53 protein-coding genes and 1 pseudogene (2 of these 54 only partly in view) are annotated in these 57671 nt (G+C 53.1%); 24 read left to right on the forward strand and 30 right to left on the reverse strand.

Annotated features, from left to right (window positions below; translation table 11 throughout):
• The 7 genes and pseudogenes from scpA to EUU23_RS04500 all read right to left on the reverse strand — a co-directional run.
• On the reverse strand, window positions 1–549 hold the 5' portion of the coding sequence (gene scpA, locus EUU23_RS04470) for a methylmalonyl-CoA mutase (RefSeq protein ID WP_160352887.1). Its footprint begins 1665 nt before the window's first position; 549 of the gene's 2214 nt are visible here — the first part of the coding sequence; its start codon is at window positions 547–549; the stop codon falls past the left edge of the window.
• 41 nt (window positions 550–590) lie between these two features.
• On the reverse strand, window positions 591–1373 hold the full coding sequence (locus EUU23_RS04475) for an enoyl-CoA hydratase-related protein (RefSeq protein WP_160352888.1): 783 nt from the start codon (window positions 1371–1373) through the stop codon (window positions 591–593).
• A 136-nt stretch (window positions 1374–1509) separates the two neighbouring features.
• Window positions 1510–1956, reverse strand: coding sequence for a methylmalonyl-CoA epimerase (mce, locus tag EUU23_RS04480; protein WP_160353533.1), 447 nt, complete (start codon window positions 1954–1956; stop codon window positions 1510–1512).
• A gap of 4 nt (window positions 1957–1960) precedes the next feature.
• Window positions 1961–2179, reverse strand: a complete 219-nt coding sequence (locus EUU23_RS04485; protein ID WP_160352889.1) for a hypothetical protein — start codon at window positions 2177–2179, stop codon at window positions 1961–1963.
• Window positions 2179–2469 carry a hypothetical protein gene (locus tag EUU23_RS04490; RefSeq protein ID WP_160352890.1) on the reverse strand — a complete coding sequence of 97 codons (291 nt, stop codon included), beginning with the start codon at window positions 2467–2469 and terminating at the stop codon, window positions 2179–2181. The genes EUU23_RS04485 and EUU23_RS04490 overlap by 1 nt, the downstream gene beginning before the upstream one ends.
• 42 nt (window positions 2470–2511) lie before the next feature.
• Window positions 2512–2610, reverse strand: a pseudogene (locus tag EUU23_RS04495) (methylmalonyl-CoA epimerase); the annotation flags it as partial.
• 251 nt (window positions 2611–2861) lie between these two features.
• A complete protein-coding gene (locus EUU23_RS04500; protein WP_160353534.1) occupies window positions 2862–4388 on the reverse strand; it encodes an acyl-CoA carboxylase subunit beta in 1527 nt (508 codons plus the stop codon).
• 137 nt (window positions 4389–4525) lie between these two features.
• On the opposite strand from EUU23_RS04500, the gene EUU23_RS04505 reads away from it, so the two are divergent.
• Genes EUU23_RS04505 through EUU23_RS04515 form a run of 3 tightly spaced genes read left to right on the forward strand, consistent with a single transcriptional unit; the run spans window position 4526 to window position 7530 of the window.
• Complete coding sequence (locus EUU23_RS04505; protein WP_160352891.1) at window positions 4526–5932, forward strand: helix-turn-helix domain-containing protein; 1407 nt, start codon at window positions 4526–4528, stop codon at window positions 5930–5932.
• Window positions 5933–5959: 27 nt separating this feature from the next.
• Complete coding sequence (gene trhO / locus EUU23_RS04510; protein ID WP_160352892.1) at window positions 5960–6898, forward strand: oxygen-dependent tRNA uridine(34) hydroxylase TrhO; 939 nt, start codon at window positions 5960–5962, stop codon at window positions 6896–6898.
• A gap of 11 nt (window positions 6899–6909) precedes the next feature.
• Window positions 6910–7530: a glutathione S-transferase gene (locus EUU23_RS04515; protein WP_281346870.1), complete on the forward strand. Its 621-nt coding sequence runs from the start codon at window positions 6910–6912 to the stop codon at window positions 7528–7530.
• Here the strand turns inward: EUU23_RS04515 and gorA are convergent, their stop codons facing one another.
• Both gorA and pgi read right to left on the reverse strand, forming a co-directional pair.
• On the reverse strand, window positions 7531–8877 hold the full coding sequence (gorA, locus tag EUU23_RS04520) for a glutathione-disulfide reductase (protein ID WP_160352893.1): 1347 nt from the start codon (window positions 8875–8877) through the stop codon (window positions 7531–7533). It lies immediately after the preceding gene.
• 97 nt (window positions 8878–8974) lie between these two features.
• The gene (gene pgi, locus EUU23_RS04525) at window positions 8975–10477 is read right to left on the reverse strand and encodes a glucose-6-phosphate isomerase (RefSeq protein WP_160352894.1); all 1503 of its coding nucleotides are present in this window, start codon (window positions 10475–10477) and stop codon (window positions 8975–8977) included.
• Between the two features lie 159 nt (window positions 10478–10636).
• Between pgi and lepB the strand changes: the two genes are divergently transcribed.
• The 3 genes from lepB to era are packed head-to-tail and all read left to right on the forward strand — an operon-like array spanning window position 10637 to window position 13028.
• On the forward strand, window positions 10637–11473 hold the full coding sequence (gene lepB, locus EUU23_RS04530; protein ID WP_160353536.1) for a signal peptidase I: 837 nt from the start codon (window positions 10637–10639) through the stop codon (window positions 11471–11473).
• Window positions 11470–12138: a ribonuclease III gene (rnc, locus tag EUU23_RS04535; protein ID WP_160352895.1), complete on the forward strand. Its 669-nt coding sequence runs from the start codon at window positions 11470–11472 to the stop codon at window positions 12136–12138. Before lepB ends, rnc begins: the two co-directional genes overlap by 4 nt.
• Entirely contained in the window at window positions 12135–13028 is an 894-nt protein-coding gene (gene era, locus EUU23_RS04540; RefSeq protein WP_160352896.1) for a GTPase Era, read from the forward strand. The genes rnc and era overlap by 4 nt, the downstream gene beginning before the upstream one ends.
• A 19-nt stretch (window positions 13029–13047) precedes the next feature.
• Here era and topA read toward each other — a convergent pair whose 3' ends face one another.
• The 3 genes from topA to plsY form a co-directional block, all read right to left on the reverse strand.
• Complete coding sequence (topA, locus tag EUU23_RS04545; protein ID WP_160352897.1) at window positions 13048–15591, reverse strand: type I DNA topoisomerase; 2544 nt, start codon at window positions 15589–15591, stop codon at window positions 13048–13050.
• Window positions 15592–15671: 80 nt separating this feature from the next.
• Entirely contained in the window at window positions 15672–16763 is a 1092-nt protein-coding gene (gene dprA / locus EUU23_RS04550) for a DNA-processing protein DprA (RefSeq protein WP_160352898.1), read from the reverse strand.
• A 9-nt stretch (window positions 16764–16772) separates the two neighbouring features.
• On the reverse strand, window positions 16773–17372 hold the full coding sequence (gene plsY, locus EUU23_RS04555) for a glycerol-3-phosphate 1-O-acyltransferase PlsY (protein ID WP_160352899.1): 600 nt from the start codon (window positions 17370–17372) through the stop codon (window positions 16773–16775).
• Window positions 17373–17473: 101 nt separating this feature from the next.
• On the opposite strand from plsY, the gene murI reads away from it, so the two are divergent.
• Entirely contained in the window at window positions 17474–18277 is an 804-nt protein-coding gene (gene murI / locus EUU23_RS04560) for a glutamate racemase (protein ID WP_160352900.1), read from the forward strand.
• 128 nt (window positions 18278–18405) lie between these two features.
• Complete coding sequence (gene hemA / locus EUU23_RS04565) at window positions 18406–19626, forward strand: 5-aminolevulinate synthase (protein ID WP_160352901.1); 1221 nt, start codon at window positions 18406–18408, stop codon at window positions 19624–19626.
• Here hemA and EUU23_RS04570 read toward each other — a convergent pair.
• Complete coding sequence (locus EUU23_RS04570) at window positions 19623–20600, reverse strand: threonine ammonia-lyase (RefSeq protein WP_160352902.1); 978 nt, start codon at window positions 20598–20600, stop codon at window positions 19623–19625. The genes hemA and EUU23_RS04570 overlap by 4 nt on opposite strands.
• Before the next feature lie 53 nt (window positions 20601–20653).
• Here EUU23_RS04570 and EUU23_RS04575 point away from each other — a divergent pair, with 53 nt between their 5' ends.
• From EUU23_RS04575 to EUU23_RS04600, 6 genes are all read left to right on the forward strand, one after another.
• Complete coding sequence (locus tag EUU23_RS04575; protein WP_160352903.1) at window positions 20654–21862, forward strand: saccharopine dehydrogenase family protein; 1209 nt, start codon at window positions 20654–20656, stop codon at window positions 21860–21862.
• Between the two features lie 54 nt (window positions 21863–21916).
• A complete protein-coding gene (locus EUU23_RS04580) occupies window positions 21917–22303 on the forward strand; it encodes a GxxExxY protein (RefSeq protein WP_160352904.1) in 387 nt (128 codons plus the stop codon).
• Between the two features lie 61 nt (window positions 22304–22364).
• Window positions 22365–23519 carry a carboxynorspermidine decarboxylase gene (locus EUU23_RS04585; RefSeq protein WP_160352905.1) on the forward strand — a complete coding sequence of 385 codons (1155 nt, stop codon included), beginning with the start codon at window positions 22365–22367 and terminating at the stop codon, window positions 23517–23519.
• 128 nt (window positions 23520–23647) lie between these two features.
• The gene (locus EUU23_RS04590; protein WP_160352906.1) at window positions 23648–24853 is read left to right on the forward strand and encodes a type III PLP-dependent enzyme; all 1206 of its coding nucleotides are present in this window, start codon (window positions 23648–23650) and stop codon (window positions 24851–24853) included.
• A 67-nt stretch (window positions 24854–24920) separates the two neighbouring features.
• Complete coding sequence (locus EUU23_RS04595; RefSeq protein WP_160352907.1) at window positions 24921–25349, forward strand: MAPEG family protein; 429 nt, start codon at window positions 24921–24923, stop codon at window positions 25347–25349.
• 12 nt (window positions 25350–25361) lie between these two features.
• Entirely contained in the window at window positions 25362–25799 is a 438-nt protein-coding gene (locus tag EUU23_RS04600; protein WP_160352908.1) for an MAPEG family protein, read from the forward strand.
• Here EUU23_RS04600 and EUU23_RS04605 read toward each other — a convergent pair.
• From EUU23_RS04605 to EUU23_RS04635, 7 genes are read right to left on the reverse strand one after another with little or no spacing between them, the layout of a single operon-like run.
• The gene (locus tag EUU23_RS04605; RefSeq protein WP_160352909.1) at window positions 25789–26988 is read right to left on the reverse strand and encodes a class I SAM-dependent RNA methyltransferase; all 1200 of its coding nucleotides are present in this window, start codon (window positions 26986–26988) and stop codon (window positions 25789–25791) included. The two genes, EUU23_RS04600 and EUU23_RS04605, sit on opposite strands and share 11 nt — an antisense overlap.
• Window positions 26989–27018: 30 nt before the next feature.
• On the reverse strand, window positions 27019–27396 hold the full coding sequence (locus EUU23_RS04610; protein ID WP_160352910.1) for a hypothetical protein: 378 nt from the start codon (window positions 27394–27396) through the stop codon (window positions 27019–27021).
• A 16-nt stretch (window positions 27397–27412) separates the two neighbouring features.
• The gene (ilvD, locus tag EUU23_RS04615) at window positions 27413–29134 is read right to left on the reverse strand and encodes a dihydroxy-acid dehydratase (RefSeq protein WP_160352911.1); all 1722 of its coding nucleotides are present in this window, start codon (window positions 29132–29134) and stop codon (window positions 27413–27415) included.
• Between the two features lie 26 nt (window positions 29135–29160).
• The gene (locus tag EUU23_RS04620; RefSeq protein ID WP_160352912.1) at window positions 29161–29907 is read right to left on the reverse strand and encodes an N-formylglutamate amidohydrolase; all 747 of its coding nucleotides are present in this window, start codon (window positions 29905–29907) and stop codon (window positions 29161–29163) included.
• Window positions 29904–30743 carry a 4-(cytidine 5'-diphospho)-2-C-methyl-D-erythritol kinase gene (locus tag EUU23_RS04625; RefSeq protein ID WP_246156095.1) on the reverse strand — a complete coding sequence of 280 codons (840 nt, stop codon included), beginning with the start codon at window positions 30741–30743 and terminating at the stop codon, window positions 29904–29906. Before EUU23_RS04625 ends, EUU23_RS04620 begins: the two co-directional genes overlap by 4 nt.
• Window positions 30740–32320 carry a tetratricopeptide repeat protein gene (locus tag EUU23_RS04630; RefSeq protein ID WP_160352913.1) on the reverse strand — a complete coding sequence of 527 codons (1581 nt, stop codon included), beginning with the start codon at window positions 32318–32320 and terminating at the stop codon, window positions 30740–30742. The genes EUU23_RS04625 and EUU23_RS04630 overlap by 4 nt, the downstream gene beginning before the upstream one ends.
• Window positions 32321–32351: 31 nt before the next feature.
• A complete protein-coding gene (locus tag EUU23_RS04635; RefSeq protein ID WP_160352914.1) occupies window positions 32352–33992 on the reverse strand; it encodes an electron transfer flavoprotein-ubiquinone oxidoreductase in 1641 nt (546 codons plus the stop codon).
• 115 nt (window positions 33993–34107) lie between these two features.
• Here EUU23_RS04635 and EUU23_RS04640 point away from each other — a divergent pair, with 115 nt between their 5' ends.
• From EUU23_RS04640 to EUU23_RS04655, 4 genes are read left to right on the forward strand one after another with little or no spacing between them, the layout of a single operon-like run.
• Window positions 34108–34872 (forward strand): uracil-DNA glycosylase, encoded by a 765-nt coding sequence (locus EUU23_RS04640; protein ID WP_160352915.1) that lies wholly within the window; start codon window positions 34108–34110, stop codon window positions 34870–34872.
• Window positions 34869–36611, forward strand: coding sequence for a transglycosylase SLT domain-containing protein (locus tag EUU23_RS14340; protein WP_160352916.1), 1743 nt, complete (start codon window positions 34869–34871; stop codon window positions 36609–36611). The genes EUU23_RS04640 and EUU23_RS14340 overlap by 4 nt, the downstream gene beginning before the upstream one ends.
• Complete coding sequence (gene moaB / locus EUU23_RS04650) at window positions 36598–37125, forward strand: molybdenum cofactor biosynthesis protein B (protein ID WP_160353538.1); 528 nt, start codon at window positions 36598–36600, stop codon at window positions 37123–37125. Before EUU23_RS14340 ends, moaB begins: the two co-directional genes overlap by 14 nt.
• A 42-nt stretch (window positions 37126–37167) precedes the next feature.
• Entirely contained in the window at window positions 37168–38256 is a 1089-nt protein-coding gene (locus EUU23_RS04655; protein ID WP_160352917.1) for a PA0069 family radical SAM protein, read from the forward strand.
• 2 nt (window positions 38257–38258) lie between these two features.
• Here the strand turns inward: EUU23_RS04655 and EUU23_RS04660 are convergent, their stop codons facing one another.
• The 6 genes from EUU23_RS04660 to EUU23_RS04685 all read right to left on the reverse strand — a co-directional run bounded on the left by EUU23_RS04660 (window position 38259) and on the right by EUU23_RS04685 (window position 46302).
• Window positions 38259–38696 carry a DUF1330 domain-containing protein gene (locus tag EUU23_RS04660; RefSeq protein ID WP_160352918.1) on the reverse strand — a complete coding sequence of 146 codons (438 nt, stop codon included), beginning with the start codon at window positions 38694–38696 and terminating at the stop codon, window positions 38259–38261.
• 3 nt (window positions 38697–38699) lie between these two features.
• Complete coding sequence (locus EUU23_RS04665) at window positions 38700–40298, reverse strand: long-chain fatty acid--CoA ligase (RefSeq protein WP_160352919.1); 1599 nt, start codon at window positions 40296–40298, stop codon at window positions 38700–38702.
• A 24-nt stretch (window positions 40299–40322) separates the two neighbouring features.
• The gene (gene dnaE / locus EUU23_RS04670) at window positions 40323–43799 is read right to left on the reverse strand and encodes a DNA polymerase III subunit alpha (RefSeq protein WP_160352920.1); all 3477 of its coding nucleotides are present in this window, start codon (window positions 43797–43799) and stop codon (window positions 40323–40325) included.
• A 73-nt stretch (window positions 43800–43872) separates the two neighbouring features.
• Window positions 43873–44361 carry a glutathione peroxidase gene (locus EUU23_RS04675; protein ID WP_160352921.1) on the reverse strand — a complete coding sequence of 163 codons (489 nt, stop codon included), beginning with the start codon at window positions 44359–44361 and terminating at the stop codon, window positions 43873–43875.
• A 26-nt stretch (window positions 44362–44387) separates the two neighbouring features.
• Window positions 44388–45059, reverse strand: a complete 672-nt coding sequence (locus EUU23_RS04680; protein ID WP_160352922.1) for an ABC transporter ATP-binding protein — start codon at window positions 45057–45059, stop codon at window positions 44388–44390.
• The gene (locus EUU23_RS04685) at window positions 45052–46302 is read right to left on the reverse strand and encodes a lipoprotein-releasing ABC transporter permease subunit (protein ID WP_160352923.1); all 1251 of its coding nucleotides are present in this window, start codon (window positions 46300–46302) and stop codon (window positions 45052–45054) included. The genes EUU23_RS04680 and EUU23_RS04685 overlap by 8 nt, the downstream gene beginning before the upstream one ends.
• A 419-nt stretch (window positions 46303–46721) precedes the next feature.
• On the opposite strand from EUU23_RS04685, the gene EUU23_RS04690 reads away from it, so the two are divergent.
• Window positions 46722–47204 (forward strand): Hsp20 family protein, encoded by a 483-nt coding sequence (locus EUU23_RS04690; RefSeq protein ID WP_160352924.1) that lies wholly within the window; start codon window positions 46722–46724, stop codon window positions 47202–47204.
• A 178-nt stretch (window positions 47205–47382) separates the two neighbouring features.
• Here the strand turns inward: EUU23_RS04690 and pyrG are convergent, their stop codons facing one another.
• From pyrG to tpiA, 3 genes are all read right to left on the reverse strand, one after another.
• Window positions 47383–49017: a CTP synthase gene (gene pyrG / locus EUU23_RS04695; RefSeq protein ID WP_160352925.1), complete on the reverse strand. Its 1635-nt coding sequence runs from the start codon at window positions 49015–49017 to the stop codon at window positions 47383–47385.
• Between the two features lie 202 nt (window positions 49018–49219).
• Entirely contained in the window at window positions 49220–49588 is a 369-nt protein-coding gene (gene secG / locus EUU23_RS04700; RefSeq protein WP_160352926.1) for a preprotein translocase subunit SecG, read from the reverse strand.
• Between the two features lie 77 nt (window positions 49589–49665).
• The gene (gene tpiA / locus EUU23_RS04705; protein WP_218939501.1) at window positions 49666–50412 is read right to left on the reverse strand and encodes a triose-phosphate isomerase; all 747 of its coding nucleotides are present in this window, start codon (window positions 50410–50412) and stop codon (window positions 49666–49668) included.
• A gap of 144 nt (window positions 50413–50556) precedes the next feature.
• Here tpiA and EUU23_RS04710 point away from each other — a divergent pair, with 144 nt between their 5' ends.
• The 5 genes from EUU23_RS04710 to trpC are packed head-to-tail and all read left to right on the forward strand — an operon-like array spanning window position 50557 to window position 56299.
• Entirely contained in the window at window positions 50557–52497 is a 1941-nt protein-coding gene (locus EUU23_RS04710) for a peptidylprolyl isomerase (RefSeq protein ID WP_218939502.1), read from the forward strand.
• Entirely contained in the window at window positions 52442–53959 is a 1518-nt protein-coding gene (trpE, locus tag EUU23_RS04715) for an anthranilate synthase component I (RefSeq protein WP_160352929.1), read from the forward strand. The genes EUU23_RS04710 and trpE overlap by 56 nt, the downstream gene beginning before the upstream one ends.
• The gene (locus EUU23_RS04720; RefSeq protein ID WP_160352930.1) at window positions 53956–54540 is read left to right on the forward strand and encodes an anthranilate synthase component II; all 585 of its coding nucleotides are present in this window, start codon (window positions 53956–53958) and stop codon (window positions 54538–54540) included. The genes trpE and EUU23_RS04720 overlap by 4 nt, the downstream gene beginning before the upstream one ends.
• Window positions 54537–55514, forward strand: coding sequence for an anthranilate phosphoribosyltransferase (gene trpD, locus EUU23_RS04725; protein ID WP_160352931.1), 978 nt, complete (start codon window positions 54537–54539; stop codon window positions 55512–55514). Before EUU23_RS04720 ends, trpD begins: the two co-directional genes overlap by 4 nt.
• The gene (gene trpC, locus EUU23_RS04730) at window positions 55514–56299 is read left to right on the forward strand and encodes an indole-3-glycerol phosphate synthase TrpC (protein ID WP_160352932.1); all 786 of its coding nucleotides are present in this window, start codon (window positions 55514–55516) and stop codon (window positions 56297–56299) included. Before trpD ends, trpC begins: the two co-directional genes overlap by 1 nt.
• A gap of 283 nt (window positions 56300–56582) precedes the next feature.
• Here trpC and leuA read toward each other — a convergent pair whose 3' ends face one another.
• Window positions 56583–57671, reverse strand: partial view of a 2-isopropylmalate synthase gene (gene leuA, locus EUU23_RS04735; protein ID WP_179956507.1) — the 3' portion only. 585 nt of this gene lie beyond the right edge of the window; the window shows 1089 of its 1674 coding nt (coding positions 586–1674); the start codon falls outside the window, past its right edge; the stop codon is at window positions 56583–56585.

Below are 57671 nucleotides of genomic sequence, written 5' to 3' on the forward strand. Positions count from 1 at the left end.
CTCTTTCAGAATATCATTCTGGATAGTCCCGTCCAGTTGCGCTTGTGAAACGCCCTGTTCTTCACCGGCTACGATAAAGAAGGCGAGGATGGGAATGACCGCGCCGTTCATCGTCATGCTGACCGACATCTGGTCCAACGGAATACCGTCAAACAGGATTTTCATATCCTCGACGGAGTCTATCGCGACGCCTGCCTTGCCGACATCGCCGACAACGCGGGGATGGTCGCTGTCATAACCACGGTGCGTTGCAAGATCGAAGGCTACCGAAAGACCCTTCTGCCCCGCTGCCAGATTGCGGCGATAAAAAGCGTTGGATTCTTCGGCGGTAGAAAAGCCTGCATATTGACGAATGGTCCACGGTCGACCCGCATACATTGACGCCCGCACGCCCCGCGTAAATGGGGCAAAACCGGGAAGACCCGGATCGCCTGCGTCATCGGACGTATACAGCGGCTTTACGGCTATACCCTCTGGCGTGTGCCAGGTCAGGTCCTTACCCTTGACCTCTTTATCCGCTGCCTTTTTCCAATCGTCGTAACTTGTCATTCGATCTTCCCAATGCCCTCTCTCTTTCAGGGGAGAGGGGGTTATGCCCCCTTAAACTCCGCTTTCCGCTTCTGCAAAAATGCTATTCCACCTTCGCGGGCATCTGCGCTGGAACCTGCGATACGCTGCCCCTCGGCTTCGGCCTGCAATGTGTCGGCGAGACCATGTTCGAGCGCGGTCAATATGTTCTTTCGCATTGTGGCATAGGCCAGCGTCGGCCCCGTTGCGAGCCGTGTCGCGAGCGCCTTGGTTTCTTCGGCAAGCGCTTCGTCGGCCACGCATTTATAAATGAGGCCCCAATCTTCGGCCTGTTCGCCGAAAATCTTTTCCCCCAGCATCATCATCTGCGTGGCGCGTGCCTTGCCGACGAGACGCGGCAGCATCCAGGTGGAACCGCCATCTGGCACCAGACCGATATTGACGAAAGCCTGCAGGAAATATCCGCTCTTGCCCGCCAACACGAAATCGCCAACCAGCCCGATGGAACAGCCGACGCCTGCAGCCGGTCCGTTCACCGCGGTAATCACCGGAATGTTGAGACGCAGCAACTTGACGATCATCGGATTATATTTCTCGGTCAGCGCGATATAGCTGCCCTGCCCGCCAGTGACCGGTCGGTCGCTGCGCGCGGCTAGGTCTGCGCCGGAACAAAAGGCGCGACCCGCGCCGGTGATGACCAGCACACGGGCGTCTTCCAAACGGTCCAGCGCATCCGAAATTTCATCGGCCATAGGCAGCGAACAGGCGTTCAACCGCTCCGGTCGATTCAACATGATCGTGGCGATCTGATCCGCAATGTCCAGGCGGATAGTTTCGTAGGTCATTTTGGTACTCACTCCCATATTTTTCCTTGTCACCCTGAACTTGTTTCAGGGTCCATTTCGCCTCTACCCCCTTGGGGCTCGGTTGCACGATGGACCCTGAAACAAGTTCAGGGTGACGGCGTGATGCTTTGTTGGGTTAGTGCCCTCCCGGTACAGCCGGCACCTCCATAATCTCGGTCAGCACACCGCCCATGTCCTTGGGGTGCACGAAGAAAATGAGCGTCCCGTGCGCGCCAATCCTCGGTTCGCCCAATACGCGCTTGTCTAAGCTTTCGAACTCGGCCTTGGCGACGTGGATATCGGGGACTTCGTAGCAGACATGATGCTGCCCGCCCGCCGGGTTCTTCTCAAGGAACGCCGCGATGGAGGCATTGCCCGGCAGCGGCTCGACCAGCTCGATCTGCGTGCCGTTCAATGCGCCGTCCGCGCCGGGCGTGTCGACAAAGCAGACCTTCACCCCCTGATCGGGCAGGTCGAACGGCGCATGAATTTTCGTCGCACCCATCACATCGCGGTAAAAGACGATGCTATCTGCGATAGAGGGCGTTGCGACGCCGATATGGTTGAGACGGCCTAGTTTCATCATTCTAATCCTTGGGTAAACGGGCTTGTTGGCTCGAAGCAGCTGTTGCGCCCTCGATAAAGCCCTCAAGTCTCGCTACCCGGCGATCAATGCTATCCGCATAGTCCCGCGTGCGACGGACATCCTCGCTTAGAGTTTCGAAATTTTTCTCGATTCGCCCAACCGATTCTTCCAGCAGCAGCACCTTCTTCACGCCGGACAAGATATCGCCAATGCTACTCATTACCGGATGCCCTTTTCTGCGAAAAAGGCATCCATCTCTTCATGGAGTGCGACCATTTTGGCATGGGTGCGGTCAAGCGACGCCTGTATACGCGGCGCGGCTTCATTTAATTCCTTCGCAAGAAGCTTGAGTGCTTCCTCCTCCTCATTTGGCTCCGTCGGTTGAGCCATGTAGCGCACGGTTGCTTCACGCAGAACATTGCCCACGCTTTCGCCCCGAGCCTTGGCAAAAGCCTCAAGCGCTGCTTTTTGTTCGGCGCTGGTAAGATAGGTTACACGTTCGGTTTGCATGGCTTACTCCTTAACATTATAAGCTCATTATAATGTTTTGAGATGATTGATGCAAGCGCCCATCACGTCGAGGTAAAAGACGATGCTGTCCGCGATGGAAGGTGTCGCGATGCCGATATGGTTGAGACGGCCTAGTTTCATGAGTAGAACCCTTTTGTCCTTAGCATTGAAATCTAAGATATTGAAAAAGCAATGTGCATATCACGCCAGATAAAAAGGCATAAGCTGCCAACCGAATTCTATATCTCCTTGGCTGTTTTTTTGCGTCAAGATACCACGCGTTATTGTCAGCCGAACTCCCTCCGGACATTTTTCCATTTTTTGCAATTTCAAAAACAGAATAAATAATGAGAAGAATAGGTATGGGACCAATAATGACCGCATACCAGTTATCACAGTGGAATGTTATCATGCTTCTTCCAAGGGTTTTCCAACGCCTTGTTCCGCAGCTTCCGCAACCCCAGGGCAATCCGCCGCCGCGTTGAGTGCGGGTAGATCACCTCATCAATGAACCCCTTCGAAGCCGCCACAAAGGGGTTGGCGAAGCGGTCTTCATATTCGGCAGTCTTCACGGCCTGCTCCTCCGCCGAAAGCCCGCGGAAGATGATTTCCACCGCGCCCTTCGCGCCCATCACTGCGATTTCGGCAGTGGGCCACGCGTAGTTCAAATCACCGCGCAGATGCTTGGACGCCATAACGTCGTATGCGCCGCCATAGGCCTTGCGGGTGATGACGGTGATCTTGGGCACGGTCGCCTCGGCATAGGCGAAGAGCAGTTTTGCGCCATGCTTGATGATCCCGCCATATTCCTGGGCCGTGCCGGGCAGAAAGCCTGGAACATCAACGAAGGTCACAATAGGGATTTCAAACGCATCGCAGAAACGGACGAAGCGGGCGGCCTTGCGGCTGCTGTTGATGTCGAGCACGCCCGCCAGCACCATCGGCTGATTGGCGACGATGCCGACGGTGCGGCCCTCGATACGGCCGAAACCGATGATGATGTTTGCCGCGTGGGTCGGCTGCACATCGAAGAAATCGCCTTCGTCAACCGTTTTGCGGATCAGCTCGTGCATATCATAAGGCTGGTTAGCACTCGGCGGAATCAGCGTATCGAGGCTGGGCTCCATGCGGTCCCACGGGTCATCCGTGGGCCGTTCCGGAACACCCATGCGGTTATTCTCGGGCAGATAGTCAAAGAAATCGCGGGTCGACAGCAACGCCTCGATATCATTCTCGAACGCATTGTCGGCGACGCCCGATTTGGTCGTGTGCGACACTGCGCCGCCCAATTCTTCCTGCGTCACAACCTCGTTGGTCACGGTTTTGACCACATCGGGGCCAGTGACGAACATATAGCTGCTGTCCTTCACCATGAAGATGAAGTCGGTCATGGCAGGCGAGTAAACCGCCCCGCCCGCGCATGGCCCCATGATAAGCGAAATCTGCGGGACAACGCCGCTGGCGAGCACATTGCGCTGGAACACCTCGGCATAGCCGCCAAGGCTTGCCACGCCCTCTTGAATGCGCGCCCCGCCGCTATCGTTCATGCCGATCACCGGCGCGCCGACCTTCATGGCGTTGTCCATCACCTTGCAAATTTTCATCGCATGCGCTTCGGATAGCGACCCGCCAAATACAGTAAAATCCTGACTATAGACATAGACCAAACGGCCGTTGATCGTGCCGCTGCCGGTGACCACGCCGTCGCCCGGGATCTTTTGTTCGGCCATGCCAAAGTCGGTGCAATTATGCTCGACATAAGCATCCAGTTCTTCAAACGAACCTTCGTCCAGCAGGATATCAATTCGCTCGCGCGCCGTCAGACGGCCCTTGGCGTGCTGGGCCTCAATTCGCTTTTGACCACCGCCCAATTTCGACGCAGCGCGTCTTTTTTCAAGTTCAGCAACGTTCGCCGACATGGCAACCCCCCAATCCAGTGCGCTTTCTTGCTTCAGGTAACGCACAATGTCCAATGTGAATTTGCAAAGTTGCGAAGTCAAAATTTGCAAACTAAGCTGTCCTATTAGATCAGGTTTGTTTGGAACGGCGGTTTAACTTGGCAAAGCGGCGAATTTTTGCAGGATCGCAATTGCGTAATTTACGCGATGGTCGGGGCTTGAAACAGTCCGAAATGGCGGTGCTACTCGGCATATCGGTATCATATCTATCGCAATTGGAACATGATGACCGGCCCTTAACGCCGACTCTCATCGAAATATTGTCACGTGACTTCCCGCTGGATTGGCAAGAATTTGAGGAAGATACAACTACGCGACGCTTTGCTGCGCTGCGTGAGGCAGCCAGCGATCCTTTGTTTTCGACGCCGCTGTCGGTCGATCAACTGACGCGAATTGCCGAACAGCAACCAGCCCTTGCTGACCAATTTGTTGCTCTCCACTCGGCGTATAGACGAACGGGAGAGCGGCTACAGATTGTCGATGAGGCCTTGTCGAGCGAGAATGCAGGTGGCAGCCGCCTGCCGTGGGAAGAAGTACGCGACTGGTTCCATATGGCGGGCAATTATGTCGACCAACTGGACCGCGCGGCGGAAGAATTGGCGACCCGCCTTATGGGCAAATCCATCTCCCCGTCCGCCGAGAATATCGAGAGCTATTTGCGTGAGGCATTGGCAATATCATTGATATATTCGGCCAATGCCGGCCTGCGTCAATTCGATCAGGAGGCAGGCCATCTGGTAATAGATCAGAGCCAACCCGCCGAAAGCCAGAGGTTTCAGCTTGCACATCAATTGGTCGCGCTTGCCTTGCTAGACGATATATCCGCCATAGTTGAAGCCGCCGGATTACGCAGTGCGTCCTCGCGGCAATTGTTGTTTGTCGGCCTTGCCAATTATGCGGCGGGGGCGTTGCTGATGCCTTATAACCAGTTCCGGCTCGAAGCGCGCAGCCTGCGCCATGACATTGACCGGCTGCGACAGGTATTCGGAGTCAGCTTTGAGCAAGCTTGCCATCGGCTTTCGACATTGCAACGGTCGGGTGCACGCGGCCTGCCCTTCTTTTTCTGCCGCGTGGACATGGCCGGAAACATTACCAAACGCCACAGTGCGACCCGTTTGCAATTTGCGCGTTTTGGGGGCGCTTGCCCGTTGTGGATCGTGCATGAAGCGGTGGCAATACCCGACCGCATATTGGTTCAGCTCGCCGAAACGCCCGATGGCGTGCGCTATGTTTCGATGGCCAAGGGACTGGTAAAACCATCGGGAAGCTATGCCCGCGCACCCCGCCGCTATGCCGTGGCCTTGGGTTGCGAAATCGAACATGCGCGGGATTTCATCTATGCCGACGGATTGGATCTCACTTCCCCGCACGCAGCCACCCCGATAGGCGCGTCGTGCCGTATCTGTCCGCGCGGGGATTGCGACCAACGGGCATTTCCGCCAAGCGACCGACCAATAATCGTGGATCCTGACCGCCGCGATGTCGTGCCGTACCGCATTGCCTGAAAAGCCTGCTTTGCCTATAGGCGCGACATGTCGACGCAATATCCCATTAAAGTTGCAGCGCTCTATCGCTTTGCACATTTTGAAAACCCGTCCGAGTATCAGCCGCAAATTGCGGAACGGTGCGAATTGCAGGGCATAAAGGGTACGATTTTGCTGGCGCATGAGGGGATAAATGGCACCATAGCCGGGTCCCCGGATGCCATTGATGATGTGGTCGCGTATCTGAAGTCTCTTCCCGGTTGCGGCGACCTTGACGTCAAATATTCGCACGCTTTGGCTATGCCATTTTACCGTTTGAAAGTCAGACTAAAGCGCGAAATTGTCACGATGGGCGTCGATGGTATTGATCCGAAGCGTGAAGTCGGCACCTATGTGCAACCGGAGGACTGGAATGCGCTGATTTCGGACCCTGACACCGTGCTCATCGATACACGCAATGATTATGAGGTGGCCATCGGTACTTTTGAAGGGGCGGTTGATCCTAGGACCAAGGCATTCCGCGATTTTCCCCAATGGTTCCGCGAAAATCGCCAGAATCTATCTCAGGGAAAAACCAAATTCGCGATGTTCTGCACTGGCGGCATACGCTGCGAAAAATCGACCGCTTTCCTGAAGGCGGAAGGTATTGATGATGTTTTCCACCTTGAAGGCGGCATCTTGCGCTATCTTGAAACTATATCGGAACAAGACAGCAAATGGCAGGGCGAATGCTTTGTCTTTGACGACCGGGTTTCGGTGAAACACGGTCTGGAATTGGGCAGCAAGCAATTATGCCGCGCGTGCCGCCACCCCATTTCGGATGACGACAAGCAGTCGCCATTGTTCAAAGAAGGCATATCCTGTCCGGCCTGCTATCATGAACGCAGCGAGGAAGACCGCAGTCGTTTCGCCGAGCGCCAAAAGCAAATCGCCTTGGCGCGCAAGCGCGGGCAACGGCACATTGGCGCGACACTGCACCGCGATTGACCTTGGGGACCTTGCCGATCCTGTATAGTTTTCGCAGATGCCCTTATGCCATGCGGGCGCGGATGGCCGTGGCAGTCAGCGGGATGAACGTCGAGTTGCGCGAGGTTGTCCTGCGCGACAAGCCGCCGGAATTGCTTGCGATATCTTCAAAAGCCACCGTGCCTGTACTGGTTAAAAATGATGGCGAGATTATCGATGAAAGCCTTGACATCATGCGCTGGGCATTGGCGCAAAACGACCCTGAAGGCTGGCTTTCCGTTATTGACGAAGACCTGATTTCGGCCAATGACGGCCCTTTCAAGCAAGCGTTAGACCGCTACAAATATCCGCACCGCTTTGGACTTGCCGATGGCTTGGACTCGCGTGAAGAAGCACTGGTACATGTGCAGCGGCTGAACCAGATATTATCGGAAAAGCCTTATCTGGGCGGCAGGACTGCTAGCCTTACCGACATCGCGATTTTCCCTTTTATTCGGCAATTTGCCGCAACCGACAGAATCTGGTTTGACGGCCATCCCTTGGACGGGATTAAAAAATGGCTGGGCGAGCTGGTAAACTCGACGCTTTTTGACACCATGATGCGACGTTACCCGCAGTGGAATGCGTCATCGCCTCTGACTTACTTCCCCTAGTTATTTCATCAAAACAAGCTCTTCAGACATACTGGGGTGCAGCGCGACCGTATCATCAAACGCTTGCTTAGTCAGTCCTGCCTTCACGGCGATGGCAGCCGCTTGCAGAATTTCACCGCTTTCAGGACCAATGAGATGCAAACCAACGACTTTGTCGGTGGAACCATCCACAATCATTTTATAAAGCGCCCTTTCGTTACGCCCCGCCAAAACGTTTTTCATTGCCCTGAAATCGCTGCGATATACCTTGACCTGCGACAAGGTGGCATTTGCTTGCTCCTCGGTCATGCCCACAGATGCAATTGGTGGATTGCTAAACACGGCTGTCGGAATGCAGTTATAATCAATTGTACGCGGAGCATTGCCAAAGACGCTATCGGCGAAGGCATGACCTTCCCTAATAGCAACGGGCGTCAATTGTACTCTGTTGGTGACATCGCCAACTGCATAAATGCTTGGAACGCTGGTGCGATTGTCACTCCCGACAATAACGGCCCCATTATTGTCCAGCGCCACGCCAGCCGTTTCCAGTCCAAGGTTATTGCTGTTGGGGCTGCGGCCAATGGCCCACATTAGCAGGTCAGTTTCCACCATACCTGCATCACCGCCATCAATCAATATGCTGCCATCACCCTGTTTCACCGCGCTTTTGAACGGAAAGTTCATCCGTATATCAATGCCCTTTTCCCTGCTAATCCCTATCAGTTTTTCGACGATTTCCTGGTCGTAACTCCGCAGCATCTTGTCACCGCGCGTGACCAGTGTGACATCTACGCCAAGCTCATTAAATATCCCGGCAAATTCATTGGCAATGTAACCAGCACCTGCAATCACGGCGCGTTTGGGTAGCTCCGGCAAATGAAACACTTCATTTGATGTGATCCCTAAATCGGCACCGGGTACATCAGGAATTGACGGCCATGCGCCCGTGGCAATCAAGATATATCTGGCGGAAATATCCCGTCCATTGGCAAGCCGCACATTGTTAGGGCCAGTTACGACCGCACGTTCATGAAATATCTCAACCCCATTGCTGACAAATATCTCGCCATATAGACCTTCTAACCGGTCAACCTCTGCAGCGACGTTGTCGCGCAAGGTTGACCAGTCAAAATGTGCACCATCTGTGTTCCAGCCAAAGCGTTTTGCATCCGCCAGATCTTCAGCAAAATGCGAACCATAAACCAGCAGTTTTTTCGGAACGCAGCCCCGGATGACACAGGTGCCACCCACGCGATATTCTTCGGCTACGGCAACGGTCGCGCCATGCGATGCTGCAATTCGTGCGGCACGAACACCGCCGGACCCAGCCCCTATTACAAACAGGTCAAAATCATAATCGGACATGTGGTATTTCTTTCAAATGGTACCGGTAATGTGGGTATGAGCACGCATTCCGCAAAGTGATTTTGTTCGTTACAAAAATCGAGCAAAATGAAGGTTTCTAGATATCGCCCAGTGCAGCCTCAATCAACGCGGTGGTCGACGGGTCAAAGCCGACAGGTCCGTTTTCCGCAATGTCCTTGGCGATCTGTTTTCCAAGCTCGACGCCAAATTGGTCAAATGGATTTATGCCAAGCAGTGTTGCATTGGCAAAGGTGCGATGTTCGTAAAAGGCAATCAATGCGCCGACAATAGCAGGGGTCACGTCGTCCAGCAAAATGGTCGTTGACGGACGGTCGCCGACATAATTGCGCGCCAGATCATCGCTATTGCGCCCCGACATGAGCGCAGCACCTTGTGCAAAGCAGTTGATGAGCAATGCTTCATGATGGGCGACATCAAAATCATGACCCGGCGTCTTGCTTGCAATAAACTCAACGGGAATAAGGTGTGTTCCCTGATGCAGCAGCTGGAAAACCGCATGTTGGGCATCGGTACCGACACCACCCCATGTAACCGGCGAACTGTGGCGACCAAGCGGGGCGCCTTTTGCCGTAACCGACTTTCCGTTAGATTCCATTTCAAGCTGTTGAAGATAATCGGGCAGCAATCTCAAACGTTCGTCATAGGCGAACACGGCGCGCGTCTGACTGCCCTTACACTGGGCATAAAAAAGATCTGCAAATGCCGCCAGTGTCGGCGCATTTTCGAGTGTGGGCGCGTTCCTGAAATGCCTGTCCATTGTCGCAGCGCCTTCAAGCATTTCTTCAAATGCCGACCAGCCCAGGCCAAGCGCGACCGGAAATCCGATAGAACACCATAGTGAATATCGCCCGCCGACTGCTTCGTTAAAGGGCAAAATGCGGCTCTCGTCGATGCCCCATTCAATCGCTTTTTCCGGATAGGCAGTCAGCGCTATGAATTGGGCATATGGATCTGCCACACCGCCTTTTTGCATCCATTCCATAGCGCTCGTCGCGTTCAACAGAGTCTCGGTTGTTGTGAAGGTTTTTGATGCCACAGCAACAAGGGTTTTTAACGGGTCCAAGTCCCGCGTGGCCTCTGCCAAAGCCGCCCCATCAACGTTGGATACGACTTTTATATCATATCGGGCATCGTCGCGGCCAAGTGCGTCCATCAACAATTTGGGTCCCAATGCCGAACCACCTATACCTATATGAAGAACATGTCGGATTTCACCAAAAGCCCCGACATCTATGGCATCAACCAAACTACGCATCCGCTTTTGCAATTCCCGTGCATGGGTGACAGCTTCTGCATTTCCCGATCCGCGTTCTGCTGTATGTTCAGCAGCACGGTCTTCGGTGGTGTTCACTATAGCGCCGCTAAACAGCGCCTCTTTCGCCGCCCCGAGTCCGGCATCATTTGCAAGTGCCGAAAAATCCGAGAGCAATCCGTCATCAAGATGCGTTTTTGAAAGATCAAAACGAATACCGCCAAGTTCAACTGTCAGCTTTGAAACACGGTCTGCGTCCCTCTCAAATAGGGCAATCAGCGTTTGTTCTTCATGCTGTTCAAGCGCTGTCCAATTGCTGTTCGTCATTCGCTTTCCCTATCATTTGGTAGTGAGAATCTCGGTACTGGCCATTAGCGCGGCTTGCTATTAGAAGGCCAGTTATTCCGTCAGCTATTGACAGCTAAATTGCGAGTTTTTGTGACATCAACCACCGAACAGTCTGAATCCGGTAACGCCGGAACCAATTTGCACCAGTCGTCCAGCAAGTCGTCCTCCGAATGGCGCGATTATGGTGCTTTCTTGCTGAAACTCGCTCTATTTGTGTTTATTTTGCGAAGTTTCATTGTGTCGCCGTTCAACATACCTTCTGAATCAATGCAGCCTCGCTTGCTGATTGGCGATTATCTATTGGTTGCAAAATGGCCTTATGGATACTCCAAGTACAGCATGCCGTTCTCGCTACCCATCATACCGGGTCGGATTTTTGCAAGTCAGCCGGAACGCGGCGATGTCGTTGTTTTCAAAGCGCCGCCGACGTTGAAGGATGATTATATAAAACGAGTTATCGGGTTGCCCGGTGACGTCATTCAAATGCGAGGTGGCATTTTGGAAATCAACGGTGTGGCGGTCAAAAAAGAGCGGATTGCCGATCTCGTTATTCCTGTATCAGACAATATGAAGGACGCCGCAGCGCTTGATGGCTCGCCCTTTCCATGCTGGCGCCCGGATTTTGAGGAGCGCGCCAAGGCGGGCGGAACACAGTGTCGATATCCGCGCTATACAGAAACATTACCGGGCGGAAAGACTTACGACATTCTTGATCTGGATTCTGGCTTGCCGGGGGATGACACCGAGGCGTTTGTTGTCGGTGAAGGCCAATTGTTCCTGATGGGCGACAATCGTGATCGCAGCGCAGATAGCCGCTTTCCTGCAGATGGGAAGGCAATCGGTATAGTACCTCAAGAATATCTGGTCGGCCGGGCATTAGTGAGTGTTTTTTCGACCGACGGGTCCGCCCGCTTATTGTTGCCCTGGACCTGGTTCAGCGCCGCGCGTCCAGAAAGAATTGGGCAAGGCTTTTGAACGAAATTTCTCAAGAAGAATGGCTATTTCAGCTGCTTCCCGTCCGGCCGAAAGATGTCGAAATATATCAACGGGCGCTCACACATGGTAGTACCGGACAACCAGACTATCAGCGCCTAGAGTTTCTGGGTGATCGCATCCTGGGACTTGTTATCGCCGATATTCTGTATGAGCGCTATGAATCGGAGGCTGAGGGACGACTTTCGCATCGGCTCAATGCACTTGTTTCAGGCACTACATGTGCAGAAATAGCGCGCGAAATAGAGTTATTTGCCTATATCAAATTGGGAAAGCAGGCACGCGATGACGGTGCCCAGCAAAGCGACAATGTGCTGGGCGACGCGATGGAAGCTTTAATCGGCGCCCTTTACCTTGATCATGGCCTTGATACCGCACGTATATTGATCGAACGGCTTTGGGGCCCTTTAATCGAAACCGCCAACGGCGCACCCAAACATCCTAAATCAGCATTGCAGGAATGGTGCGCCGCCAATGGCCGCAAGGTTCCTGACTATCAGATCACCAAAAAGGAAGGCCCACCCCACGCCATGCGCTTTGAAATCACTGTCACGGTAAAAGGTTTCGACCCCATCAGTGCCTCGGCAAACAGCAAACAAGCGGCAGAAACCGCCGCAGCGCTCGCTTTTCTGGAGGCTTATGCATGACCAAAAAATGTGGTCATGTCGCCATCATCGGCGCACCGAATGCAGGTAAATCGACATTGGTGAACGCCCTTGTCGGCCAAAAAGTAGCGATTGTCAGCCCAAAGGCGCAAACCACTCGCACGCGAATGCTGGGTGTTGCTCTGGAGGGGGAGACCCAGATTATATTGGTCGATACGCCCGGAATCTTTGCCGCACAACGCCGGCTTGATCGGGCCATGGTTGCCGCCGCTTGGGATGGTGCCGGTGATGCCGACCTGATTGCCTTGATTGTCGATGGACGCGCGGGAGCAGGCCCTAAAGTCGAAAAAATATTGGAAGGTTTGAAAAATCGCCCGGAGCGTAAATGGTTGGTGCTGAACAAGGTAGATATTGCAGCAAAGGAAAAGTTGTTATCTCTAACCTCTAAAATTACCGAGATTTGCGAATTTGAGCAGATTTATTTCATCAGCGCCGCGACGGGAGACGGCTTGGCAGAATTCAAAACTGCCCTTGCCGACACGATGCCCGATGGCGAATGGCATTTCCCTGAGGATCAGGTTTCGGACGCCACCGATCGTTTGATCGCGTCTGAAATCACGCGCGAGCAACTCTATTTGCAGTTGCACGAAGAATTGCCATATGCCAGCGCCGTTGAAACCGAAAAATATGTCGAACGCGATGATGGTTCACTGGAAATTCATCAGCAGATTTTGGTTGCCCGCCCTACACAAAGGGCAATTATATTGGGCAAGGGCGGAACTCGTATAAAAACAATCGGCGAAGCGGCTCGTATCGAACTCGCCAAGTTAATGGGAGTCCGGGTGCATTTATACCTTCACGTCAAAGTCCACGCAAAATGGGATGAAGATCGCAGTATCTATCGCGACATCGGGCTGGAATGGGTGGAATAGCGCTTGTAACGCCGTTCAATCATTCGGCCTTTTTCACCTTTTTTGCTGGCGCCTTTTTCTTGGGCGCTGCTTTTTTGGGGGCGGCTTTTTTCTTTGCCTTTCCCTTTGACGGCATGGCTGCACGCGCATCTATCAGTTGCGCGGCCTCCTCCAAAGTCAGGGCATCGGGCGCTATTGATTTTGGCAAAGTTGCATTGGTTACGCCATCGGTGACATAAGGACCAAAGCGCCCTTCCATTAACTTGATTTCCGCTTCGGTCCGCGGATGTTTACCCAGTTCTTTAAGTGGTGCCCGCGCCGCGCCGCGGCCACGGCCGGGGTTGGCCGCAGCCTCCGCTAGCTTGACGACGGCGCTGTTCATACCGGTTTCAAAAACCTCCGTCGTCGTCGTCAATCGCGCATATTTACCTGCATGCATCAAATAGGGGCCATAGCGTCCTATTGAGGCCGTCACCGGCTCTCCACTTTCAGGGTGCGCCCCTACGATACGCGGAAGTGACAGCAGCTTGACCGCCCATTCGAGGCCAAAATCTTCGGATGGGATATCCTTAGGTATGGACGCACGCTTGGCATCTTTGCCTTCGCCCATTTCAACATAAGGTCCAAATCGGCCCGACTTTCGGCTTATTTCCAATTCGGTTTCGGGGTGCACACCAAGGACTTCTGGACCAGTGTCTTCCCCGTTTTCACCGCCCGGCTGTGCAAATTTTCGTGTATATTTACAATCAGGATAGTTCGAACACGCCACAAAAGCACCAAAGCGGCCGCCGCGCAGAGCCAGTTTGCCTTCGCCGCATTTGGGGCAAAGCCGTGGATCGCTTCCGTCTTCAAGTTCAGGAAAAAGATAGGGGGAAAGAAATTTGTCCAACTCGGCCGTTATGTCGGACGGTTTTAAGTCCAGGACCTCAACTGTTTTTGGTTTGAAATCACGCCAAAAACTCTCCAGAAATACCTGCCACTGCGCCCTGCCACCGCTGATGTCATCAAGCTGATCTTCCAGACCCGCGGTATAATCATATGCGACGTAGCGTTCGAAATAACGTTCGAGAAAGGCTGTTAAAAGCCGACCTGATTCCTCAGTAAAGAAACGGTTTTTTTCCACCCGGACATAGGCGCGATCTTTTAGTACCTGAATAGTTGAGGCATAGGTCGAAGGTCGACCAATACCCAACTCTTCTAACCGCTTTACCAACGTGGCTTCGGAAAATCGCGGTGGGGGTTGCGTAAAATGCTGGGTCTTTTCTACTCCATGTTTTGCAGGAGAATCTCCGGCGGTCATGGGCGGCAGAATGGCACTGTCTTCGCCCTCGCTATCATCAAGCCCTTCTTCATAAACGGCTAGAAATCCAGGAAATTTCATGACCTGACCAGTTGCGCGCAACCCGGTTTGACCCGTGCCGTCGAGCAGATCGACTGTTGTGCGCTCCATTCTGGCCGAAGCCATCTGGCTCGCCATCGCGCGTTTATATATGAGGTCGTACAGCCGTCCATGATCCCCCGATCCCGCTTTATCTTTTGAAAAATCGGTCGGGCGAATGGCCTCGTGCGCCTCTTGTGCGTTCTTCGCTTTGGTTTGATAGACGCGTGGTTTTTCAGGTAAATAACCACTATCGAACCGATCGGCGATAGTTTTGCGAGCTGCTGAAATCGCGCTGCCGTCCATTTGCACACCATCCGTACGCATATAGGTTATGGCGCCGTCTTCATACAGCCCTTGCGCGACTCTCATCGTATGGCTGGCGGAAAAACCGAGCTTGCGTGCCGCTTCCTGCTGCAAGGTTGACGTCGTGAATGGGGGTTGCGGATTACGGGTAACCGGTCTTGTTTCAACATTGTCGACCAAGAAATTTCCTGACTCGACGGCCAATCGCGCGGCTTCGGCCTGTGGTTCGCTTTTCAGGTCCATTTTATCAAGCTTGACACCCACATGGCGGGTCAATCTTGCTTCGAATTTTTGCCCCTTATGTTCCATATTGGCCTTGACTGACCAATATTCCTGCGGCCGAAATGCTTCGATTTCACGGTCACGCTCAACAATCAGACGAAGCGCAACGGATTGCACACGACCCGCCGATTTTGCCCCGGGAAGTTTTCTCCACAAAACCGGTGAAAGGGTAAATCCGACCAGATAATCAAGCGCACGCCGGGCACGGTAGGCATCGATCAAGTCGATATCCAGCTCCCTCGGCCGCGCCATCGCCTCAGTCACCGCCGCCTTGGTAATTGCGTTAAACGTAACCCGCCCGACATTTTTTGGAAGCGCCTTTTTCTTCGCCAACACTTCCTGAACATGCCAACTAATAGCCTCCCCTTCACGATCAGGGTCGGTTGCGAGTATCAGGCCGTCCGCTTTCTTGGCTTCGTCGGTGATAGCCTTTAACTGCTTCGCCTTGTCTGCATAATTGTCCCACAGCATTTCAAAGCCGTTGTCAGGGTCAACCGAACCATCTTTCGGCGGAAGATCCCGAATATGTCCATAGGAGGCGAGTACCTTGTAGCCAGGCCCCAGATACTTCTCGATTGTCTTGGCTTTTGCAGGTGATTCAACGATGACTAATTGCATGATATTATGAACTTTTCTAAAATCTCTCGCGTACGCGTATAGGCTGATGGGGTTAATGGTGTGCCGTCAAGCCAAAAAATTCATGCCGCCAGACGCACTTTTCCACCTGCCCCGCGTTCCAATTTTCCAGCCAGTTCCATTTCCAGCAAAACCATCTGAACAAGTGATTGATTGCAGCCTGACTGGCGAACAAGTTCGTCAACCGAGACATAGGTCATCCCCATCAGGTTGATAACCGACTGTCGTTCTGCGCCCGTTTCTTCTGAAACTGGAAAAGTTGGAGGGACCTTGCCTGATGGGCGGCGAACCATTTGCGCGTCAATCGGTTGGATCAGTTCAGATATATCAGCTGCATTTTGCACCAAAGTGGCGCCTTCGCGGATCAACTGGTTACATCCGTGTGAACGGGGGTCGAGAGGGGAGCCTGGAATGGCCATAACCTCCCGCCCCGATTCTGCGGCGAGTCGTGCCGTGATGAGCGACCCCGATTTCGGGGCGGCTTCAATCACAACCGTTCCCAAGGCCAGTCCGGCGATAATCCGGTTGCGATATGGAAAGTGCCGGGCACGCGGTTCGGTCGCAGGCGGTTGTTCCGCAATCAGCAGCCCGCGCTCGGCAATGGCATTTTGAAGGTCCTGGTTCTCCGGCGGATAGACCACATCAATCCCGCCAGCGATCACTGCCACCGTTCCGCTATCTATCGACCCGATGTGGGCGGCGGTATCGATGCCGCGAGCCAGTCCAGATACCACCGAGATTCCGGCCTGCCCTAATTCGAACGCCAATGTCCGTGCAAATCTGCAGGCCCCGGCCGATGCATTGCGTGCGCCGACCATCGCGACCGTCGGTCGACCCAACAACCCGATTTCACCACGCACGGTGATGACCGGCGGCGCATTATCAATATGGGACAGCAATTCAGGATAATCGGCATCATCCATGAAGATATATCGTGCGCGTAATGCCGCGATGGCGGTCATTTCACGTTCTATCATCGCGGGGTTCGCCAGTATCGCCTTGGTCTCGCCGCCGCCTATTACCAAATCCGGCAACGCATCCAAAGCCTGCTTTGCGCTGCCGAAACGCGCAATCAACCGGCGATAGGTGACCGGACCAATGTTCGGTGAACGAATGAGGCGCAGTTTATCAAACGAGGTCTGGCCAAACGGCATTTTACAGGCTCAGACTTTACTTTTCCCGATTCGCGGTTCCGTACCGTGGATCAAATTTTTGATATTCGCATGATGTTTCCAGAAAATTATCCCCGAGCAGGCACCAAGCAACGGCACAAGTTCAAATTGCCGGAAATAAACAGCTGCGATTGGCGCCACTATTGCGGCGAGCAACCCTCCAACCGACGAAATCCGGAAAATCAGCAATGCGCCGACCCATGTGATCGCATAAACCACACCAATCTGCCAAAACAGTCCGAACAAGATGCCGGCATAGGTCGCGACCCCCTTGCCGCCTTTGAATTTTAGCCACACCGGATAAAGATGCCCGAAAAAAGCCCCTGCTGCGGCAAATACCATGGCACCGGGCAGAAATCGCTGCGCCAACCAAACAGCGGTCAGGCCCTTCAACAAATCGAGCAGCAAGGTTAGTGCGGCCAATCCTTTGCGTCCTGTCCGTAGTACATTTGTCGCGCCGATATTGCCCGAACCTATATGGCGAATGTCACCGCCGCCCGCCGCTTTTGTCAGCAACAGGCCGAACGGGATTGAACCGAGCAAATAGCCCAGAAACAATGCCGGAATAATGTTTGGCCAAATGGCGGTCATGGGGCGAATCCTCTAACTATCTGTATTACGTAGCTGTTTTGTTCCGCCTTCTCAAGTCAGCTTAACTTGCCTAAAACCGGTCATACCGATATCAGATCCCGATGTCGTCAAGCGATCCGAGCGCACCTTTACTATTTTTCGATTCTGGCATTGGCGGATTATCGGTGTTGCGTGAAGTCAGGCAATCCTTGCCATTCGCGCCTCTGGTCTATGCGGCAGACTATGCCGGATTGCCCTATGGAACAAAGAGCGAGGCCGAGATTATGGCCCGTGTCCCTGCACTGCTAGGCCGGTTGGTCGAACGATATCGTCCGCGCTTAATTGCTATTGCTTGCAACACCGCTTGCACCATTGCCCTGTCGCATGTCCGCGCTGCGCTGGATGTGCCCGTGGTCGGAACGGTTCCCGCGATCAAACCTGCGGCGGAAATGACGCAGACCGGAGTGATCGGTTTATTGGGAACTGCGGCAACGATCAGGCAAGCCTATGTCGACAGACTGCAAATGGCGCATGCGCCAGGCATGACTTTGTTGCGCCATGCCGCCCCTGAACTGGTGCATGCCGCTGAATCCAAGCTGAGGACAGAATGTGTCGACCCCCAAGTGTATCAAGATGCGATGCGCGGCCTGACCAATCACCCGGATGGTGACCGTCTGGATGTCGTTGTTTTGGGATGCACCCATTTTCCATTGGTTCAAGACGAATTGGCCGCCGCTTCAAATGGGATTCGCTTTGTTGATGGATCTGCAGGCATAGCCAGGCGCATATCCCATCTTACTGCGGAACAAAATTGGCCACCTGCCCCAACAGACGGCATATTTGTAACGACCGGGAACGTTCAGGACATCAACGCTTTGCGCCCTGCGCTCGCAACATTCGGTTTGACCCAGATCAAATCACTTTAACCGCTTCCGGGCTATAGAGGCAATTGCAACGACGGTTATTGCAAGTCGTTCGCGCTGGATTTTTCCGTTTCCGGCGATTAAGGGCGACTAAATGCTGCCGAGGCAGTCCATATCGGGGTGTATGTTCCGTGAATTACGATGCAGTTTTTGACAAGGCCATTGACCGTCTCCACGCTGAGGGGCGTTATCGCGTTTTCATCGACATTTTGCGAAACAAAGGGGCCTATCCCAATGCGCGGTGCTTTGCCGGGCATAATGGACCAAAACCGATTACGGTGTGGTGCTCCAATGACTATCTGTGCATGGGCCAGCATCCGAAAGTTATTTCCGCGATGGAAGAGGCTTTACACGATGTCGGCGCCGGTTCGGGTGGAACCCGAAACATTGGTGGCAATACGCATTATCATATCGAACTGGAACATGAACTTGCCGATCTTCATGGCAAGGGTGGGGCGTTGCTGTTTACGTCCGGCTATGTATCGAACGATGCCACCTTGTCGACCCTGGCAAAGGTTCTGCCCGGATGTATCATTTATTCCGACGAGCTCAATCATGCGTCGATGATCGCCGGCATCCGCAATGCCGGATGTGAAAAGCGTGTATGGCGTCATAATGACATAGCTCATCTTGAAGAGCTTCTGGCTGCCGACGATCCCGAAGCACCGAAATTGATTGCTTTTGAAAGCGTATATTCAATGGATGGTGATGTAGCGCCGATTGCGGCCGTATGCGATCTGGCAGATAAATATAATGCGCTGACCTATTGCGACGAAGTGCATGCGGTTGGTATGTATGGCGCACGCGGTGGCGGTATTACCGAACGTGACGGCGTGGCAGACCGGGTAACCATAATCGAGGGCACCTTGGGCAAGGCCTTTGGCGTGATGGGCGGATATATTGCCGCGGATCAAAAAATCGTCGATGTCATCCGCAGCTATGCACCCGGTTTTATCTTCACAACATCGCTTTCACCGGTGCTGGTTGCTGGCGTGTTGGCGGCGGTCAAACATCTCAAATCGTCGAGCGAAGAGCGCGATGCCCAACAAGCCAACGCGGCAATGTTGAAGGCACTTTTTGCAGAGGCTGGCCTGCCTGTTATGATGAGCAATACGCACATTGTGCCACTGATGGTGGGGGATCCGGTCAAGGCCAAAAGGATCAGCGACACGTTGCTGGCCGAATATGGCGTTTATGTGCAGCCGATCAACTATCCAACCGTACCGCGCGGCACCGAACGCCTGCGTTTCACGCCGGGTCCGCATCATGACGAAAATATGATGCGCGAATTGACCGATGCGCTTGTGGAAATCTGGGGGCGGTTGGAACTGCGCGTCGCCCAAGCGGCTTAACCTACCATCTGAATATAAGTATCGCGGTCGACATTGCCACCTGACAATGTGACGACGGTTATTGGTTTTGCCGTCACCTTGCCCGACATGACCGCCGCCAAAGCGACGGCGCCGCCCGGTTCAACGACCAGATGCAGTTTTTCAAATACAAGCCGCATCGCCGCGGCCACTTCGGATGTTGATACCGCAACGCCTTTCGACACCCGATGCCGCAGCACTTCAAAATTGATTGGGTAGGTTTGCGGGGTTTGCAACGCATCGCACTTCGTTGGATAACCAAGGTCACGCACAGGCAAAATTTCATCGGCCTCAAGTGATCTTATGACGTCATCCCATCCTTCGGGTTCGGCAATAACCATTTCGGCATCGGGACAGGCCAATGAAAGACCCGCTGCAAGCCCTCCACCACCGCAACACGCCACAATTTGGTCTGGACCGCCCAACCCTCTGTCTTTTAGCTGATCGATGATTTCTATACCGGCGCTGCCTTGCCCTTCGATCACCCATGGATCACCATAGGCATGCACTAATGTAGCGCCGCTTTTTGCGATCAGCCCTGCAGCAATTTCATCCCGCGATTCGGTTGCACGATCATATAGAATGATGTCTGCCCCATATGCCCGGGTCGCGTCGAGTTTCGTTTTGGGGGCATTGGACGGCATGACAATCGTCGCGGCGATTCCAAGCCGCTTTGCCGCCCACGCGACACCTTGGGCATGGTTTCCACTTGAAACGCCGACCACCCCCCTCGCCTGTTGCTCTCGCGTCAAATCGGTAAGCCGGTGCCAGGCTCCTCGAATTTTAAATGCACCGACAGGTTGCAGCATTTCTGCCTTGCACCACAATGTTATGCCGTCAATTTCCAACGGCAATAAAGGAGTTTGGGGCAGGATTTTGGTAATCTTTGCCGCCGCGCGCACTATTCCTGCATGGTCTGGTTTACGGCCGGGTGAGAGCAATTCTTGTCCTGTCATAAAAGACCCCTATATGCGTGCGCTAACGAATCCCTGATAAAAGGAACGGGCAAATGAGCAAGGTGTTGGTTATTGGCGCAGGCGGCGTTGGTTCGGTGGCTGTCCACAAGATGGCAATGAACCCCGAAATTTTCAGCCATATCAGCCTTGCGAGCCGCACCAAATCGAAGTGCGATGCGATTGCGGATTCGGTAAAGGCCCGCACCGGTGTTGACATCGATACCTATGGATTGGATGCGGATGACATCGCGGCAACCACCACGCTGCTGAACAGCATCAAGCCTGCCTTGGTTGTAAACCTTGCCCTGCCGTATCAAGACCTCAATATCATGGAGGCCTGCCTTGCGGCTGGCGTGCATTATATGGACACCGCCAATTATGAACCTTTGGATGTCGCCAAGTTCGAATATCATTGGCAGTGGGCATATCAGGACCGTTTCAAGGATGCTGGCTTGACCGCGCTGCTTGGTTCCGGTTTCGACCCCGGGGTCACCAGCGTCTTCACCACCTATCTGAAAAAGCATCATTTCGACCGGATCGACACGCTCGACATTTTGGATTGCAATGGCGGTGATCACGGGCAGGCCTTTGCCACCAATTTCAATCCGGAAATCAACATCCGCGAAGTTACGGCCGTGGCGCGGCATTGGGAAAATGGTGATTGGGTCGAAACACCGCCCATGTCGGTAAAGCAGAGCTTTGATTTTGAGGCGGTTGGCCCCAAAAACATGTACCTCATGTATCATGAGGAAATCGAAAGCCTGAAAACCCATTTGCCCGAGATCAAGCGCATACGGTTCTGGATGACCTTTGGCGATGCTTACATAACGCACCTCAATGTGCTTCAGGCCGTCGGCATGACGCGAATTGATCCCGTGATGTATGAAGGCAGGGAAATCATTCCGTTGCAGTTCCTGAAGGCTGTTTTACCGGAACCGGCGAGCCTTGGCCCGACGACCAAGGGCAAGACCAATATCGGCTGCATCGCGACCGGACTTGGCAAGGATGGCAAAGAAAAGACGCTCTACATCTACAATATCTGCGACCATGAAGACGCCTATGCCGAAACCGGCAACCAAGCCGTCAGCTATACGACAGGAGTTCCTGCGATGATCGGCGCAGCGATGTTGGTGACGGGCAAGTGGTCGGGCGCTGGCGTCTGGAACATGGAGCAGTTCGATCCCGATCCGTTCATGGACATGCTGAACGCACATGGCCTGCCTTGGCAGGTGAAGGAACTCGACGGACCTTTGGGTTTTTGATTTCTGGTTCTCGCAGAGGTGCAGAGATCACGCAGAGACCGCAAAGGGGTATGAATGCGAATTGATGAAATCAGCGCTATCGTTGTGGATGAATGCATTTCTATCCATAGAGAGCTTGGGCCAGGCTTGTTCGAAAGCGTTTACGAGACGATTTTAGCTGGCGGGTTGGAAGCAAGGGGGCTGAAAGTAGCTCGGCAAGTGCCCGTACCGCTCATTTTTGATAATCATGCATTCGAAGCAGCATTTAAAATAGACATTCTGGTCGATGATCGACTCATTCTCGAAATCAAGTCTGTGGAAAGACTGGACAAGGCCCATGCCCGTCAATTGCTTACCTATTTGAGGATATTTAAGCAGCCCGTCGGGTTGCTTCTGAATTTTTCCGAAGCAACCATGAAGGACGGCATCCGTCGTATGGTGAACGACTATAAACCAGAATAGGCTCTCTGCGGTCCCTGCGCGAACTCAACGTCTCTGCGAGAACCAAAAACAGGATGATAATATGGAAACCAAAGCTGGCGATCCCGGGGCCTTTGCCCGATTTGATTTAAACCGCGTCCCCTCGCCCGCCTTTGTCGTGGACGAAATGGCGATCCGGCGAAATCTTGCCATTCTGGCCGATGTGAAGGCAAGATCGGGCGCCAAGATTCTGGCTGCCATGAAGGCTTTTTCCATGTGGGAACTAGCGCCTGTTATCGGCGAATATCTCGACGGTGTCTGCACCAGCGGATTGTGGGAAGCCCGCTTGGCGAGCGAGAAATATCGCGGCGAAATTGCGACCTATTGCGCGGGCTATAAAGAAGCCGACATGGCGGAGATTGTTGGCATCTCGGACCATGTGATCTTCAACAGCCCGACCCAACACCGCCGCTTTGCCTCTTTCCTGAACGACAGCACCGATGTCGGTCTACGTATCAACCCCGAACATGCCGAGGGCGAGGTCGCCAAATATGATCCCTGCTCTCCGGGCTCACGCCTCGGTTTTCCAGTCAGCCAGTTGAGGGCGGAACATCTCGAAGGTGTTTCTGGCCTGCATTTCCATACGCTATGCGAACAGGATTTTGCTCCGCTCAAACGGACATGGGACGCCCTGAAACCCAAAATCGCACCCTATTTCAGCCAGATCAAATGGCTCAATTTTGGCGGCGGCCATCACATTACTCGTGCGGATTATCAGCGCGAAGAGTTGATCTCCTTTCTGCAATCGGTTCGGGCCGAGACCGGTCTCGACGTTTATCTGGAACCTGGTGAAGCCATTGCCCTAGATGCAGGGATATTGGTCGGCGAACTGCTCGACATGTTTGAAAATGGCATCGGCGTCGGGATTACGGACATCAGCGCCACATGCCACATGCCCGATGTCATTGAGGCGCCCTATCGGCCCGCCATGCTTGGCGAACGGGATGATGGCCCTGCCATCCGCCTTGGCGGCCCATCCTGTTTGGCGGGCGATATTATCGGCGATTACCGATTGCCCGTATCTGCCGAACCCGGTGCCCGCTTCGCCTTCCTCGATCAGGCCCATTATTCTATGGTCAAGACAAACACCTTCAATGGTGTACCTTTGCCCTCCATATGGCTCTGGAACAGCGCGACAGACGAGTTGAAATGCGTCAAGCAATTCGATTGGACCGAGTTCCGGGACCGGCTCAGCTAAAAAACTACACGAATCGCTTTACAACCGTCCCTGTTTTTCATAATGCGCTCATCCGCTGCCCCAGGGGGACTTCCAATAACCGCAAGGCAGCCTTGTTGTTTCTGTTTATTTTTTGGGGGTCCCTTGAGTTGTACGAGAACATCGACGCACTTGCTGTAGTCCGGAGCACAAGCCCGGACGAACCAATCACGCTCCTTCGCCCGCACGCCGCAACGCGCGCTGCCCGTTTCTTCGTTGAGAAGTTTCAGGGTAAGTCGCTCTATGCGGTTAAGGCCAATCCCTCACCTGCCCTGCTTGAGCTTCTTTGGGATGCCGGCATTACCCATTATGATGTTGCATCGCTTGGCGAAGTCCGGTTGGTGAACAAGTTTTTGCCGGATGCGAAATTGTGCTTCATGCACCCGGTAAAATCCGAACGTGCCATCGCGCAGGCTTATCACAACCACGGCGTTCGTACATTCAGCCTCGACAGTCATGAAGAACTGCAAAAGATTGTGCGCGCCACCAAGGGCGCAACCGATCTTGAACTGTGCGTCCGCATTCGGGTTTCGTCCGAACATGCGAAACTGAGTCTTGCGTCCAAATTCGGGGCCGATCCGTCGGAGGTGGCGGACCTGCTCGTCGCTACGCGACAAGTCGCCGACGCCTTGGGAATATGCTTTCATGTTGGCAGTCAGGCAATGTCCCCTGCGGCCTTTGCCGAAGCGATGGGGCATGTTCGTGCGGCCATTGTAAAAGCGTCTGTAACGGTCGATATAGTGGATGTCGGCGGCGGTTTTCCGTCAGTATATCCCGGTATGGAGCCCCCTGATCTGGAAAGCTATTTCGACGTTATCCACACAATGTTCGAAGATTTGCCAATCAGCTATTCAGCAGAGCTTTGGTGCGAACCGGGTCGCGCCCTATGTGCAGAATATGCGTCATTGCTGGTCCGGGTGGAAAAGCGGCGTGGCCGCGAACTGTATATAAATGACGGTGCCTATGGATCATTGTTCGACGCCGCCCATGTTGGCTGGCGCTTCCCTGTGACATTGTTGCGCTCGAACACGGCGATTGGCACACAAATGGCCGAATTCAGCTTCTACGGCCCTACCTGTGACGATATGGACTATATGGCGGGGCCATTTATCTTGCCGGACGATATCAAGGCCGGTGATTATATCGAAGTCGGGATGCTTGGCGCCTATGGTTGCGCGATGCGGACCGAGTTTAACGGCTTTGGTGAGACTGAAACGATTATTGTCGAGGATGCGCCCATGGCAACACTTTATGGCGACGTTCGCGATAATGACGCTGTCCATCGGCCGATGCGGACATCTACATCCCACCAATAAGTTGCAATTGACAATTTAATTTTAGTGAAGCACCCTCCCTGTCATAATAGACAGAGAGGGTCTTTACATGGATACGTCAATATTGGCACCAGCAGCCGTGCTGGTCGCTTGGTCGCTCGTGATGCTTCTATGGATGGCAGCCACACGTTTTCCTGCCATATTCAAATCCGGGATGGATCTTAAAGCCGCACCTCCGGGCGGTCGCGGACAGGATTTAGAGGCTGTGTTACCCGCCAATGTGAATTGGAAATCCCATAATTACACGCATTTGATGGAGCAACCGACGATATTTTATGCGGCGGTTCTGATTATCGCGGTGGCCGGTGCATCAACGCCTTCAATGGTCAATTTGGCGTGGGGCTATACGATTTTACGGATTATTCATTCGCTTTACCAATCACTGTTCAATGTGGTGATGGTGCGTTTTTCGATATTCGTTCTTGCAACCATCTGTCTGGTGGTGCTTGCCGTGCATGCCGTCATAGCAACAATTTAGGGGGATTTTATAATGCATAGCGATATTCTTCAGCCCGTGGCGGTACTGGCCGCATGGACCATGATTATGTGGGTTTGGATGTACATCACCCGAATTCCCGCCATGCAAAAGGTGAAGGAACTGGATCTGAACAAATGGACGGGTGGCAAGGGAAGCGATCTGGATCAGCTATTGCCTTCTCATATCCAATGGATAGCCCATAATTACAACCATTTGCATGAAGCACCTACGGTATTTTATGCCGTTGCCCTGTTGCTTGCGATTTCCGGTTGGGGCGATGGTCTGAACGCGACCATTGCCTGGGCCTATGTGGGCTTACGCATCGCACATAGTCTGGTTCAGGCATTGTGGAATCGTATCATTGTCCGCTTCACGCTTTTTGCTTTATCGTCTTTGGCACTCATGGCGCTGACAATACATGCTATGATGGCCGTTTTTACTAACGGGTAAATTGCCCGACAAGCTCGATATGGGTTGACCAGCGGAACTGACCAATCGGCCAGATCCGCTGCAGCCTGTATCCGGCAGCGACCAATGTTTTGGCATCACGGGCAAAACTGGCTGGGTTGCAGCTGACATAAGCAACATCGCCCACATCGGATGCGGCCAGTTGTGCAACCTGTTCTTTTGCGCCCGCCCGCGGGGGATCGAGTATGACGGCCTGAAACTTGTTCAGTTCCCCGGCGCTGAGTGGCCGTCTGAATAAATCTCGATGTTCGGCAAAAATGGAACGCCCTGCTCGACCCGCAGCGGCCTTAAGCCCCGTTATTGCTTCTCGATCCGCTTCACCTGCATAAACTTTGACGCCAGTACCAAAAGAAAGAGCAAACGTACCTAATCCGGCGAACAAATCGGCAATCAGGCTTTTGCCACTGGTAATTTCATGGACTGCCGCGATCAACGCCGCCTCTCCATCACAGGTTGCCTGCAAAAATCCATAAGGCGTGTAAGCAACGGCCACCCCGCCCAATGATATAGTAACAGGCTCAGGTTCCCAGAATGGAACGGGGCCATAGCCCTCATCCAGCGAAAGGCGGGCTAGGTGATAGGTTTTTGCAAATTCGGACAGCGCTTCATGTGTGTCCAGATCATTGGCAATCCAGTTTTCAATCAGCACATCAACGCCCTGATCCACCACGGCCAGTTTTATCTGCACCTGCCGTGCACGATTGAGGCGCGGCGCAATCAGTGCACGCAATGGATTTAGAAGCGCGAACAATTGAGGCGCCATGACGTCACATTGTTGCAGATCTATAATGCGGTGACTTTTTTCTGTACTAAACCCTAAGTGCAATTGCTTGCCAGCCCAGGCCGACCGCACCGCGACGCGGCGCCGCGATGTCGGGGGCGAAAGATGAACCGGCATCACCTCGCCTATGTCCACCTGTTGCGTGGCCAATGCGTGCGTCACACGCCCCGCGATAAAGGTCCGCAGACTGTCTTCATCAAGATGCTGTAACTGGCACCCGCCGCACAAGGGGAAATGCCGACATGGCGGGGTTGCGTGATGCGGTCCGTGAATCAAGCCTCCCAATGGATCAAGCAGGTCGCCGGGCGCGGCATGGGCAACATAGCGGCCATCTGCGGTAACGCCGTCGCCTCGTGCAGCGACCCTGATAACTTCATTTGAAACGGTCATAGCGCCCCATGCCCGTGATGCCGATGGCAATCAACCTGCGTCTTTACCGCTTTCTGACTGATTTCCTTTTATCTGGGCGGGTAATCTGTATTTATCGTCGCCCGAGCTTACTTCGATCAGACCCTTGTCCAACACGATAATCCGTGTTTCGTCAAACCCGTCGGCTGGCACCAGCCCCCTGCCATCGGTCAATATATTAAAGCGTCGAAATCCGCCATCCGGATGACGAATAACCAGAATCTGACCGTCACCACCTGCACTCTGCTCGGTTGAACATATGCGTTCAAAACGAGAGGAACCTGACAATGCACACTCCACCTTGCCATTGCGGGCGGCATCTTGTGCGGTTTTCCGTTCGGCATCGCTCTGGTCCCCGCCACCACAAGCAGACAGGGTCAAAATAATCAAATATGAAACGGCTAGCCTAGATATCCGCATATATATGAGTCTCGGCCTTTCCGCCGGGATGCGTAACCGCGCCTTGATAGGCTGGGCCGACATTCTGGGCATAACGCCAAAGTGCGCCTGATGCATAATCCGTTGAACGCGGAACCCAGCGCTTGCGCCGCTCTTCCAATATTTCGGTGGCGACATTAAGATCAATGACGCCCTTGTCGGCGTCGATCATGATTTCATCGCCATCTTCAATCAGTGCGATTGGTCCGCAATCTGCTGCTTCAGGTCCAACATGCCCGATACAGAACCCCCGTGTCGCACCTGAAAAGCGTCCATCTGTTATCAACGCCACTTTTTCGCCCATGCCCTGACCATAGAGCGCGGCAGTGGTCGACAACATTTCGCGCATTCCGGGGCCACCCTTTGGCCCTTCATAGCGTATAACGATGACCGAACCTTCGCGAATTTGACGCGCTTCCACCGCGGCGAAACAGTCCTCTTCGCAATCGAACACTTGGGCAGGGCCTGTAAATGTCAGGCGCTCCATTCCGGCGACTTTTACAATCGCTCCATTGGGTGCAAGTGTTCCGCGAAGACCGACGACGCCGCCCGTTGGCGTGATTGGCGCATTGGCGGGGTAAATCACTTTTTGATCAGGATTCCAGGTAATCTCTTCGATATTTTCCCCCAGTGTCTTGCCGGTGACAGTCATGCAGTCGCCATGCAAAAGCCCCTCGCTCAATAGGGATTTCATCAGCATATACACTCCGCCTGCATCATACATGTCGCGGGCTACAAATTGCCCACCGGGCTGCAAATCGGCCATATAGGGGGTTGTTTTGAAAATATCGGCGACATCGAACAAATCAAAAGCAATGCCGGCTTCATGGGCCATAGCAGGTAAATGCAACGCACCATTGGTGGAGCCGCCCGTAGCAGCAACAATTCGTGCTGCATTTACAAAAGCTTCGCGCGTACAGATGTCACGCGGCCTGATGTTTTTGGCAAGCAAATCCATAACCTGCACGCCCGCTGCATGGGCGATCTGGTCCCGCGTGGAATAGGGCGCTGGCGCCATGTTGCTGTTTGGTAGTGACAGGCCAATCGCCTCGCCAACACACGCCATTGTATTTGCAGTATATTGACCACCACATGCCCCATGCCCTGGACAGGCGACACGTTCCAACTCTTCAACTTCAGCTAATGGGCATGCACCAGCGGCATATTTACCAACAATTTCAAACACATCTTTAACCGTCACATCCTTGTCCCGGTACCGGCCCGGCAAGATCGAACCGCCATATACAAAGATTGACGGTACGTTCAGACGTAACATGGCCATCATTATACCCGGCAGCGATTTGTCGCATCCGGCAAAACCCACCAACGCATCATAGCAATGGCCGCGAACCGACAATTCCACCGAATCCGCGATGACTTCACGGCTAATCAGGGATGATTTCATGCCCTGATGACCCATGGCGATGCCGTCAGTAACGGTAATCGTGTTAAATCGGCGAGGCATCCCCCCGCCCTGCTCCACGCCTTTTCGGGCGATATCCGCCTGTGCGTCAAGTGTCGTATTGCATGGGGCGCTGTCGTTTCCAGCCGAAACTACGCCCACAAAAGGACGGGCAATCTCTTCAGCAGTCAGGCCCATTGCGTAATAATAGCTGCGATGAGGTGCGCGCTCTGGCCCCACCGAAACGTGACGGCTGGGCAATTTCGATTTGTCAAATTGATGCGGCATTTTTAACTCCTGATACAGGCGCGCCTCTATGGCTTTTGCAACCCCAAGCCAAGCTTTTCTGAAACATAATGGCACATTTCGGTCAATATCCGTGCGAATCTTACCTGTCCTGCACTATGTTCAACCTCATTCTGGCGCAATTCAATGCCGATATAGGGAATAGAATTGGCCTCGGCATGGCGGTTCATCGTCGCGTTCAGCGCCTTACCTGAATAAGGCAATTGATCGCCCACCTTTATTCCCGCTTCATCCAAAAAGCGGATCGCGAGTTTCGACGGAATTTCGAAGTCATTATATAATATCCCGACTTCCCATGGGCGCTGCTCGTCCGGTCGGCTGCTTAACCGCGGGGTGAAGCTGTGGATGGAAAGGATGAGTGCTGGCCGCTGATCCTGCAAAATCGAAGACAGCCGATCATGGTAGGGCGTATAATATCTACCAATCCTTGCGGCCCGCGCCTCTCCATCCAGGCAGTTCCCCGGAATGAAAAGCCCGTCACTTTGACCGGGTATGACATCGCTTTCGTCGGGATATCGATTCAAATCGGTTACAAGACGAGAGACATTTCCCAATATCGCAGCGCAGCGATAATCATTTACTATATGCTCCGCGACATCAGCAACGCCAATGTCCCATGCAATATGGCGGAGCATTTGGTCGGGGGCGATCCCAAGATCAATGTCCGGTGGAATTCTGTTGGATGCGTGGTCGCCGACGATCAGCAGGCCATTTGGCACAGGTACGCCCAATATGCGGTAAGGTGCGTCCGTCATCGCAGTTGACCTGCCATTGTCCACCATCCCGGGTGCATAGCCGAAATTTCAGTACGAACCTGTTCCAGCATTCCGGCATCTTCATAAAGTGCAAAACAGGTCGCTCCTGAACCAGACATGCGTGATACAAGAGGGCGTGTGCTTTTCAAAAATAGGAGAATTTCGGCAATTTCTGGACATAATCTTATCGCCGGAATCTCCAGATCATTTCTACCGCCCAACAGGATGTCGCGGGCCGAGCCTTGCGGCATTGGCCCGCGATCAAGACCATCCCATGCTCGAAAAACCGGCGCTGTCGACAGCGGCTTATTGGGATTAACGAGCAAACAAGACAAGCCGCTGACATCATTTTCAACCTGTTCCAGCATCGTTCCGATACCACGCCCCGTGACGGGAACGCTACCTATACAGGCCGGGACATCTGCCCCCAGCAATGCTGCAATTTCAAGCAGCCTTTCAGTCGGTAAAGGCGCGCTGCTACAAGTGTTGAGTAAACGGAGTGCCGCAGCAGCGTCGGCGGATCCACCCCCCAATCCCGCTGCAATCGGCAGGCTTTTTTCCAAGCAAAATGCAACAGCTGGTGCGACACCGCCCGCATATAAATTTGCCGCACGAAATATCAGGTTATCACTGACGGATTCATCCGCGAGCCCATCCGCAAATTTGCCGGATAGGGTCAAAGAAAATCGATCGGAATTCGCACATGTCAGGTGATCGCCCTGGTCCAGAAAGGCAAAGACAGTCTCGAGTTGGTGATAACCATCCGCACGCCGCGCGCGAACGTGGAGGGCAAGATTGATTTTGGCATAGGCCGTCTCCAAGGCCGGGGCGATCAAGGCTTCGGCCCGGATAATCCGGTATCGATTTTCTGTAACAGCCGCTCCGCAGTTGTGCCGTCGGAGCTATAGCGGGCGACACGCCAGGCATAACGGGCATCACGTCGGCGTCCTAATGCCCAATATGTGTCGCCAAGATGCTCGTTTATCGCAACGTCCGACCCCGCCGCTTTCGCAGCCTTTTCAAGCAACGGCAAAGCGCTTGCAACATCCCCTTTGAGATAATAGGCCCAGCCGAGGGAATCGGCTATGGCACTGGAATCAGGGCTTATTTCATAGGCGCGCTTGACCAAAGCCAATGCTTTGGTGATATCCCCATCACGTTCGAGCAAAGAATATCCCAATAGGTTCAACCCTTCGGCGTTGTTGGGATCTGTGACGAGCAGGCGTTCAAGCTCCGCCTTTGCCGCGGGCCATTCATTGGCTTGTTCGAGTGCGGACGCAAGCAACAAGCGATAATTGGCCTGCTGCCGTGGTGCCAGTTTTCCAAAATCCTGTGCATTGGTAATTGCGCGATATATTCCAACAACCTCGGCTAAATTGCCGACCGCCTGCTGGGCTCGCGCCTCCAGCAATTGATTTGAAACAGACGTCGCATCCCGCGCAACGGCCTCTTTGGCGACGACCAGTGCCTGTTCGGGATTATCATCTTTTATTAAATAAGCGATCCTGCTTTCAAGTGCCGCGGGATAATAAGGCGAATCCAGCGGCACCGTCTCCAGCACAGCCAGAGCTTCACCCTGAAGTTTGTTGGCAAGTAAGCTATTTGCCAAAGCCAACAGCACATCCGGGCGCGATGGCGCAATCCAGTTCGCGATCCGGGCAAGGACAAGGCCTTCCTGCGGCTGGCTCTGCTCGGTCAACGCGGTGGAGATTCGGGCGTAAAATGTCGCTAAGCCGTTATCAGCGGTCATTTTTGCCGGTGTAATCTTTTTAGCCGCCGCCGAGCCTGCCGCAGCGCGCATCAACGCCGTAGCAAAGGCAGCGTCGCTATTTTCAAAAGCGAAAGCTTCGGCGCCGGATATCATGACATTGCGGACATAATCTCCTTTTTGTGAGGAGATTGAACGCAATCCCGTCTTTGCCGCATCTAATTGACCGGCTGCCAAATCAAAATAAATCCGCTGATCAGTCGAATAATAGGCAAGCACACCATTTTTTACCGGATCAACTTCAGCAAATCCGGCAGGTTGGCCCTGTTTGATCCTCAACCAGCTTTTGAGAACCGGCGACATGAACGCAAGATTGCCCCTGCCAGAAAGTTCATCGGCGGCGAGGTCGGCTAACTGAAAATTACGCTGACGCCATGCTTCGGCAAACAATATTAATGCGGTTTCTGCATTACCTTTTTTGTTCTGCGACTGGCCACGCGCCGCACGCACAGCTGCGGGCATATCTCCTGACCGGACTGCAGCGACAAATAGCCTGTCCGCGAGTATTTCGCTCTCAGGTATTGTGGCCTGCAATTTGAGATATCCCTCAACTGCGATACTGTCCAGCTCGCCGATTTCCGCAACACGGGCAGAAACATAGCGTTCGGCGAGATTTTCTGTTTTTGCTTCACCAATTGCCGGCATGGCTAAAAGTAAAGCGAAGCCACATGAAATCTTACATATTTGGATAATTTGGCCCACCGCCACCCTCCGGAGATACCCAATTGATATTCTGGTTCGGGTCTTTGATGTCGCACGTTTTGCAATGTACGCAATTCTGGGAATTGATTTGATAGCGCGGTTCCTTGCCATCTTCTTCAATCCACTCATAAACACCAGCAGGGCAATAACGGGTCGATGGACCTGCGAATTCCATGAATTCACTTGTTTTTTGCAAGTCCAAATTTTTCACTTGTAAATGTACTGGCTGGTCTTCGGCATGGTTCGTATTTGACAAGAACACGGAAGATAACCGATCAAAACTGAAAACGCCATCAGGCTTTGGATATTGGATAGGCGTTGAATCTACTTTTTTCTTGAGCGCCTTATGATCTGCATGGTGCTTCATCGTAAACGGCATCTTTATACCGAAATTTTCGAGCCACATGTTAATACCGGCGAACATCGTGCCCCAGAAATTCCCGAATTTCTCAACCAAGGGAAGGACATTGCGAACAATAGCCAGTTCTTTATAAATCCAGCTATTTTCATAACCGCTTTGATAGGCCGAAAGTTCGTCATGTGCACGCCCTGCGGCAAGCGCGTCGACTGCTGCATCTGCTGCCAACATGCCCGACTTCATTGACGTATGCGTGCCTTTAATACGCGGAACATTTAAAAACCCTGCGGTACATCCGATTAACGCGCCACCTGGAAATGCCAGCTTGGGGACGGACTGGAAACCACCATCGCTAATCGCACGCGCACCATAAGATACACGCTTGCCACCCGTCAGTATTTTCCTGATTTCAGGGTGTGTTTTCCAACGCTGCAATTCTTCAAACGGCGACAAATATGGGTTGGCGTAATTCAGCCAGACAACAAAACCTAAAGCGACCTGATTATTCGCCTGATGATATAAAAATGCCCCGCCATTGGCATCGCTCAATGGCCAGCCTTGGCTGTGGATCACGCGTCCGGCATGATGCTGCTCGGGCGGAATATCCCATAATTCCTTGATACCGATGCCATAAACTTGCGGTTCACACTCCGCATCAAGTGCAAATTTAGGTTTCAGCAATTTGGTCAAATGACCGCGCACGCCTTCTGCAAAAAATGTGTATTTTGCATGGAGCTCCAAACCTTGGGTATAGTCCGACTTGTGACTGCCATCACGGGCGATGCCCATGTCGCCAGTCGCGACACCCTTTACCGAGCCATCGTCATTATATAAAATTTCCGCAGCGGAAAATCCGGGAAAAATTTCAACGCCGAGATTTTCTGCCTGCCCGGCCAGCCATCTACACAAATTTCCCAGCGATCCTGTATAGGTACCCTTATTGTGCATGAACCCCGGGGTTAGAATATGCGGCACATTGAACTTGCCTGTTTTGGTCAATACCCAATGTTGATTGTCATTGACCGGCACTTCGGCAAGCGGGCATCCTTGTTCGCGCCAATCAGGAATCAGTTCATCCAGCGCCTTTGGATCGATAACCGCACCCGAAAGAATGTGCGCGCCTACTTCCGATCCTTTTTCAAGGATGCACACGCTGGTGTCGGGCGATTTCTGTTTGATGCGGATCGCCGCAGAAAGACCTGCTGGCCCCGCGCCAACGATTACAACGTCATAAGGCATCGATTCCCGTTCACTCATCGCCTTTTTCCTTTACCCCATCTTCTATTCGGGCCATCCTGAATATCGAACAACCTACGGAATATTGCCATGCCAAGCAATTGACCCCGCCGTCAACCGGTGACTGAAGGGAAATATGGAGCAGCAGAGACAAATCACCGCATCGCACATGGTCGAAGCTCTTACCAGTTGGTGGAATCTTGCGGGCCTTGATGCTGTGGTGTCCGATCAGACGGTGAATTGGCTGGCCATTGATGCACTGGAAAAATCTGTTGAAAAGCAGGATTTTAGTAAAATCGAAACGGCAGCCCCTGCCATTTCGATAGCGACCAAATCTCTGATTGCATGGCCCGGTGATATTGATCGGCTTAAAGACATGATTGCCAATGGCGCCGATTTGCCGGGGAATAAATTCGGCACAGCGTCACTACCAGCCGTTGGACCTGCAAAATCCGATATAGTGATCGTATCCGATTTGCCCGACGCCGATGATCTGGCGAGCGGCGCTCTGGACGGTGGTGCATCAGGTGCCTTGCTCAACAAAATGCTGGCTGCCATCGAGATTGATTTGTCCGCCTGCTATTGGACCGCACTTGCAACGACCCGCCCGTCAACCGGCGAAATTCCCGACGAATCTCTTCCCCAATTGACAGAGTTTATCAGGCATCAGATTGCATTGGTTAAACCCAATGCTATCATTTTGCTCGGCTCGTCGGCATGCAATGCTCTGCTCGGCGAAGAACTTCTGAAATCACGCAGGATTTTAGGGAAAATTAACCATGACGGGATCAGCATGCCTGTCATGACGACATTCCATCCGCGGACATTAATCGCACGGCCATCCTTGAAAGCTCAAGCTTGGCGCGATTTGCAGATGTTTGCAAAAAGGTCGGAATTGTGAAAAAAACTACGCTGCTATTTTTTGCAACTGCACTGGCCCCTTTGTCGACGGTACATGCAAATACCAGCGAAGGATTCCGGGCCATTGTGTCGGCACAGCCCGCACCTACCGTGTTGAATGCCAATGATAAAGCAGCCTTTGCCGACATTTATAGCGCTATTCGCGGTGAAAAATGGGTTGAGGCCGAAAAACTGATCGCGATAGCACCGCCAGGGCCAATGGCCGCCATGGCCACCGCCGAACTCTATCTTGCCCCCAATAGCCCCCTTGTCGATGCTGCGAAATTGCAAGCGCTGTTACAAAGCGCACCCTATTTGCCGCAGGCTGAACAATTGGCGAGAATGGCACGTAAAAGAGGCGTTGAATCACTTCCAGAACGCCCTGGCATCCGCCGATTTTCGTGGCTTGGCGGCGCGCCCAAGCGGGATTTGCCAAATAATGTTGCAAGCGATGCATTGCGAAACGAATTGCAGCTTTTCATTAAAAATGATGATCCGGCATCCGCAGAATTGTTGTTGGAAAGCAAGTCGGCCGAACTGTCTCCCGATGCGCTCACCGAATTGCGATATCGCGTTTCCTGGTCCTACTATATTGAAAATGATGACCTCTCGGCAAAGCGCTTGGCGGGTATTGCCCGCGTAGGCGGCGGGGAATGGGGAACGCAGGCAGCGTGGGCCTATGGCCTTGCATCATGGCGTTTAAAGGATTTTGACAGCGCCTTCGACGCATTTGATACGGTTGCGCGGCTGGCGACAAATGACGATTTGAAAGCTGCTGGGCTGTTTTGGAGCGCGCGTGCGGCGATGGCGGCAAAGCAGCCACAACAAATACAGGCCCGGATGCAACGGGCCGCACAATTGCCCGAAACTTTTTACGGTCTTCTGGCGAGTGAATCATTGGGCATGGAACCGATCGCCCGCAAAGCGGCGAAAATATCCAAGCTTGATTGGAACGCCCTAAAATCCCAGGAAAACGCATTTTTGGCGGTTGCGTTGACCGAAATTGGGCAGACGAAACTGGCCGATGAGGCTTTACGTTATCAGGCAAAAATCGGTGATGCGCGTCAGCATTCTAATTTGGCGCAACTCGCCGGATCCCTCAACCTTGCTTCGACCCAATTTTGGTTGGGACATTATGGGCCATCGCGGGATCAAAGCAGTGCCATGTCCAGATATCCCATGCCGAATTGGGAACCAAGCGGTGGGTGGCGCGTTTCGCCGTCGCTTGTTTATGCACATACCTTGCAAGAATCGTCGTTTCGCACCGATGTAGTCAGTGCGGCGGGAGCCCGCGGCCTGATGCAAGTGCGCCCGGGCACCGCGCAAGATATTGCGCGCGCCCGCGGAAACAGCGTCACGCCATCCGAACTGAGCCTGCCATCTGTCAATCTTGAATATGGGCAGTCTTATCTTGAAAGATTACGGGATATGCCAGCGACCGGTGGGCTTTTGCCCAAAGTTATCGCGGCCTATAATGCCGGACCGACGCCATTGGCCCGATGGAATTTGGAAATACGCGACAATGGCGATCCATTACTTTTTGTTGAATCGATTCCATATTGGGAAACGCGCGGTTACGTTACCATCGTTTTGCGGAATTACTGGATTTATGAAATGCGTGAAAACAAGGCATCAGGTAGTCTAACGGGGCTTGCACAACTTCTCTGGCCCAATTTTCCCGATGGTGAAGGAAATGTCGTCGCCCGCCGCATATCAGGAGGTTCCATTGCCGCTCGATGAAAGCAGCCCGTTCAAGCCCGTGAACATCGCATTATTGACGGTGTCCGATACCCGCACGACCGATGATGATAGCAGCGGGAATATTCTGGCGGACCGGATCGCCGCAGCAGGTCATAAAATTGTCGAACGTGCGATTTTACGCGACGATGTCGCGATGATCACCGCACGTCTGCACAATTGGATCGATGACGAGCGCATTGACGTGGTGATATCCACAGGCGGAACGGGACTGACCGGCCGTGATGTCACGCCGGAAGCTTTGGATCGTGTAAAGTCGAAAGATATTCCCGGTTTTGGCGAGTTATTTCGGTGGCTCAGCTTTGCCAATATAGGCACTTCCACGATCCAGTCGCGTGCCTGCGCTGTATTGGCACGGGGGACCTATATATTTGCTCTTCCCGGTTCAAATGGCGCGGTGAAAGATGGCTGGGACCAAATTCTGGTGCATCAACTCGACAGTCGACATCGGCCCTGTAACTTTGTGGAATTGATGCCAAGACTACGCGAGGTCTAGTTTGTTCTTTATTTGTTCCTGAACTTGTGCAATAAAGGTCATGTGCAAAAGGCAAACCATCCTGACTCGAAAAAAGGGCGCGGCGCTCCTTCAAACCGGACTTCTCTGAGGTTTAATCTACCTGATCGAGAATGGGATGGCGACTGGATGGACGGATGCCAGGTACATGATGGTGGTGCGCCGCAATTGCGTACAACAGTGACCGAGGAACATCCCAAATCCATTTTAAGTTTCAATACATCCCCCGACCTTCCTTTTGACAGATCCGTCAATGCCTATCGAGGGTGTGAACATGGTTGCATCTATTGTTACGCCCGCCCTAGCCACGCCTTTCATGATCTTTCCCCAGGTCTGGATTTTGAAAGTCGGCTATTTGCCAAACCCGATGCTGCAAAGCTTTTACGCAAAACACTTTCCAAGCCGGGTTATCGTCCGGCACCGATTGCGATAGGCACCAACACCGACCCGTATCAACCCATTGAACGAACTTACCGCATTACCCGCCAAATACTGGAAGTGATGGCCGAAACACGCCATCCGATCGTCATTACGACAAAGTCGGCAAAAGTGACGGATGACATTGCCTTATTGGCTGATCTGGCGAAGGATCAACTGACAGGAGTTGCGCTTTCGGTTACCACACTTGATGCAAAGCTTGCGCGGATATTGGAACCAAGGGCATCGACACCGATGAAACGGCTGGATGCGGTGCGCGATTTGGCCGATGCCGGAATTTATGTACATGTAAATATCGCGCCGATCATACCTGCGATAACTGACCATGAAATTGAATCGATCGTGGCCGCCGCTGCCGTTCATGGTGCGCGCAGCATATCGTGGATCCCCATCCGCCTTCCCCATGAAGTCGCACCATTGTTTCGTAATTGGCTGGATATGCATTTTCCGGACCGGGCGGACAAGGTGATGCGCATCATTCATGATCTACGAGGTGGTAAAGACAATGACCCGGCCTTTTTCAGCCGGATGCTCGGTGTCGGCGCTTGGGCCGATTTGATAAGGTCACGGATACGGATCGCCAAAGCCAAACATGCACTCGACAATTCCAAATGGAACATACGAAGCGACTTGTTTGTACCACCCAATTGCGATGGGCAACTCAGCCTGTTTTAGACTTAGCCAAAGCTGCTTTCGTCGCCATCCAATGGTTTAAAACGGATCAGCCTGCTCGTCTGGATCGCCGCTTGCCTGTTTACGACTGCTTTTCGATATTCGGCATCGGTGACCATATCCATGAATGCGGCGCTGTTGGGGTAACGGGCGATGAACGACATATCCCATTGCTTGTCATCCGGACCTATAACCATCGCTTCCATCTGGCCGCGCCAGATGATCGTACCGCCAACACGCTGGAAAATCGGACCGCTCGTTTTGCCATATTCACGATAGGCTTGTTCCCCGCTCCAACCCTGAGATGCATGTGGATGGTCGGCTGGATAGCGCGCTACGGCATTGAAACGTAGCAGGTTCAGCATATTGATCGGCACGTCGCGCGGCAAGGATTTGAATAGGTCAAATGCTTCACGCGTAGGGTCAATATAGGCGTCGGTCATAACTTAACCCTCCAAAACCAAGTCTTTGAATTGTTGACGCAAGGCTACTTTTTGAATTTTACCGGTTCCAGTGTGCGGCAATTCATCGACAAATAAAACGCGGTCAGGCATCCACCATTTAACGATACGTTCCGCAAGATAGGCTTTCACTGCGGCTTCGTCTATGTCTGCCCCCGGCTTTTTCACCGCAATCAGTACGGGCCGTTCGTCCCATTTGGGATGGGGTATACCAATCGCACCCGCCTCCGCTATGCCGGGACAACCTACGGCGATGTTTTCAAGCTCGACGGAACTAATCCATTCCCCGCCCGATTTGATCACATCCTTCACCCTGTCGGTAATCTGCATTGTCCCATCCGGGTGCAATACCGACACATCCCCTGTGTCAAACCACTGTTCGGCATCGACTGTGTCGGCGTCGGCCTTGAAATAGCGTTTGATTACCCAAGGGCCGCGAATTTGGAGGGCACCCGATGTCACACCGTCACGCGGGGCCACATTGCCATCCTTGTCAATGACCCGCAATTCGACACCAAAAGGAACCCTGCCCTGTTTGCAAACAACATCTATTTGTTCATCAAGTGTCAACTCATCCCAATTAGGTGTCGGCGCGCCCATTGTGCCGATGGGTGAAGTTTCCGTCATTCCCCAGGCATGGCTGACCCTAACACCTGATTTCATTAATCGTTCGATCATGCCACGCGGCGCCGCAGATCCGCCGATGGTCACCAAACGCAGTTTGCCAAGCGACGCATCTCGCCCCGCAGCGGATTCCGCATCAAGATGCCCAAACATGGAAAGCCACACGGTGGGAACGCCTGCGCTATGGGTAATGCCTTCATCCAGTATCAGCCGGTGCAAAATCGGCGCTTCATTAGTTGCCGAAAAAACAAATTTAACGCCTGCTGCAGCTCCTGCAAAAGGCAGACCCCAACTGGCGGCATGAAACATCGGCACGATCGGAAGCAACGCTGCTTGTGGGCTGAGATCGAATATTGCCGGTGCAATTTCGGCCATCGCATGCAACATTGTTGATCGATGTTGGTACAAAACACCTTTTGGGTTGCCTGTTGTGCCGCTGGTGTAACACAGCATGCATGGGTCGCGTTCGTCGCCTGTAGCCCATTCATAATGACCGTCTTGGGCAGCTATTAAGGCGCCATAGCTTTCGGCATCATCAAATATGATGTAATGCTCAACCGTTTTTAAATGCGGCTTTAATCGTTCGATTACGGGTTGAAACGCAGCATCATACATCAATACTTTGTCTTCGGCATGATTCATGATGTAGATCAGGTCTTCGTCGAACAGCCGAATATTGACAGTGTGAATTACGCCGCCAAAGCCGATCGCACCATACCATGCCGCAAGATGACGGTGGTGGTTCATCGCAAAGGTTGCGATGCGGTCGCCTTTTTCAAGGCCAAATCCGTTAAAGGCTTGCGACAATTTGCGAGCCTCGTCGGCAACGCCGGCCCAGTTTGAGCGTTCAATGCTGCCATCGGCCCAGCGCGTCACAATTTCACGGGTGCCATGCTCACGCGCCGCATAGTCGATCAATTGCGTGACCCGAAGGTCCCAATCCTGCATGCTGCCCTGCATTGTTCTCTCCTGTTTTTTATATCTTTAATGTACCAATGCCAAAACAGGCCCCAAGGGCGCAAGCTCTACATTATCGACACCTTCTATCGATTTCACTTTATCCAGCAATGACGCGTCCAATTGGTAGCGGCGGCCCAGCATGATATGTGTCCATCGGCCATCTGCTGTGCGCGTTTTGACCACCAGTTCGCTTTTACCACCATGCAAGGGTTCCACCAGTTGCGCCAGTTGCGACATCCCCGTTTCGCTAATAATATCAAGTTGCATCTTCAGACGCGCATTGCTTGTCAGGCTGGCAAGTGGTTTTGCGTTCTTAACCGTAAAGCTGGGAACTTCATCACCCGGCCGCATATCCATTTCACACGAAAGCAATAGACAAGCCGCTTCTTTCGCCCATTCGGACAATTGCACGCCGACGGCTTCATCGAAACAGCGTACCGAAAACTGGCCGCTTTGATCGGAAAAGTCGGCAACCATGAAACGCTTGCCTTTGCGTGATTCTCGCCAGCGAACGCCTTCGATCAAGGCTGACATTGTTGCGGCGCGGCGCACGCCTTCTGGGATTGGACCGCTTTCAAGCCAAATACTATATGATTTCGCACCGTGACTGGCAGCGATGGCATCGAATTGGGAACAGGGGTGGGCCGAAAAATAAAAGCCAAACGCCTCTTTTTCCCGGTTCATCTGTTCGCCCAAAGTCCAGTGCAAATTCTGGTCGATCCGCAATTTTGCGATATCGGATCCACCTTCACCAAATAGCCCGCCTTGGCCACTTTCACGCGAATCGCGTGCAGATTGTGCTGCTGCCAACAAGGTTTCGGCGGCGGCATGGACCGCTGCCCGATTGGAATCTAGTGAATCAAACGCACCCGATGCCGCAAGATTTTCAAGGCTGCGTCGGTTCAATTGTGCAGGATCAGCCCGGTTGGCAAAGTCATCAAGGCTGGCAAAAGGGCCAGCGGTATCACGTTCAGCCACCAACACTTCCATCGCACGTTCGCCTACATTTTTTACGCCGCCCAGGGCATAACGAACAGCAAGCCCCCCTTCACCATCACTTTCGACAATATATTCGGCTTCGCTGCGATTGACGTCGGGCGGCAAGCAGACAATGCCCAGTCGACGCATATCATCAATGAAAATACCAAGCTTGTCAGTCTGGTGCATATCAAAGCACATGGATGCGGCAAAAAACTCCTCGGGATGGTGCGTTTTTAACCAGGCAGTCTGGTAAGCAAGTACAGCATAGGCCGCCGCATGGCTCTTGTTAAAACCATAGCCGGCAAATTTGTCGATCAAATCAAACAATTCATTGGCACGGTTGGGTGGAATGTCGTGCGTCGCACACCCTGTCACGAAACGTCCGCGCTGCGCGTCCATTTCCGACTGGACCTTTTTACCCATGGCACGGCGTAAAAGATCGGCCTCGCCCAAGCTGTAGCCCGCCAATATTTGCGCGGCCTGCATAACCTGTTCCTGATAAACAAAAATTCCGTAGGTTTCGTTTAAAACTGGTTCCAGCAAATGATGCGGATATTCAATTGTCTCTTCGCCATTTTTTCGGCGACCGAACATCGGAATATTATCCATGGGTCCCGGTCGATACAACGACACGAGCGCGATGATGTCACCAAAATTGGTCGGCTTAACCGCGGCCAATGTCCTTCGCATTCCTTCGGATTCCAGCTGGAACACGCCGACCGTATCACCCCGTTGAAGCAATTCATACACAGCCGGATCATCATGCGGCAACAGGTCAAGATTGATTTCGACACCGCGTTTGGCAAGCATCTGGCTTGCTTTCTGCAAGACCGATAATGTTTTCAGCCCGAGAAAATCGAATTTTACCAGACCAGCGCTTTCGACATATTTCATGTCAAATTGCGTAACCGGCATGTCCGAACGTGGATCGCGATATAAGGGCGCCAGTTCGGACAATTCCCGATCGCCAATGACCACACCTGCCGCATGGGTTGAACTGTGACGTGGCAAGCCTTCCAACTTCATTGCCAGATCAAATAGCCGCCTGACTTGGTCATCGCGCCGATATTCTTCGCGTAGTTCGGCCACACCACCAAGCGCACGCTTCAAATCCCACGGATCCGTGGGGTGATTGGGAACCTGCTTGCACAGACGATCAACCTGACCATAGCTCATTTGCAGAACGCGGCCGGTGTCGCGCAGCACTGCCCGGGCCTTTAACTTTCCGAAAGTGATAATCTGGGCAACCTGCCGTGAGCCATATTTTTTCTGCACATAACGGATAACTTCCCCCCGCCTCGTTTCGCAGAAATCGATATCGAAGTCGGGCATCGACACACGATCCGGGTTCAAAAACCGTTCAAACAGCAGGCCAAGTTTGATGGGGTCCAGATCGGTAATCGTGAGCGCCCACGCCACCAGCGATCCAGCGCCGGATCCACGGCCCGGTCCGACTGCAATATCCTGCTCCTTTGCCCATTTGATGAAATCCGCAACGATCAGGAAATATCCGGGGAAGCCCATTGTGCAGATGACATCGGCTTCAAATTGCAGCCGATCAAAATAGAGCTGTCGCTCGGCCAAGTCGGTAATACCAGCGGTCTCAAGACGCTTTTCAAGTCCAGCGCGCGCATCATCACGTAATTGCCTGTCTTCTGCGGCCCGGTCACCGGCAAGACTGGGCAGGATTGGGTTACGATAAGGTGCACCGATTGCACAGCGTCTCGCAACAACCAAGCTATTGGCCAGCGCCTCAGGCACATCGGCAAATAGTTCCGCCATCTGCTTACCGGTTTTGATCCAGGTTTCGCGACTGCTTTTGCGGCGGTCCTGATTTTCGACATATTCACCATCGGCAATACACAGCATGGCATCATGCGCGTCGAAAAATTCCGGCTCGGCAAAAAATGCGGGGTTTGTAGCGACCAGAGGTACGTTATGCGCGTAGGCCAAATCGATCAGCGCACTTTCTGCTGCATCTTCCACCGGGTCGCGGCGTCGGCTCAATTCTACATAGAGTCGGTCAGGAAACAAAGTCTTCAACCGGTGCAGATAATCCAGTGCCGTATTTGCCTGCCCCGCCGCAAGCAAGCGCGCCAGCGCCCCTTCGCCGCCGCCGGTCAGTGCAATGACGCCATCGGTCAGGCCCGTTAGCTGTTCAAAAGTAACATGTGCATCAAATTCCTCGGGCCGGTCGAGATGCGCCATGGATACAAGGCGGCACAAATTATGATAACCAGCTTCATCCTGTGCATAGAGTGGCAACCAGTCGCGAACAAATTGCCCGTCACCCGAAGGCCGTCGCACCGCCAGCAAGGTCCCGATAACCGGCTGTATACCCTTTGCTTTCGCGCCATCCTGAAAAGGCATGACACCATAAAGCCCGTTACGGTCGCAAATGGCAATGGCTGGAAAGCCCAGTTTCCTAGCGGTTTCACCAATGGCTTTCGGCTCTATTGCCCCTTCCAGCATGGTATATGCCGAAAAAACACGCAATGGTATGAACGGGACAAAGGCCATTGGCACAGCTTAGGCTGCACCGGACCGATTCGGCAATTTCGCAAGGCTGCTTGGCTGTGGAAAGTTTTCCGAGTTATGCGACCTGCGCCAATAATTTCTCAATATCTTTCGCCAATGCAGCGGGTTTTACCTGAGGGCCGTGCCGGGCGACAACATTGCCCTTTCGATCAACGAGGAATTTGGTGAAATTCCATTTGATCCCGCGTGACCCCATCAAACCGGCCTGTTGTTTCTTTAGATAATGCCAAAGCGGGTCCTCATTCTCCCCATTTACATCCACCTTGGCTGCCAATGGAAAAGACACATCATATGTTAAAGAGCAGAAATTCTTGATTTCTTCCTCGTCCCCGGGTTCTTGCGCGCCGAACTGATTGCAAGGAAAGGCAAGAACTTCAAAACCTTGATCCTTATAAGTGCGATAAAGAGCCTCAAGTCCCTCATATTGTGGAGTGAACCCACATTTCGAAGCAGTATTGACGACCAGCAACACCTTGCCTGCGTGTTCAGTCATCGCTTCTTCCCGGCCACCGGGCATTTTTACATTGAAATCATATAATGACATTACTGCTCTCCCCTAAGGTCCTGACTCTAAGCCAATACACCTTCATGCAACCTGAATACACGATCCATCTTTGCCGCGAGTCGCTCATTATGCGTCGCAACAATCGCCGCCGATCCTTCACCCCGTACAAGCGCCATAAATTCGCCCAATACGACATCGGCAGTATGTTCATCAAGATTGCCTGTGGGTTCATCGGCCAAAACCAGCTTGGGCCGGTTGGCCAATGCTCGGGCGACAGCCACACGTTGCTGTTCGCCGCCAGATAATTTGGAGGGTCGGTGATGCAGCCGCTCGGCAAGGCCAAGCTTGTTTAACAAATGCGTTGCGCGTTCATGGGCAGCAGCAGGAGAGGCATCGGCAATCAATTGTGGCAGTATCACATTTTCAAGCGCATCAAAATCAGGCAGCAAATGATGGAATTGATAGACAAAACCAAGCTTTTCCCGACGGATTTCGGTCTGGCGATCAACGCTGGCCGTAGCGACCTCTTCTCCGTCGACTTTGATCGATCCGGAAAATCCGCCTTCCAGCAGTCCAACTGCTTGCAATAAGGTGGACTTGCCTGACCCGGACGGCCCCAGCAAGGCAACCAATTCGCCAGTTTCTACAGCCAGGTTGATGCCGCGTAACACCTCTATTGTGATATCACCTTGCACGAATGTACGTCGTACATCGGTCAATTCGACAATCTTACTCATAACGCAGCACCTGCACAGGGTCCGTACTTGCCGCTTTCAAGGCCGGATATAATGTTGCAAGAAAGCTGAAAAGCAAGGCCAGACCGCAAATCGCCAGCACTTCCATAGGATCGGTGCGTGATGGCAACTCGGTCAGGAAGCGGATCGAGGGGTCCCACAAATTCTGGCCGGTCACAAGTTGCACGAAGTTCACCACCGATTGCCGGAAATACAAGAATATCGCCCCTAAAACCAATCCGAGGACTATGCCTGCTGACCCGATCAACAAGCCCACGGTCATAAATATCCGCAGTAACGATTTGCGTGATGCCCCCATAGTTCGCAATATCGCAATATCACGGGTCTTGGCGCGAACCAGCATGATGAGCGATGACAATATGTTGAACACCGCAACCAGTACAATGATCGAGAGCACCACAAACATTGCTACCCGTTCCACCGCCAGCGCTTCAAATAGCGATGCGTTCATGCTTTTCCAGTCAACAATCAGGCCCTTATTTTCGATTTTGGGCAATAAGGGTCGCAATATCTGGTTGACCTGATCGGGATCATTTGTCTTGATTTCAATCATACCGACTTCATCACCCAACAGCATCAACACCTGCGCCCGCTCGATCGGCATGATGACAAACGCCTTGTCATAGTCATAGACGCCGACCTCGAAGATGGCGGCAACTTCATAAGAAATTTCACGCGGAACGGTCCCGAAGGGCGTAGTTCGGCCCGCCGGATTGATGATCGTTATGCTTTGCCCAACCTGCACACCCAGATTTTGCGCGAGACGCGAACCAATCGCGACCTTGTCCTCGCCTGCACTCAGTTCCTTTAAATCACCGGCAACAGTTTTGCCGTTCAAAGTTTCGTTGTCACGGATATCGGCAACCGACATACCACGCGCCAATATGGCTTCAACCCGACCTTCATATGTGGTCAATAACGGCTGTTCGATCAGCGCCGTCGCATTAGTGACACCGGGAGTTGCCTTGACATCAGCGAGCACTTGTCGCCAGTCTTGCAACCTTCCGCCATAACCCTGCACGACGGCATGCCCATTAAGCCCGACGATTTTATCAAACAACTCTGCCCGGAACCCGTTCATGACACTCATAACGATAATCAGCGCGGCGACTCCGAGTGCAACGGCAACCAGGCTGATGCTGGCAACTAGGAAGATAAAGCCCTCACCTTTGTTAGGCAGCAAATATCGACGTGCGACCATCCGTTCATAGCGGGACAGGATCATCGGCGGCCTTTATTCAACATTTTGGGCATGTTGCGCTCTTAGAAGCGGCTAAAGCCGCTGGCAAGCGTTGTTGCAGGCTTGCAACAGCTTTTGAAAAAGCGTCGGGTAGAATTCACTAAGGTTTGCAAAATTGCGTGTGCAGGATGATGACAGCTTGGAATTCGTCGAAGCCCGCGTGGCCGAGGGTTCAGGGGGAAAAGTCAGCCCCGCCGGTGGGGATCGGCAGGGACTGAAAAATGCGCTAGCAAAGCTGCAAATAAGGCCGTCCGGAACAATCCGGGCGGTCTTGTTTTTTGCACTCTTGAAAATTTCTGCGTCTTCACCATCTTGTTCGCTGGGTGCCCAAAAGGATCCACATATGACCGCAGGTGCCACATACGGGCCTGCAAAAAACCAAATTGCTTTAAGGAGAATTTGACATGAACCGTTTTGATTTCACACCTTACCGCCGCAATACCGTCGGCTTTGACCGGCTGTTCGAACTGCTCGAAAACACGGGCCGCGCCGCTCAAAATGAAAATTACCCCCCTTTCAACATTGAGCGTATTGGCGAGAATGATTACCTCGTGACCGTGGCCGTCGCAGGTTTCAAGCCTGAAGAAATCGAGATCACAGCACAGCAGAATTTGCTTATTGTAACGGGCAGCAAGCATTCAGACAGCAATGACAACCGCGATTTTCTTCATATGGGGATTGCGAATCGTAATTTTGAACGGCGCTTTCAGTTGGCCGACCATATACATGTGACAAACGCAGACCTGGCCGACGGCCTTCTGCTCGTTACATTGGTCCGCGAAGTACCTGAGGCGCTGAAACCCCGCCGGATCGAAATTGGCGGCCAAAACGTCCCGACCGTGATCGATCATGATGAAGGGAAGAAAAAAGGTACGAAGTCCGCCTGATCAAGGCTAGTAAGTTCGGGGCGACCGACTCCTCGGTCGCCCCTGGCACTCACGTGCCCTTTTCCATCCAATCAGCCCGGGTCGCAATTGGGCCCATTGGATAAGAAACCAGATTTGACAGGTTGTTACATTACCGCTGCTACAGCTCATATATCAATATTGTGTAACTTTTTTATTATCAAACCAAACGGCTTTGTCGCAATGCCGCCTCAACAAAACTCGCAAAAAGCGGGTGGGGTGCGAATGGTTTAGATTTCAACTCTGGATGGAACTGCACACCAATAAACCAAGGGTGATCAGGACGTTCCACAATTTCAGGCAATTCCCCGTCAGGTGACATTCCGCTGAAAACAAGTCCGCCTTGCTCAAGGGCAGCTTTATAGCGTGCATTGACCTCATAGCGATGACGATGCCGTTCAGAAATTTCGGTGCTGCCATATATGGTTGCGACATGGCTATTGCCCGTCAACTTCGCATCATAGGCGCCCAATCTCATGGTTCCGCCAAGATCTCCGCCTACCTCGCGCTTTTGGAGGCCTTCTTCAGTCATCCACTCGGTAATAATGCCGACAACAGGCTCGTCTGTCGGGCCAAATTCAGTACTGGACGCATTGGAAATCCCGGCTGTGTTCCGCGCGGCCTCGATACACGCCATTTGCATTCCGAGGCATATCCCGAAAAATGGCACCTGTCGTTCACGGGCAAATTTAACCGACGCGATCTTACCTTCCGACCCACGCTCACCAAATCCGCCGGGTACCAGAATAGCGTGCATCGGTTCGAGCGCAGCTGCAATCTCTGCTTCGGATTGGGCAAATAACTCGGCGTCGATCCAATTGATGTTGACCTTAACCCGGTTGGCCAATCCACCATGGGTAAGCGCTTCGTTCAACGATTTGTAGGCGTCGGCCAGTCCAACATATTTGCCAACTACCCCAATGGTTACCTCGCCTTCAGGATTTGATTGCCGGTCAATGATATCTTCCCATCGTGAAAGATCCGGCTTACCGGAGGCATCTAGTCCAAAGGCGCGCAAAACCTCAATATCAAGGCCTTCCGCGTGATATTGCAACGGAACCGCATAGATACTCTTGGCATCAAGGGCCGGAATGACTGCTTCTTTGCGGACGTTGCAAAAAGCTGCGATTTTTGCACGTTCGTTTTCAGGAAGAGGATGTTCGCAACGACATAGTAAAACGTCGGGCTGAATTCCAAGAGATGTCAATTCGCGGACACTATGTTGCGTCGGCTTAGTCTTTAGCTCGCCAGCCGCCGCAATATAGGGCACCAATGTTACATGAACCGACAAGGTCCTTTCGCGACCCAGTTCATTGCGTAATTGCCGGATAGCCTCAATGAACGGCAATGATTCAATGTCACCGACAGTCCCGCCAATTTCGCATAGCACAAAATCCAGATCGTCGGTTTCTGCCTTGGCAAATTCCTTAATGGCGTCTGTGACATGCGGAATAACCTGTACCGTTGCCCCCAGATAATCACCACGCCGTTCTTTCTGGATTATAGTCTGGTAAATCCGGCCTGAGGTAACATTGTCCGACTGCCGCGCAGACACGCCGGTAAATCTTTCATAATGCCCTAAATCGAGGTCAGTTTCAGCGCCGTCATCCGTAACATAGACTTCACCATGCTGATAAGGCGACATCGTTCCCGGATCGACATTGAGATAGGGATCGAATTTACGGATCCGTACACGATATCCACGCGCTTGCAAAAGGGCAGCCAAAGACGCCGCCATAAGACCTTTACCAAGCGAGGAAACCACGCCACCGGTGATGAAAATAAACCGTGCCATGGGAGAAAAGGCATAAAGCCCCTTTGAGACAAAAGACAAGCGGGCGAATCTGTTTTATGCAAATAAATATGTGCAAAAATAGTTTTTTATGACTGCTCAAACATCTCCGCCGCACGACGGGCGGTGTGATGATGGGCTTATCAGAACGGCCATACTTCTAAAAACCCACGCCTTACCCATTTCCCAACTGTTTCCGGCCAGCTTATTTATCCAGTGGAACTTGTGGAGCCGGCGCTGTTGTGTCGCCCTTTGCCGGTGTCTGTTCGGCAGGCTCTGCCGGTGCAGGTTGCGTTGCCGGAACTTCAGTTCGTTGGAGCGATGTGTCGATTTTGCTGGTTCCGCCCTCGCGCGCGGCAACGAAAGCAAGGGAAATTGACAATAAAATAAACATCGTTGCCAAAATTGTCGTAAGCCGGGTCATAAAATCTGCGGCACCGCGTGCGGACATCAAACCGGACGGGCTTCCACCCATGCCTAGTCCGCCACCCTCTGACCGTTGCATCAAGACAACGCCGACCAATGATGCTGAAACAATGGCCTGCACAACGATAAGAAAATGAAAAAGACCCATATGAAATTCCGAAATTTAAGAGCGATTTTACGCCAGTGAAGCCGCCCACATAGCGATGCTGCCTTCAATCTTCAATGCTATTCGCAGGATTTGGCAGCGGCGGCGATTATAGGTTCAAATTTGGAAGCGCCAAGGCTGGCACCACCGATTAGTCCTCCGTCAACATTTGGTATCGCTAATAGCATGGCAGCATTTTCCCCATTCATTGAACCACCATATAAAATATGGATCGCTGCTCCTGTCGGCCCAAAACGCGCCATTAATTGTGACCGGATTGCCCCATGCATTTCTGAAACATCGGTTTCATCGGGTATCCGGCCTGTGCCGATGGCCCAAACAGGTTCATAGGCAATACTTAACCAGTCTCCGGACATATCATCAGGCAGCGATTGCGCCAATTGGCCCAGAACAATGTCCAAAGCACGACCTGCGTCCCGTTCATCCAATGTTTCTCCAACGCAAACGATGACCTTCAACCCTGCCTTATGTGCAGCGATAGCTTTGGCGCGAATGTCGGCATCCGATTCATGCTGGGCGGATCGGCGCTCGCTATGGCCGACAAGCGTTAGCTTTGCCCCGGCATCCACCAACATTTCGCCAGAAATACATCCGGTATGCGCGCCTGAAACATGTCCATGACAGTCCTGCCCGCCAATAGGATAGTCCAATATCTGAGCTGTTACCCGGCTGATAAGCGAGGCAGGCAGGCAAAGTGCGCTGTCCACGGTTGGATAATGGGCCGCCATGTCGGCAATGGCTGCAATCTCTGGCAAGTCTCGGGATGTCCCGTTCATCTTCCAATTGCCGACGATATATTTACGCATCAACACTTCCCCCGGTCGTTGAAACTCGAATCTGTGAGGTGCTATGCCCGTGTTTCAACCTTTGTCGCAAGTCTATCCCTTGATTGCGAATGCCTTGCCGCCTAAAGCGGCTCCCAATTGTCCCTTATCGAGAAAACGTCGTTCATGATCAGTTTCATTCGCTCACTTATAAATTCAAAATTCGGTGCAATTATAGCACTCATATTTGTCGGGATGATTGCGATTGCCTTTGCACTGGGTGACGTCAGTGGCAACGGAAATTTCGGCGGATTGAGCGGCGGGAACGTCGCTCGGGTCGGTGACCGGAATATTACGCTTGGCGAACTGAACGATGCTCTGGAAAATCGGCTAAAGGCAGAACGTCAGAACAACCCCACTTTAGACATGGTAAGGTTCGTTGAGAGTGGGGGGCTTGATTCGACGCTTGAACAGCTCATCAACCGATATGCATTGGCAGAATTTGGCAGTGAATATGGTGTGGCGGTTAGTGAACGTCTTGTTGGTTCGGAAATTCGTAAAATTCCCGGCGCAATGGGCCTTGATGGCAAATTCAGCGCTGAAGCTTTTCGGGCCTTTGCCCAGCAAATAGGCATCAGCGAGCAAGCCATTCGTGAGGATATTGCACAAAATCTATTTGCCCAGCAATTGCTTCCGACCGCTGCCAGCGGTCCGATGGCCCCTGACAGCATGGTCTTGCCCTATTCTTCGCTGGTTTTGGAACAACGATCGGGACAAGTTGCTTCTCTGCCATCATTGGCATTTTTTCCGGCGGCCCCGCCCAGCGAGGTCGTTTTGGAGAAATATTACAAGGACAATGCCGCCAAGTTCACAATTCCCGAAAAACGCGCGATTAGCTACGCGATTTTTGACAAAACGATCATTGCCGCCCGAGCAAAGCCGACCCCGTCAGACATTGCCGCCTATTACAAAGCCAATGCCCAGAAATTTGCAGCATCACAATCTCGCAATATCAGTCAGGTCATAGTCCCGACCGAAGCCGCAGCCAAATCTGTTGTCGCTCAGGTGAACAGTGGCAAATCGCTGTCAGAAGTGGCGAATGGATTAGGGCTTTCCGTGACCAGTATGAACAATGTCGTTAAAACCAATCTTTCCGGCAGCGCCTCGGCTGCGGTGGCCGAAGCTGTGTTTGCGGCCGCGCCCGGGACTTTGGCGAAACCTGCACGTGGCAAGCTGGGCTGGGCGGTTGTTCGCGTGGATAAAATCAATCAAGTTGCTGCCAAGTCGCTCGACGCGGCTCGCGCCGAGATCGAGGCTGAACTCACCAAGACGCGCAGCGAAGAAATGCTAACCGAAATGACATCCGAAATCGAAGATGCTTTCGCCGGTGGTTCGACCATAACCGATATGGCCAAACAAAATGGATTGAAGATCGAAACTTCACCCAAATTGCTGGCTAATGGCAGGAATATTGCCAACCCTGCGTATAAACCGATACCGGAAATGCAGGTTATTCTACCCGCCGCTTTCCAACTCGAAACCAATGGCGAAGCGCAGTTGATTGAAATTATTCCTGGCGAGCGATTTGCGATGATCGCAGTAGCCGATTTCGAAGAAGCAGCTCCTCCACCGCTTGCGTCGGTTCGCGCTATCATTCAGCAGCAATGGGCGCTTGCCGAAGGTGCGAAGGGTGCCCGCGCTGCGGCTGAACGCATCCGCAAAGCAGTGGATGGCGGCCAGACTTTACCCGCCGCTTTGGCGGCTGCTAATGTAAAAGGCGCACAAGTCGAGGCGATAAACGGCACCCGGGCTGACCTGACCCGTCAAGGTCGCCCAATCCCACCCCCATTGGCAATGATGTTCGCGATGAAAAAAGGCACAGCCAAAACGCTGCAAGGCGGTGAAGACCGCGGATGGTATGTTGTTTCCTTGACGGATATCAAAAAAGGCGATGCCAGCGGGAATGCAGAAATGCTCCGTGCCCGAAAGCTCGAATTATCAGGATTATTGCAAACCGAATATGGGGAGCAACTCGTCGCAGCCGCGGCAAAAGCTGTTGGAATTGAGAAAAATGACGACGGCATCGCAGAATTGCGCGCGCGCCTTACAAAGCGTGACGTCAACTAATCCGGCCCTGATCTGGCGTAAACGCATCGCCGATACCGAAACGCCGGTATCGGCTGCGTTAAAACTATTTGTTCCTGAACGTGGCGATTTCATTCTGGAATCGGTCGAGGGCGGTGAAACACGTGGACGACACAGCCTTATCGGTATCGCCCCCGACCTTGTTTTTCGGGCACAGGGCAATAAAGCGGAGGTCAACCGGCAATGGCTGACCGACAGGGATTCATTTGAAACCGAGCCATTACCCGCATTAGATGCCTTGCGCGCTTTGGCTACACAATGCCGGATGGATGTCCCCACGGAATTGCCATCCGCTTTGGCCTGTCTGGTCGGGTATTTCGGATATGAAACCATTGGACTGGTCGAAAAGCTTCCGCGTGCACCGCAGTCGGAGCTTGAGCTGCCCGATATGCTGTTTGTTCGCCCGACCGTCCTAGTGGTTTTTGACCGGTTGAAAGATGAAATGTACCTGGTGTCGCCGATCTGGACCGACGCGCAAGATGGACGGGCGATTGCTTTGGCGCATGAACGTCTGGACGAGGCGGAACGGATGCTGGATGCAGGGCATGACACAAAACATATCCCGATGGCCGTCAAAGATATCGCGTCCATCCAGCTTAATCCTGTCCTGCCCGATGGCCGCTATGCCGAAATGGTCGCACGGGCGAAAAACTATATCGAGGCGGGCGACATTTTTCAGGTAGTGCTTGCCCAGCGCTTTACCGCGCCGTTCACTTTGCCCCCTGTTGATCTTTACAGGGCATTGCGCCGCATCAATCCTTCACCCTTTTTATATTTCATTGACCTTCCCGGCTTTGCGCTGATCGGGTCAAGTCCGGAAATACTGGTCCGTGCACGCGGTGGTGAGGTTACCATACGCCCAATTGCAGGCACGCGCCCCCGCGGCAAAAACAGTATTGAAGATGCAGAAAACCGCACGTCTTTGCTCGCCGACCCCAAGGAGCGGGCTGAACATTTGATGCTATTGGACCTTGGTCGCAATGATGTTGGGCGCGTAACCAAAGGCGGCAGTGTCACCGTAACTGACAGCTATATGGTCGAATTTTATAGCCATGTGATGCACATTGTGTCCAACGTCGTTGGTGAACTGGCAGAAGGCAAAGACGCCATTGATGCCCTGTTTGCTGGTTTTCCCGCGGGCACCGTCAGCGGAGCCCCCAAAGTCAGAGCGTGCGAGATTATCGCCGAGCTCGAACCGGAAACCCGCGGCGCTTATGCAGGCGGCGTCGGCTATTTCAGCCCCAATGGCGATATGGACAGCTGTATTGTGCTGCGTACTGCGGTGGTTAAAAATGGCGTGATGCATGTGCAGGCAGGGGCCGGAATTGTTGCGGACAGCGACCCCGAATATGAACAGCGCGAATGTGAAGCCAAAGCGGGCGCCCTGATCGCCGCCGCACGCGAGGCAATCAAAGTCGCCAGCGAGGCGGGTTTTGGACAATGATATTGGTGATCGACAATTATGACAGCTTCACCTGGAACCTCGTCCATTATTTGATGGAACTCGGCGCAGAGGTCGAGGTTGTTCGGAATGATGATATGTCGGCGGGACAAGCATTGTCTTCTGGCGCACAGGCCTTTCTGATTTCACCGGGGCCTAAGACCCCCGACGAAGCGGGCGTCAGTCTTGACCTCGTTGCAGCTTGTGCGGATGCCGGCAAGCCCCTGTTGGGCGTCTGTTTGGGGCATCAGACAATTGGCCAGCATTTTGGCGGAACCGTGGCCCGCGGGGGTTTGATGCATGGCAAAACCTCACCTGTAACGCATGATGGTAGCGGATTATTTGCCGGTTTGCCTTCGCCATTTACCGCCACGCGATATCATAGTCTGATCGTAGAAAATATTCCAGACAGCCTCATTGTAAACGCAACGTCAAATGATGGACATGTGATGGGTTTTCGTCACGTGACATTGCCCATCCATAGCGTCCAGTTCCACCCCGAAAGCATCGCCACACAACATGGCCATGCAATGCTTGCAAACTTTATGCGGATATCGGGAATGTCGGTGAAAGAACGGGGATGACTATCCTTCCCGACGCATCTGCCCCGCTCACGGCCGATGTGGCTGCGGAGGCTTTTGGCCTTATCCTTGATGGTAAGGCCGCTGCCTGCGACATTCAACAATTTCTGACCATCCTGTCTAATCGCGAAGAAACAAGCATAGAAATTGCTGCTGCTGTGCGTGAAATGCGGAAACGGATGATCGCTATCGAAGCGCCTGCTGGCACAATTGATGTGTGCGGCACCGGAGGCGATGGTAGCCACAGCCTGAACATCTCGACCGCCGTCGCCATTGTCGTTGCGGCATGCGATGTTCCAGTGGCCAAGCATGGCAACCGCGCGGCATCGTCCAAATCCGGCGCTGCCGACACGCTGGAGGCACTCGGGCTCAATCTTGACCGTGCCAGCGACACGGCGCAGGCCACCCTCGCCGACCTTGGCATCTGTTTCCTATTCGCGCAAAAACATCATCCCGCTCTTGGGGCGCTTGCACCCATTCGCAAGGCTATCGGCAAACGGACGATATTCAATCTGACCGGCCCGGCTGCGAACCCGGCCATGGTCAAACGCCAACTGATTGGAGTTGCGCGGCCTGATTTTCTTAGCGTCTACGCTGGTGCCCTGGACCTGCTGGGATATGACGATGCCATGTTGGTCGCAGGTGACGAGCCATTGGACGAACTGTCTATTTCAGGCACCAGCAGCATTGTGCGGCTAGGTCAGACCATGGTTCGGATAACTCCTGAAACCGCTGGATTGCCCCGCCATCCCGTCGAAGACCTGAAGGGCGGTGATGCCGCCTATAACGCAGCCGCACTCACCCGCCTGCTTGACGGAGGGACTGGTGCCTATCGAGACGCCGTCCTCCTGAATGCAGCTGCTGCTCTTATGGTAGCAGGTGTTGTGAACGACTGGCACAGCGGCATCGAAGAAGCTGCCGAAGCGATTGATAAAGGGTTAGCAAAAACGTTGCTAAGGTGCTGGATGGAATATTGATGACTGACAGACTCGCCGAAATCTGCGCCACGAAGCGTATCGAAGTTGCCGCGCGCAAAGTGCAAGGCTTGTCCTGTTGGCCAGAGCCTTCACCCGTGCGCGGGTTTGAATCAGCCCTACGAAACAAAGCAGACACCGGATTTGCCCTCATTGCCGAAATCAAGAAAGCGAGTCCGTCCAAGGGTCTGATACGTGCCGATTTCGATCCACCTGCCCATGCCCAAGCGTATCAAGCAGGTGGTGCAGCCTGTTTATCGATATTGACAGATGCGCCTTATTTTCAAGGGCATGAAGATTATCTGGTTTCGGCCCGCGCCGCATGCGACCTGCCGGTAATCCGCAAAGACTTCATGATCGACCCGTGGCAATGCGCTGAATCCCGCGTAATGGGTGCGGATGCCATTCTGATTATTGTTGCCGCGCTTGACGATATGGCCATGTCTGAAATTGAAGACGCAGCTCTTGCGCTTGGACTGGATGTTCTGGTCGAAGTGCATGACGAAAAGGAATTGGAGCGCGCTTTATCGCACCTGAAATCACGACTGATCGGCGTCAACAACAGAAATTTGAAAAGCTTCGATGTCGACCTGGCGACTACTGAACGGTTGGCCGCCATGGTGCCAAGCGACAAACTGCTTGTTTGCGAAAGCGGGATCGCCTCACATGCCGATTGCGTGAGAATGGCGGACAGCGGTGTACACACGTTCCTTGTCGGTGAAAGCCTGATGCGGCAGGAAAATATCGAGAACGCGACGCGCAGCCTTTTAACGGGGCAAATTGGTTAAAAAACCCGCCCCGCCGAACTAGGCCGTGAACTCATACATATTGTCGTCGAGGTTTGAGGCCATTTTGCACAGGGCAAGGAAGGAAGCCGCAGGGATATAGATGTATCTCAAGGCTTTCTGACGCAGCCATGGGCAAAATGGGTCAAATCCTTCGGACGTCAAAATGGCGAAGATATCGGGCCAAAATGCGCGCCGTCAGGCAGTTACTCTGCCTGCAAGCGTATTTTGGTTCGAGATCAAAGCCATTTTGACGCCTCGACGACGATATCTATGAGTTCACGGCCTAGTCCGCCCCATTTGCGGCACTTAATATTGCGCGAACACTAGCCGTCGCAACGTCACGGCTGATGCCCACGCCGAACAGCACCGGTCCGTCACCTACCCGGCACTCAACATAGGCGGCGGCACGGGCATCGGTGCCGTGACCGATGGCATGTTCGCTATAGTCGATAATATCAAGCGGCCCGCCCAGTGCGCTTTCCAGCGCATTGGCAAGACTGGAAATAAGGCCATTACCCCGACCACTGACACTTTGCTCAACACCGTCGATGCGGATTTTGCCAGCGAAGATACGCTCGTCCTGTTGCTTCGGACTTTGGCTTTCCTGAAAATCAATGAGCCGGAACCGGCTGTCCCCCTTCAAATGGTATCGTTTCTCAAATGATTCCCAGATATCGGTGCTGGTCAATTCGCTGCCCGTGCTGTCGGAAAGCTCCTGAACGGTGGACGAGAAATTGGCCTGCATCCGCTTGGGCAGTTTTAGACCATGGTCCTGTTCAAGAACCCATGCGACGCCGCCCTTGCCGCTTTGCGAATTGACGCGGATCACCGCTTCATAGCTTTGGCCAAGATCGGCAGGGTCGATGGGCAGATAGGGCACCTGCCACAACTCATCATTGCGCCGCGCCTGAGCGGCGAAGCCTTTCTTGATGGCGTCCTGATGCGAGCCTGAAAAGGCAGTGAAGACCAGTTCTCCAGCATAGGGATGGCGCGGATGGACTGGCAACTGGTTGCAATATTCGACGGTTTTTATGACTTCATCGATATCGGAGAAATCGAGGCCGGGGCTCAGCCCTTGGGTGTACATGTTGAGCGCGACAGTGACGAGGTCGACATTGCCCGTCCGCTCCCCATTGCCGAATAGACAGCCTTCGACCCGGTCGGCACCCGCCAGCAATCCCAGTTCCGTGGCAGCGACCCCGGTGCCCCGGTCATTATGCGTGTGCAGCGAGATAATAACGCTGTCACGGTTCGGAACGTTTCGGCCGAAATATTCGATCTGGTCGGCATAAATGTTCGGCATTGCCGCTTCGACGGTAGCCGGCAGGTTGAAAATGATGGGTTGATCAGGCGTTGGCTTCAATATGTCCAT

Source organism: Sphingorhabdus profundilacus (genome assembly GCF_009769755.1).
GTDB lineage: Bacteria > Pseudomonadota > Alphaproteobacteria > Sphingomonadales > Sphingomonadaceae > Sphingorhabdus_B > Sphingorhabdus_B profundilacus.

What these genes read in the sequence shown, in the direction of transcription:
- EUU23_RS04475 (WP_160352888.1), bottom strand. Translation starts at nt 1,373, where the DNA reads ATGACCTACGAAACTATCCGCCTGGACATTGCGGATCAGATCGCCACG.
- mce (WP_160353533.1), bottom strand. Translation starts at nt 1,956, where the DNA reads ATGAAACTAGGCCGTCTCAACCATATCGGCGTCGCAACGCCCTCTATC.
- EUU23_RS04485 (WP_160352889.1), bottom strand. Translation starts at nt 2,179, where the DNA reads ATGAGTAGCATTGGCGATATCTTGTCCGGCGTGAAGAAGGTGCTGCTG.
- EUU23_RS04490 (WP_160352890.1), bottom strand. Translation starts at nt 2,469, where the DNA reads ATGCAAACCGAACGTGTAACCTATCTTACCAGCGCCGAACAAAAAGCA.
- EUU23_RS04500 (WP_160353534.1), bottom strand. Translation starts at nt 4,388, where the DNA reads ATGTCGGCGAACGTTGCTGAACTTGAAAAAAGACGCGCTGCGTCGAAA.
- trhO (WP_160352892.1), top strand. Translation starts at nt 5,960, where the DNA reads ATGTCGACGCAATATCCCATTAAAGTTGCAGCGCTCTATCGCTTTGCA.
- gorA (WP_160352893.1), bottom strand. Translation starts at nt 8,877, where the DNA reads ATGTCCGATTATGATTTTGACCTGTTTGTAATAGGGGCTGGGTCCGGC.
- pgi (WP_160352894.1), bottom strand. Translation starts at nt 10,477, where the DNA reads ATGACGAACAGCAATTGGACAGCGCTTGAACAGCATGAAGAACAAACG.
- era (WP_160352896.1), top strand. Translation starts at nt 12,135, where the DNA reads ATGACCAAAAAATGTGGTCATGTCGCCATCATCGGCGCACCGAATGCA.
- topA (WP_160352897.1), bottom strand. Translation starts at nt 15,591, where the DNA reads ATGCAATTAGTCATCGTTGAATCACCTGCAAAAGCCAAGACAATCGAG.
- dprA (WP_160352898.1), bottom strand. Translation starts at nt 16,763, where the DNA reads ATGCCGTTTGGCCAGACCTCGTTTGATAAACTGCGCCTCATTCGTTCA.
- plsY (WP_160352899.1), bottom strand. Translation starts at nt 17,372, where the DNA reads ATGACCGCCATTTGGCCAAACATTATTCCGGCATTGTTTCTGGGCTAT.
- murI (WP_160352900.1), top strand. Translation starts at nt 17,474, where the DNA reads ATGTCGTCAAGCGATCCGAGCGCACCTTTACTATTTTTCGATTCTGGC.
- EUU23_RS04570 (WP_160352902.1), bottom strand. Translation starts at nt 20,600, where the DNA reads ATGACAGGACAAGAATTGCTCTCACCCGGCCGTAAACCAGACCATGCA.
- EUU23_RS04575 (WP_160352903.1), top strand. Translation starts at nt 20,654, where the DNA reads ATGAGCAAGGTGTTGGTTATTGGCGCAGGCGGCGTTGGTTCGGTGGCT.
- EUU23_RS04580 (WP_160352904.1), top strand. Translation starts at nt 21,917, where the DNA reads ATGCGAATTGATGAAATCAGCGCTATCGTTGTGGATGAATGCATTTCT.
- EUU23_RS04585 (WP_160352905.1), top strand. Translation starts at nt 22,365, where the DNA reads ATGGAAACCAAAGCTGGCGATCCCGGGGCCTTTGCCCGATTTGATTTA.
- EUU23_RS04595 (WP_160352907.1), top strand. Translation starts at nt 24,921, where the DNA reads ATGGATACGTCAATATTGGCACCAGCAGCCGTGCTGGTCGCTTGGTCG.
- EUU23_RS04600 (WP_160352908.1), top strand. Translation starts at nt 25,362, where the DNA reads ATGCATAGCGATATTCTTCAGCCCGTGGCGGTACTGGCCGCATGGACC.
- EUU23_RS04605 (WP_160352909.1), bottom strand. Translation starts at nt 26,988, where the DNA reads ATGACCGTTTCAAATGAAGTTATCAGGGTCGCTGCACGAGGCGACGGC.
- ilvD (WP_160352911.1), bottom strand. Translation starts at nt 29,134, where the DNA reads ATGCCGCATCAATTTGACAAATCGAAATTGCCCAGCCGTCACGTTTCG.
- EUU23_RS04620 (WP_160352912.1), bottom strand. Translation starts at nt 29,907, where the DNA reads ATGACGGACGCACCTTACCGCATATTGGGCGTACCTGTGCCAAATGGC.
- EUU23_RS04630 (WP_160352913.1), bottom strand. Translation starts at nt 32,320, where the DNA reads ATGCCGGCAATTGGTGAAGCAAAAACAGAAAATCTCGCCGAACGCTAT.
- EUU23_RS04635 (WP_160352914.1), bottom strand. Translation starts at nt 33,992, where the DNA reads ATGAGTGAACGGGAATCGATGCCTTATGACGTTGTAATCGTTGGCGCG.
- EUU23_RS04640 (WP_160352915.1), top strand. Translation starts at nt 34,108, where the DNA reads ATGGAGCAGCAGAGACAAATCACCGCATCGCACATGGTCGAAGCTCTT.
- EUU23_RS04660 (WP_160352918.1), bottom strand. Translation starts at nt 38,696, where the DNA reads ATGACCGACGCCTATATTGACCCTACGCGTGAAGCATTTGACCTATTC.
- EUU23_RS04665 (WP_160352919.1), bottom strand. Translation starts at nt 40,298, where the DNA reads ATGCAGGGCAGCATGCAGGATTGGGACCTTCGGGTCACGCAATTGATC.
- dnaE (WP_160352920.1), bottom strand. Translation starts at nt 43,799, where the DNA reads ATGGCCTTTGTCCCGTTCATACCATTGCGTGTTTTTTCGGCATATACC.
- EUU23_RS04675 (WP_160352921.1), bottom strand. Translation starts at nt 44,361, where the DNA reads ATGTCATTATATGATTTCAATGTAAAAATGCCCGGTGGCCGGGAAGAA.
- EUU23_RS04680 (WP_160352922.1), bottom strand. Translation starts at nt 45,059, where the DNA reads ATGAGTAAGATTGTCGAATTGACCGATGTACGACGTACATTCGTGCAA.
- EUU23_RS04685 (WP_160352923.1), bottom strand. Translation starts at nt 46,302, where the DNA reads ATGATCCTGTCCCGCTATGAACGGATGGTCGCACGTCGATATTTGCTG.
- EUU23_RS04690 (WP_160352924.1), top strand. Translation starts at nt 46,722, where the DNA reads ATGAACCGTTTTGATTTCACACCTTACCGCCGCAATACCGTCGGCTTT.
- pyrG (WP_160352925.1), bottom strand. Translation starts at nt 49,017, where the DNA reads ATGGCACGGTTTATTTTCATCACCGGTGGCGTGGTTTCCTCGCTTGGT.
- secG (WP_160352926.1), bottom strand. Translation starts at nt 49,588, where the DNA reads ATGGGTCTTTTTCATTTTCTTATCGTTGTGCAGGCCATTGTTTCAGCA.
- tpiA (WP_218939501.1), bottom strand. Translation starts at nt 50,412, where the DNA reads ATGCGTAAATATATCGTCGGCAATTGGAAGATGAACGGGACATCCCGA.
- EUU23_RS04710 (WP_218939502.1), top strand. Translation starts at nt 50,557, where the DNA reads ATGATCAGTTTCATTCGCTCACTTATAAATTCAAAATTCGGTGCAATT.
- trpE (WP_160352929.1), top strand. Translation starts at nt 52,442, where the DNA reads ATGACGACGGCATCGCAGAATTGCGCGCGCGCCTTACAAAGCGTGACG.
- EUU23_RS04720 (WP_160352930.1), top strand. Translation starts at nt 53,956, where the DNA reads ATGATATTGGTGATCGACAATTATGACAGCTTCACCTGGAACCTCGTC.
- trpD (WP_160352931.1), top strand. Translation starts at nt 54,537, where the DNA reads ATGACTATCCTTCCCGACGCATCTGCCCCGCTCACGGCCGATGTGGCT.
- trpC (WP_160352932.1), top strand. Translation starts at nt 55,514, where the DNA reads ATGACTGACAGACTCGCCGAAATCTGCGCCACGAAGCGTATCGAAGTT.